Origin of the sequence: Streptococcus sp. HMSC073D05, assembly GCF_001812015.1 — a bacterium.
Lineage (GTDB): Bacteria > Bacillota > Bacilli > Lactobacillales > Streptococcaceae > Streptococcus > Streptococcus parasanguinis_D.
Map to the genome: position 1 here is coordinate 7,161 of NZ_KV807482.1, position 54,553 is coordinate 61,713.

The 54,553-nt window shown below is 42.6% G+C and carries 63 protein-coding genes and 1 other annotated feature; of the genes, 12 read left to right on the forward strand and 51 right to left on the reverse strand.

What is annotated here, in order from left to right; all coding sequences use genetic code 11:
- Nucleotides 1-101: 101 nt before the first annotated feature.
- Nucleotides 102-551: an NUDIX hydrolase gene (locus tag HMPREF2832_RS00930; protein ID WP_049498374.1), complete on the forward strand. Its 450-nt coding sequence runs from the start codon at nt 102-104 to the stop codon at nt 549-551.
- 67 nt (nt 552-618) lie between these two features.
- Nucleotides 619-921, forward strand: coding sequence for a DUF1827 family protein (locus tag HMPREF2832_RS00935; protein WP_049498372.1), 303 nt, complete (start codon nt 619-621; stop codon nt 919-921).
- Between the two features lie 102 nt (nt 922-1,023).
- On the opposite strand, the gene ileS is transcribed toward HMPREF2832_RS00935, so the two are convergent.
- The 13 genes from ileS to typA all read right to left on the reverse strand — a co-directional run bounded on the left by ileS (nt 1,024) and on the right by typA (nt 15,943).
- Entirely contained in the window at nt 1,024-3,816 is a 2,793-nt protein-coding gene (gene ileS / locus HMPREF2832_RS00940) for an isoleucine--tRNA ligase (RefSeq protein ID WP_070505284.1), read from the reverse strand.
- Between the two features lie 254 nt (nt 3,817-4,070).
- Nucleotides 4,071-4,898, reverse strand: a complete 828-nt coding sequence (locus HMPREF2832_RS00945; protein WP_049498368.1) for a DivIVA domain-containing protein — start codon at nt 4,896-4,898, stop codon at nt 4,071-4,073.
- Nucleotides 4,899-4,907: 9 nt separating this feature from the next.
- Complete coding sequence (locus HMPREF2832_RS00950) at nt 4,908-5,699, reverse strand: YlmH family RNA-binding protein (protein WP_080979003.1); 792 nt, start codon at nt 5,697-5,699, stop codon at nt 4,908-4,910.
- A 6-nt stretch (nt 5,700-5,705) separates the two neighbouring features.
- Entirely contained in the window at nt 5,706-5,969 is a 264-nt protein-coding gene (locus HMPREF2832_RS00955; RefSeq protein WP_070505285.1) for a YggT family protein, read from the reverse strand.
- Nucleotide 5,970: 1 nt separating this feature from the next.
- Nucleotides 5,971-6,600 (reverse strand): cell division protein SepF, encoded by a 630-nt coding sequence (locus tag HMPREF2832_RS00960; protein WP_049498364.1) that lies wholly within the window; start codon nt 6,598-6,600, stop codon nt 5,971-5,973.
- 9 nt (nt 6,601-6,609) lie between these two features.
- Nucleotides 6,610-7,278: a YggS family pyridoxal phosphate-dependent enzyme gene (locus tag HMPREF2832_RS00965; RefSeq protein ID WP_049498363.1), complete on the reverse strand. Its 669-nt coding sequence runs from the start codon at nt 7,276-7,278 to the stop codon at nt 6,610-6,612.
- A gap of 2 nt (nt 7,279-7,280) precedes the next feature.
- A complete protein-coding gene (gene ftsZ, locus HMPREF2832_RS00970) occupies nt 7,281-8,546 on the reverse strand; it encodes a cell division protein FtsZ (RefSeq protein ID WP_049498361.1) in 1,266 nt (421 codons plus the stop codon).
- 15 nt (nt 8,547-8,561) lie between these two features.
- The gene (gene ftsA / locus HMPREF2832_RS00975; protein ID WP_049498360.1) at nt 8,562-9,950 is read right to left on the reverse strand and encodes a cell division protein FtsA; all 1,389 of its coding nucleotides are present in this window, start codon (nt 9,948-9,950) and stop codon (nt 8,562-8,564) included.
- Between the two features lie 142 nt (nt 9,951-10,092).
- Complete coding sequence (locus HMPREF2832_RS00980) at nt 10,093-11,316, reverse strand: cell division protein FtsQ/DivIB (RefSeq protein WP_070505286.1); 1,224 nt, start codon at nt 11,314-11,316, stop codon at nt 10,093-10,095.
- Complete coding sequence (locus HMPREF2832_RS00985) at nt 11,300-12,382, reverse strand: UDP-N-acetylglucosamine--N-acetylmuramyl-(pentapeptide) pyrophosphoryl-undecaprenol N-acetylglucosamine transferase (protein WP_049498356.1); 1,083 nt, start codon at nt 12,380-12,382, stop codon at nt 11,300-11,302. Before HMPREF2832_RS00985 ends, HMPREF2832_RS00980 begins: the two co-directional genes overlap by 17 nt.
- A 1-nt stretch (nt 12,383) precedes the next feature.
- Complete coding sequence (murD, locus tag HMPREF2832_RS00990) at nt 12,384-13,733, reverse strand: UDP-N-acetylmuramoyl-L-alanine--D-glutamate ligase (protein ID WP_070505287.1); 1,350 nt, start codon at nt 13,731-13,733, stop codon at nt 12,384-12,386.
- A 90-nt stretch (nt 13,734-13,823) separates the two neighbouring features.
- Nucleotides 13,824-14,072: a DUF3165 family protein gene (locus HMPREF2832_RS00995; protein WP_004219693.1), complete on the reverse strand. Its 249-nt coding sequence runs from the start codon at nt 14,070-14,072 to the stop codon at nt 13,824-13,826.
- Nucleotides 14,073-14,095: 23 nt separating this feature from the next.
- A complete protein-coding gene (gene typA, locus HMPREF2832_RS01000; protein WP_070505288.1) occupies nt 14,096-15,943 on the reverse strand; it encodes a translational GTPase TypA in 1,848 nt (615 codons plus the stop codon).
- Between the two features lie 178 nt (nt 15,944-16,121).
- Between typA and HMPREF2832_RS01005 the strand changes: the two genes are divergently transcribed.
- Entirely contained in the window at nt 16,122-16,847 is a 726-nt protein-coding gene (locus HMPREF2832_RS01005) for a 16S rRNA pseudouridine(516) synthase (RefSeq protein ID WP_070505289.1), read from the forward strand.
- 44 nt (nt 16,848-16,891) lie between these two features.
- Here HMPREF2832_RS01005 and HMPREF2832_RS01010 read toward each other — a convergent pair whose 3' ends face one another.
- Together HMPREF2832_RS01010 and HMPREF2832_RS01015 are read right to left on the reverse strand one after the other, a co-directional pair.
- Complete coding sequence (locus HMPREF2832_RS01010) at nt 16,892-17,275, reverse strand: rhodanese-like domain-containing protein (protein ID WP_021152760.1); 384 nt, start codon at nt 17,273-17,275, stop codon at nt 16,892-16,894.
- Entirely contained in the window at nt 17,275-17,493 is a 219-nt protein-coding gene (locus HMPREF2832_RS01015; protein WP_003017930.1) for a YqgQ family protein, read from the reverse strand. The genes HMPREF2832_RS01010 and HMPREF2832_RS01015 overlap by 1 nt, the downstream gene beginning before the upstream one ends.
- A gap of 87 nt (nt 17,494-17,580) precedes the next feature.
- On the opposite strand from HMPREF2832_RS01015, the gene HMPREF2832_RS01020 reads away from it, so the two are divergent.
- Entirely contained in the window at nt 17,581-18,240 is a 660-nt protein-coding gene (locus HMPREF2832_RS01020) for a prepilin peptidase (RefSeq protein ID WP_070505290.1), read from the forward strand.
- A 7-nt stretch (nt 18,241-18,247) separates the two neighbouring features.
- Here HMPREF2832_RS01020 and trpB read toward each other — a convergent pair whose 3' ends face one another.
- From trpB to asnA, 14 genes are all read right to left on the reverse strand, one after another.
- On the reverse strand, nt 18,248-19,435 hold the full coding sequence (gene trpB / locus HMPREF2832_RS01025) for a tryptophan synthase subunit beta (protein ID WP_003017923.1): 1,188 nt from the start codon (nt 19,433-19,435) through the stop codon (nt 18,248-18,250).
- A gap of 121 nt (nt 19,436-19,556) precedes the next feature.
- Nucleotides 19,557-19,792 (reverse strand) — a binding site (T-box leader).
- A 67-nt stretch (nt 19,793-19,859) separates the two neighbouring features.
- Nucleotides 19,860-20,387: a VanZ family protein gene (locus HMPREF2832_RS01030; protein WP_049498348.1), complete on the reverse strand. Its 528-nt coding sequence runs from the start codon at nt 20,385-20,387 to the stop codon at nt 19,860-19,862.
- Nucleotides 20,374-21,462, reverse strand: a complete 1,089-nt coding sequence (rlmN, locus tag HMPREF2832_RS01035) for a dual-specificity RNA methyltransferase RlmN (RefSeq protein WP_003005918.1) — start codon at nt 21,460-21,462, stop codon at nt 20,374-20,376. Before rlmN ends, HMPREF2832_RS01030 begins: the two co-directional genes overlap by 14 nt.
- A gap of 6 nt (nt 21,463-21,468) precedes the next feature.
- Nucleotides 21,469-22,044, reverse strand: coding sequence for a YutD family protein (locus HMPREF2832_RS01040; RefSeq protein WP_003011853.1), 576 nt, complete (start codon nt 22,042-22,044; stop codon nt 21,469-21,471).
- A 284-nt stretch (nt 22,045-22,328) separates the two neighbouring features.
- Complete coding sequence (locus tag HMPREF2832_RS01045) at nt 22,329-24,041, reverse strand: cache domain-containing sensor histidine kinase (protein ID WP_049498346.1); 1,713 nt, start codon at nt 24,039-24,041, stop codon at nt 22,329-22,331.
- Nucleotides 24,038-24,772 carry a response regulator transcription factor gene (locus tag HMPREF2832_RS01050; protein ID WP_049498344.1) on the reverse strand — a complete coding sequence of 245 codons (735 nt, stop codon included), beginning with the start codon at nt 24,770-24,772 and terminating at the stop codon, nt 24,038-24,040. Before HMPREF2832_RS01050 ends, HMPREF2832_RS01045 begins: the two co-directional genes overlap by 4 nt.
- A gap of 58 nt (nt 24,773-24,830) precedes the next feature.
- Nucleotides 24,831-25,952: a peptide-methionine (R)-S-oxide reductase MsrB gene (gene msrB / locus HMPREF2832_RS01055; RefSeq protein WP_070505291.1), complete on the reverse strand. Its 1,122-nt coding sequence runs from the start codon at nt 25,950-25,952 to the stop codon at nt 24,831-24,833.
- An 11-nt stretch (nt 25,953-25,963) separates the two neighbouring features.
- Nucleotides 25,964-26,524: a redoxin family protein gene (locus HMPREF2832_RS01060; protein ID WP_049498376.1), complete on the reverse strand. Its 561-nt coding sequence runs from the start codon at nt 26,522-26,524 to the stop codon at nt 25,964-25,966.
- A gap of 56 nt (nt 26,525-26,580) precedes the next feature.
- Nucleotides 26,581-26,904 carry a hypothetical protein gene (locus HMPREF2832_RS01065; RefSeq protein WP_049485523.1) on the reverse strand — a complete coding sequence of 108 codons (324 nt, stop codon included), beginning with the start codon at nt 26,902-26,904 and terminating at the stop codon, nt 26,581-26,583.
- A gap of 26 nt (nt 26,905-26,930) precedes the next feature.
- Nucleotides 26,931-27,641, reverse strand: coding sequence for a thiol-disulfide oxidoreductase-associated membrane protein CcdA2 (ccdA2, locus tag HMPREF2832_RS01070; RefSeq protein WP_004219721.1), 711 nt, complete (start codon nt 27,639-27,641; stop codon nt 26,931-26,933).
- 158 nt (nt 27,642-27,799) lie between these two features.
- Nucleotides 27,800-28,882 carry a SepM family pheromone-processing serine protease gene (locus HMPREF2832_RS01075; protein ID WP_049498341.1) on the reverse strand — a complete coding sequence of 361 codons (1,083 nt, stop codon included), beginning with the start codon at nt 28,880-28,882 and terminating at the stop codon, nt 27,800-27,802.
- A complete protein-coding gene (gene coaD, locus HMPREF2832_RS01080) occupies nt 28,866-29,354 on the reverse strand; it encodes a pantetheine-phosphate adenylyltransferase (RefSeq protein WP_049498339.1) in 489 nt (162 codons plus the stop codon). The genes HMPREF2832_RS01075 and coaD overlap by 17 nt, the downstream gene beginning before the upstream one ends.
- Complete coding sequence (gene rsmD / locus HMPREF2832_RS01085; protein WP_021152746.1) at nt 29,344-29,883, reverse strand: 16S rRNA (guanine(966)-N(2))-methyltransferase RsmD; 540 nt, start codon at nt 29,881-29,883, stop codon at nt 29,344-29,346. The genes coaD and rsmD overlap by 11 nt, the downstream gene beginning before the upstream one ends.
- A 246-nt stretch (nt 29,884-30,129) precedes the next feature.
- Nucleotides 30,130-31,122 carry an aspartate--ammonia ligase gene (gene asnA / locus HMPREF2832_RS01090; RefSeq protein WP_003005888.1) on the reverse strand — a complete coding sequence of 331 codons (993 nt, stop codon included), beginning with the start codon at nt 31,120-31,122 and terminating at the stop codon, nt 30,130-30,132.
- Between the two features lie 159 nt (nt 31,123-31,281).
- Here asnA and HMPREF2832_RS01095 point away from each other — a divergent pair, with 159 nt between their 5' ends.
- From HMPREF2832_RS01095 to HMPREF2832_RS01110, 4 genes are read left to right on the forward strand one after another with little or no spacing between them, the layout of a single operon-like run.
- A complete protein-coding gene (locus HMPREF2832_RS01095; RefSeq protein ID WP_004219840.1) occupies nt 31,282-31,959 on the forward strand; it encodes a helix-turn-helix domain-containing protein in 678 nt (225 codons plus the stop codon).
- A 2-nt stretch (nt 31,960-31,961) separates the two neighbouring features.
- The gene (locus HMPREF2832_RS01100) at nt 31,962-33,374 is read left to right on the forward strand and encodes a Y-family DNA polymerase (protein ID WP_049498337.1); all 1,413 of its coding nucleotides are present in this window, start codon (nt 31,962-31,964) and stop codon (nt 33,372-33,374) included.
- Entirely contained in the window at nt 33,371-33,742 is a 372-nt protein-coding gene (locus HMPREF2832_RS01105) for a hypothetical protein (RefSeq protein WP_049498336.1), read from the forward strand. The genes HMPREF2832_RS01100 and HMPREF2832_RS01105 overlap by 4 nt, the downstream gene beginning before the upstream one ends.
- Nucleotides 33,723-34,049, forward strand: coding sequence for a DUF5960 family protein (locus HMPREF2832_RS01110; protein WP_009732369.1), 327 nt, complete (start codon nt 33,723-33,725; stop codon nt 34,047-34,049). The genes HMPREF2832_RS01105 and HMPREF2832_RS01110 overlap by 20 nt, the downstream gene beginning before the upstream one ends.
- Before the next feature lie 52 nt (nt 34,050-34,101).
- Here HMPREF2832_RS01110 and HMPREF2832_RS01115 read toward each other — a convergent pair whose 3' ends face one another.
- The 13 genes from HMPREF2832_RS01115 to HMPREF2832_RS01175 form a co-directional block, all read right to left on the reverse strand.
- Nucleotides 34,102-34,818 (reverse strand): YebC/PmpR family DNA-binding transcriptional regulator, encoded by a 717-nt coding sequence (locus HMPREF2832_RS01115; protein WP_003005873.1) that lies wholly within the window; start codon nt 34,816-34,818, stop codon nt 34,102-34,104.
- 174 nt (nt 34,819-34,992) lie between these two features.
- On the reverse strand, nt 34,993-35,247 hold the full coding sequence (locus HMPREF2832_RS01120) for a Txe/YoeB family addiction module toxin (RefSeq protein ID WP_049498334.1): 255 nt from the start codon (nt 35,245-35,247) through the stop codon (nt 34,993-34,995).
- Between the two features lie 3 nt (nt 35,248-35,250).
- Nucleotides 35,251-35,505 (reverse strand): type II toxin-antitoxin system Phd/YefM family antitoxin, encoded by a 255-nt coding sequence (locus tag HMPREF2832_RS01125; RefSeq protein ID WP_003014291.1) that lies wholly within the window; start codon nt 35,503-35,505, stop codon nt 35,251-35,253.
- Between the two features lie 232 nt (nt 35,506-35,737).
- A complete protein-coding gene (locus tag HMPREF2832_RS01130) occupies nt 35,738-36,832 on the reverse strand; it encodes a nucleotidyltransferase (protein ID WP_049498333.1) in 1,095 nt (364 codons plus the stop codon).
- Nucleotides 36,833-36,838: 6 nt separating this feature from the next.
- On the reverse strand, nt 36,839-37,579 hold the full coding sequence (locus HMPREF2832_RS01135) for a class I SAM-dependent DNA methyltransferase (RefSeq protein ID WP_049488931.1): 741 nt from the start codon (nt 37,577-37,579) through the stop codon (nt 36,839-36,841).
- A 208-nt stretch (nt 37,580-37,787) separates the two neighbouring features.
- Nucleotides 37,788-38,141, reverse strand: a complete 354-nt coding sequence (rsfS, locus tag HMPREF2832_RS01140) for a ribosome silencing factor (RefSeq protein WP_049472980.1) — start codon at nt 38,139-38,141, stop codon at nt 37,788-37,790.
- Between the two features lie 14 nt (nt 38,142-38,155).
- The gene (locus HMPREF2832_RS01145; RefSeq protein ID WP_049498331.1) at nt 38,156-38,656 is read right to left on the reverse strand and encodes a cysteine hydrolase family protein; all 501 of its coding nucleotides are present in this window, start codon (nt 38,654-38,656) and stop codon (nt 38,156-38,158) included.
- Complete coding sequence (gene yqeK, locus HMPREF2832_RS01150) at nt 38,657-39,253, reverse strand: bis(5'-nucleosyl)-tetraphosphatase (symmetrical) YqeK (RefSeq protein WP_003012035.1); 597 nt, start codon at nt 39,251-39,253, stop codon at nt 38,657-38,659.
- Nucleotides 39,250-39,882 (reverse strand): nicotinate-nucleotide adenylyltransferase, encoded by a 633-nt coding sequence (locus HMPREF2832_RS01155; RefSeq protein WP_003012335.1) that lies wholly within the window; start codon nt 39,880-39,882, stop codon nt 39,250-39,252. Before HMPREF2832_RS01155 ends, yqeK begins: the two co-directional genes overlap by 4 nt.
- A 21-nt stretch (nt 39,883-39,903) precedes the next feature.
- Complete coding sequence (gene yhbY, locus HMPREF2832_RS01160; protein ID WP_003005853.1) at nt 39,904-40,215, reverse strand: ribosome assembly RNA-binding protein YhbY; 312 nt, start codon at nt 40,213-40,215, stop codon at nt 39,904-39,906.
- 221 nt (nt 40,216-40,436) lie between these two features.
- Nucleotides 40,437-41,543, reverse strand: a complete 1,107-nt coding sequence (yqeH, locus tag HMPREF2832_RS01165) for a ribosome biogenesis GTPase YqeH (protein ID WP_049498330.1) — start codon at nt 41,541-41,543, stop codon at nt 40,437-40,439.
- A 2-nt stretch (nt 41,544-41,545) separates the two neighbouring features.
- Nucleotides 41,546-42,073, reverse strand: coding sequence for a YqeG family HAD IIIA-type phosphatase (locus HMPREF2832_RS01170; protein ID WP_045759146.1), 528 nt, complete (start codon nt 42,071-42,073; stop codon nt 41,546-41,548).
- 183 nt (nt 42,074-42,256) lie between these two features.
- The gene (locus tag HMPREF2832_RS01175; protein ID WP_148131334.1) at nt 42,257-42,946 is read right to left on the reverse strand and encodes a hypothetical protein; all 690 of its coding nucleotides are present in this window, start codon (nt 42,944-42,946) and stop codon (nt 42,257-42,259) included.
- 147 nt (nt 42,947-43,093) lie between these two features.
- Here HMPREF2832_RS01175 and HMPREF2832_RS01180 point away from each other — a divergent pair, with 147 nt between their 5' ends.
- Nucleotides 43,094-43,714 (forward strand): TVP38/TMEM64 family protein, encoded by a 621-nt coding sequence (locus HMPREF2832_RS01180; protein ID WP_070505292.1) that lies wholly within the window; start codon nt 43,094-43,096, stop codon nt 43,712-43,714.
- A gap of 71 nt (nt 43,715-43,785) precedes the next feature.
- On the opposite strand, the gene HMPREF2832_RS01185 is transcribed toward HMPREF2832_RS01180, so the two are convergent.
- The 9 genes from HMPREF2832_RS01185 to rlmD form a co-directional block, all read right to left on the reverse strand.
- On the reverse strand, nt 43,786-46,437 hold the full coding sequence (locus HMPREF2832_RS01185) for a valine--tRNA ligase (RefSeq protein ID WP_070505293.1): 2,652 nt from the start codon (nt 46,435-46,437) through the stop codon (nt 43,786-43,788).
- Entirely contained in the window at nt 46,430-47,008 is a 579-nt protein-coding gene (locus tag HMPREF2832_RS01190; RefSeq protein WP_041826242.1) for an AAA family ATPase, read from the reverse strand. Before HMPREF2832_RS01190 ends, HMPREF2832_RS01185 begins: the two co-directional genes overlap by 8 nt.
- On the reverse strand, nt 47,008-47,568 hold the full coding sequence (locus HMPREF2832_RS01195) for a GNAT family N-acetyltransferase (protein WP_070505294.1): 561 nt from the start codon (nt 47,566-47,568) through the stop codon (nt 47,008-47,010). The genes HMPREF2832_RS01190 and HMPREF2832_RS01195 overlap by 1 nt, the downstream gene beginning before the upstream one ends.
- The gene (locus HMPREF2832_RS01200; protein WP_003014318.1) at nt 47,555-48,133 is read right to left on the reverse strand and encodes a flavin reductase family protein; all 579 of its coding nucleotides are present in this window, start codon (nt 48,131-48,133) and stop codon (nt 47,555-47,557) included. The genes HMPREF2832_RS01195 and HMPREF2832_RS01200 overlap by 14 nt, the downstream gene beginning before the upstream one ends.
- A 288-nt stretch (nt 48,134-48,421) precedes the next feature.
- Entirely contained in the window at nt 48,422-48,769 is a 348-nt protein-coding gene (locus HMPREF2832_RS01210) for a helix-hairpin-helix domain-containing protein (protein ID WP_049483451.1), read from the reverse strand.
- Nucleotides 48,770-48,949: 180 nt separating this feature from the next.
- Nucleotides 48,950-49,204, reverse strand: a complete 255-nt coding sequence (locus HMPREF2832_RS01215) for a DUF1912 family protein (RefSeq protein WP_013903179.1) — start codon at nt 49,202-49,204, stop codon at nt 48,950-48,952.
- Between the two features lie 2 nt (nt 49,205-49,206).
- A complete protein-coding gene (locus HMPREF2832_RS01220) occupies nt 49,207-50,553 on the reverse strand; it encodes a DUF438 domain-containing protein (protein WP_070505295.1) in 1,347 nt (448 codons plus the stop codon).
- Nucleotides 50,553-50,786: a DUF1858 domain-containing protein gene (locus HMPREF2832_RS01225; RefSeq protein WP_003005810.1), complete on the reverse strand. Its 234-nt coding sequence runs from the start codon at nt 50,784-50,786 to the stop codon at nt 50,553-50,555. Before HMPREF2832_RS01225 ends, HMPREF2832_RS01220 begins: the two co-directional genes overlap by 1 nt.
- A 32-nt stretch (nt 50,787-50,818) precedes the next feature.
- Complete coding sequence (gene rlmD / locus HMPREF2832_RS01230) at nt 50,819-52,171, reverse strand: 23S rRNA (uracil(1939)-C(5))-methyltransferase RlmD (RefSeq protein WP_049474394.1); 1,353 nt, start codon at nt 52,169-52,171, stop codon at nt 50,819-50,821.
- Nucleotides 52,172-52,226: 55 nt separating this feature from the next.
- On the opposite strand from rlmD, the gene HMPREF2832_RS01235 reads away from it, so the two are divergent.
- From HMPREF2832_RS01235 to HMPREF2832_RS01245, 3 genes are all read left to right on the forward strand, one after another.
- Nucleotides 52,227-53,003: an aminoglycoside 3'-phosphotransferase gene (locus HMPREF2832_RS01235; protein WP_049498318.1), complete on the forward strand. Its 777-nt coding sequence runs from the start codon at nt 52,227-52,229 to the stop codon at nt 53,001-53,003.
- Nucleotides 53,004-53,013: 10 nt separating this feature from the next.
- Nucleotides 53,014-53,796, forward strand: a complete 783-nt coding sequence (recX, locus tag HMPREF2832_RS01240; protein ID WP_070505296.1) for a recombination regulator RecX — start codon at nt 53,014-53,016, stop codon at nt 53,794-53,796.
- 109 nt (nt 53,797-53,905) lie between these two features.
- Nucleotides 53,906-54,439 (forward strand): nucleoside tri-diphosphate phosphatase, encoded by a 534-nt coding sequence (locus HMPREF2832_RS01245; RefSeq protein ID WP_013903172.1) that lies wholly within the window; start codon nt 53,906-53,908, stop codon nt 54,437-54,439.
- The last annotated feature ends 114 nt before the right edge of the window (nt 54,440-54,553 follow it).

Here is a 54,553-nt window from a genome sequence, read left to right on the forward strand (position 1 = left end):
ATTGAGAGGCTAGGACTTTTGTCCCACTCTCTTTCTTTTTTCCTCCAGATTTTTGCTAAAAAATATGTTATAATGATAAAAAAATAAGAAAAGAGAAAAGCATGACCATTCCTAGTTTTGGTGATAAGAAACAAGACGTGACCTACGTCAATCGCTATGGTGTCTACGCTGTTATTCCCAATAAGGACAAGGATCAGATCATCCTCGTTCAAGCTCCAAATGGGGCTTGGTTCTTACCTGGCGGGGAAATCGAGGCAGGTGAAGATCACTTGCAAGCTCTGAAACGGGAACTGATCGAAGAATTAGGCTTTACCGCTGTTTTAGGGCAATACTATGGCCAAGCAGATGAGTATTTCTATTCCAGTCATCGCGACACCTACTACTACAATCCTGCCTATATTTATGAAGTGGTAGACTATACAGAGGCTCAAAAACCACTGGAAGATTTTAACAATCTTGCTTGGTTTCCTGTAGATGAAGCTATTGAAAAACTTAAACGTGGCAGTCACAAATGGGGCATTGAACAGTGGAAAAATACCCACAAAAAATAAAGGAATTCTTTCACAAAAAATAAAAAAGTGCTATAATAAATGAAGATAGAGGTTAGGAGGAACTCATATGAAGCTCATTAATACCACAAATAGTCATGCTGCACTGGTCAAAAGCCAACTTGCCAGCACTGACGCCTTGCTTGTCGAGGTTTATTCTGCGGGCAATACCGATGTTGTTTTTACACAGGCCCCAACACACTATGAATTATTGATCAGTAACAAACACCGAGCTATTCGTGAAACTGAAGTAGAAAAAATTCGTGAGTTCTTTTTAAAACGTAAGATTGATCTTCAAATCATTGACCAATCCACTATTAAAACCCTCTACTCCGATAAACTAATTGAAATTTCCTTTCCAATTACAAAGTAAGGCCAATTTGCCTTACTTTTTTTATTTCCTTAATGGATGAATCTCTACACCATTCTAGCCATTAAAAAAGAAGTTCCTTTATGGAACTTCTTATAATGGCTTTTATTTAGCTTCAAATCCTTCTGCGACTGCGTCCGCAAAGTTCTCTTCGACGATGCTTGCACAGTGATCACAGATGGTTGCGTGGTAGTGACGTTCAGCCGTTGTTGGATCGATGCGACGGCAACGGTCACAAACTTCACCAGCTGCACGTTCAACTGTGAAGGCTACATCTTCAAAGGTCACTGCACCTTCTGGCGCTGAGCCTTCTGCGATAGTCAATTCAGAAACAATCAAGAGTTGAGCAACATTGCTATCAACAGCTCCAAGAAGTGTTTTCGCGACTTCGTTTGGATAAACTGTCAAGTGAGCTTCAAGTGATTTACCAATCACTTTTTCATTCCGTGCTTCTTCCAAGGCCTTTTGAGCTTGACCACGGAAGTCCATGAAGGCTGACCAGGTATCCAAGATTTCCTCTTGGTTGGCAAAAGTCTGAGCTTCTGGTAATTCTGACAATTGAACAAAATCTTCGGCTTCAAACTCAAGATATGACCAGATTTCTTCCGCAGTGTGAGGAAGGATTGGTGTCAAAAGTTTGGTGATTTTCACAAGGATGTCATAGAAGACCGTTTGCATTTGACGGCGTTCAAGTGACTTAGCTCCTTCGATGTAAACAACATCTTTGGCAAAGTCAAGGTAGAAGGCAGACAAATCAACGTTGATAAAGTTCACTAGGGCTTTATAGATTGTCAAGAATTCGAAGTCTGCATAAGCATCACGAATGGTCTTAACAAGTTGGTTAAAGCGGATAGTCATGTACTTATCAACTGAACGTAGTTCTTCGTAAGCCACGGCATCCTCAGCTGGGTTAAAGTCAGATGTGTTAGCAATCAAGAAACGAAGAGTGTTGCGGATCTTGCGGTAAGTTTCAGAAACTTGGCTCAAGATATCCATTGAGATACGCACGTCATTACTTGAGTCTACACTGGTTACCCAGAGACGCAAGATTTCAGCACCAAATTGCTTTTCAACATCACTTGGAGCAATGGTATTTCCAAGTGATTTAGACATCTTCTCACCTTTCCCATCCAAGGCGAAACCTTGAGACAAGATTTGTTTGTATGGTGCGACACCATGGTTAGCTACAGAGGTGATGAGTGATGAGTTGAACCAACCACGGTATTGGTCTGACCCTTCAAGATAAAGATCTGCTGGATATTTGAGTTCTGGACGGTTAACCACAACACCATTCCATGATGAACCGGAGTCAAACCAGACGTCCATGATATCTGTTTCTTTTGTAAATTCGCCATTTGGTGAACCCGGATGCGTAAATCCTTCTGGCAGGAGGTCTTTCGCTTCACGCTGCCACCAGATGATGGAACCATGTTCTTCAAAGAGTTGTGCAACATGTTCGATGGTTTCAGCCGTCATGATCGGTGTTCCATCTTCTGCGTAGAAGATTGGAAGAGGCACACCCCAGGCACGTTGACGAGAGATCACCCAGTCACCACGGTCACGAATCATGTTATAAAGACGCACTTTCCCCCATTCTGAGTGGAATTTCACTTTTTCAATTTCGTCCAAGATATCTTGACGGAATTTTGATACAGAAGCGAACCACTGTGGCACGGCACGCCAGATGATTGGTTTTTTCGTCCGCCAGTCAAATGGGTAGGAGTGAGAGATTTCTTCTTGAGCAAGGAGCAAATCGCCAAGTTTTTCGATAACGGTTGGAACAACCTTGTCATAGAACTGACCAGCAAAGTCAGGGCCAGCATTTTCCATCATGATTCCGCGTTCGTTAACAGTAACAGCAACTTCGAGGCCATTGGCAATCCCTACATTGTAGTCATCCTCACCAAAACCAGGAGCGGTATGGACGATACCAGTACCTGAATCGAGGGTTACATGCTCACCAAGGATCACCAATTCATCCACTTCAGGATCCCATGGGTGTTCTGTAACGATATGGTCCAATTCTTTTCCTTGGTAAGTCGCAAGGACTTCAGCATTTTCCCAACCGAATTTTTCAGAAAGGCTTGGCAAGAGCTCAGATGCTACGACGTACTTGCGGTCAGATCCAGCAGGCTTCACTACGACATAATCAAACTCTGCACCCACCGTCAATCCACGAGAAGCTGTAACCGTAAATGGAGTTGTTGTCCAAACAACGATGTAGGTATCTGTATCTAGGACACCCTTACCATCTTTAACTTTGTTCGCATAGTAAAGAGATGTTGATACCAAATCATGGTATTCAATTTCCGCTTCAGCAAGAGCTGATTCAGAAGACCAAGACCAGTAAACTGGCTTAGCCCCACGGTAGATATAGCCTTTATTGGCCATTTCACCAAAGACGCGGATTTGTGCTGCTTCATAGTCAGGCGTCAAGGTTACATAAGGATGGTCCCAATCACCTGAAACACCTAAGCGTTTAAAGTCTTCGCGTTGTTTATCTACTTGAGAAAGAGCGTATTCACGGCAGAGTTTCAAATACTCAACCAAGTCCATTTCTTTACGTTTCACACCTTGTTTAGCCAAGACTTGCTCAATTGGCAAACCATGGGTATCCCAACCTGGGATATAAGGTGCGTAAAACCCTGACATAGACTTAGAACGAACAATGATATCTTTTGAGATCTTGTTCATGGCATGCCCTACGTGAATATTTCCGTTGGCATAGGGAGGGCCATCATGTAGTGTAAAATGCGGTTTCCCTTCATTCAACTCTTGACGGCGTTGATACAATTTTGCATCTTCCCATTCTTTTTGCCAAACTGGTTCCTTCGTTGGAAGCCCAGCCCGCATTGGAAAAGCTGTTTTTCCAAGATTCAATGTTTCTTTGAGTTTCATTGTGTCTCCTTATTGATTTAAAAGCTATAAAAAAAAACACGAGCATCCTAAAAAGGACGATTGCTCGTGGTACCACCTTTGTTCGAGAAGTCGCAAGCGACCTTCTCCTCTCATCCCGTAACGAGGGAAACGTCCGTTCTTACTCAAGGGTTCAGAACGAATACTGTAAAAGGATCATCCATTAAGAGGGAGTGCAGATCTTCCACCATCATCTGCTCGCTAGATCTATCATTAATGGACCTGTTTTTACAAAATTATAAAATATTGACAGATTCACGTCTTACATCATCTTCAGGTTGAACAGTTTCTTCAACCGCAACAACTTCTTCATTTTCATGACGAGCGTGCTCTGCTTCTTCTAAAGCGGATTGAACTTTTTCATTCAAACCTTCAAACGCTTGTGTTGCACCCAATTCTAAATTAGCAGCTTCGATGCGTTTTTGCAATTCTTCGATTTCAGCTGGAGAGAATTGACGAGTCAAATCAATGTTATCATCTTCTGCATGATGATGGTGAACTGATTCACCCAAAGCTTTCTCCACAATTTCACGGAAAGCTTCATCACTTGTTTGAATGTACATAGCTGTTGGACGAAGAATTTCATCCCATTCAGGTGTATCGATAATGCTCAATTGGCTTTCGATTGTTGATTTCAAACGTTGATGGAAGACGCGTGTCTTGTTCTTCAATTCCTCTGTTTCAACGGCAACCTTCTTGGCATTATCCGTTGCATGACGAAGGATTTCATTTGCTTTTTGTTTTGCTTCATCTACTAAGTGTTGTGCATCTTGTTCAGCTTGACGAACAATATTTTCAGAACGTTCGTTAGCGGCTTGTTTCACACGTTCCGCAGTATCTTGTGCAATCAAAACAGATTGACTCAATGAATCTTTCATTTCATCAAAATAGTTTAAGCGTTCTTCAAGAGCTTGAATTTTTGCTTCTTGATCATGATTTAAACGAACAAGATCTTCATAATCGCGAACAACGATATCTAGAAATTCTTCTACTTCGTTCGCATCATACCCTCTAAATTTAACGCCAAAAGTTTTATCTTTAATTTCTAAAGCAGTAAGAGCCATAACTCCTCCTCATTTTTTACTTAAGAGTACTTCAACAGTTACTTTATATTTTCCACTCTTTGAAATACCATTTTCAGAAACAATTTTAAGACGCCCAAAGCGTCGGACACTAACTAAATCATTCAGACCTACAGCATAGCTAACATTGGAAGTAGTCGCATAGTTAACTTTCACTAGACCAGAACTAATCAACTGACTAGCTTGTGAGCGCGAAAGCTTGAAGGTCCCAGCAATCACCTTGTCTAACCGATAACTCGACACGAGAATATCTCGCTGCTGGCTTTCTTCCTCTATGATCATTTGTTCAGATAGAGGAACTTCCCTCAGCTTAACAGGTACCCGAGAAATTTTCTGGATGTGATCCATGAAATAGGGAACAAAACGCTGTTCAACAAATACTTGGATCTTTCCATCACTCGTCAGAATATCTCCAAAGGACTTGCGCTCCACACCCAATTGGTGAACAATGGTCCCCAGTACCTGGGAATGGGTCAAGTGATGAAATTTTGAAGCATAGACCATTTCCAATAGGGCCAGATCAAAGTCACTTGGATCCAATTGGTAATAATCCGGAGCAACAATAACCTTGGCATACTCCATTTTCTGCTCATCACTGGAAGCAAAGACCTGTAATTGGTAGCTTGCCGCAACATTTCGTAAAATAGTGACCTGATGAGGGTTTAAAAAACCCGTCACCTCAACAGAATAGCGTTCCACCACTCTTTCAGACAATTCAATACAGCGATCAATGAATTCGTGATCTTCGCGATTGAAATGTTGATAAATCTCTGTCTGTCCCATCATATTCTATCCAATCAAAAATAGGAACAAGCGGGCTAATAACTGATTCATCAAGTTCAAGACCAAAAGTGCTACTAGAACTGTAAAATCCAAGCCCCCAAACTGCAATGGTAACTTTCTAAAAAGGCTCAAAAATGGTTCAACTAGGCGGTGAACCATTTGTCCAAGAGTACTCTGAGGTGCCCCAGGGAACCAAGATAGTAAGGCATAGATGACAAGAATGATGGAATAGATTTGAATGATATTTGATAAGTATTGAAAGATAATCATCTTAACGATTACGTTTCATATCATAGTCAAATTCTGTCACTTCCACATCATTTGGAAGGCGGATATCTTCAATGTTAACGACTACATTAATTGGAGTCAACAAGTACATGGTACTTGCAACACGACGAAGATTTCCTGCTAAAACATAACGAGCCCCATCCAAATAATCTAAACAACGACGTGCTTGTACTTCTGTCATATATTGGAAGTCAATCAAGATACTCTCATTAGATAGTAATAGATCAACAATTTCAGTCGCTTCCTCGTATTTGCGGGGATAGCGTACATCAATGGTAATCTTTTCATCTGTATTCGCACGATTAGCAGCCAATTCACGTTGACGTTCATGCAAGCGAGTAATATTTTCAGATGTATTTTTCGTTGTTGGAACAGGTTCCTTCACTGCCGCTGTAGACACTGGAGTCGTAACATGTGCGACAGGAGTCGGTTTTGGTTTTACTGGTTCTCTTTGACTAATCTGTGGACGTGGAGAAGTCACTTGAGGAGTCGGCTGTGGCTGTGGAACTGGTTGAGTTTCCGCCCCAGCTGCTTTTGCCTCGCGAACTTCTACTTCTTCACCGTCTTCTGTGAAGTAGTCAATAAAGTTGTTAAATTTATCTTTTAATGACATAGTTCTTTCCTATTTAAAAAATGATGTCCCAATTCTAACATAAGTCGCTCCGTTCGCAATGGCTACTTCAAAGTCACGACTCATACCCATACTTAGTTCTGAAAAAGGCATATTTTTTAATTGTTTCTTTTCTAGTTGTTTCTGAAGTTGGTGAGTTTTTGAAAAAATATCCTGCAACTCTTTTTGACTAGCCTCAAAAGGAGCCATCGTCATTAAACCAACAATTTCAATTTTGTCCAGCTGTGCGATTTCCGCTAAAACATCATCCAGTTCATCGGGTGCAAATCCATGCTTACTTTCTTCACCAGAAATGTTCACTTGGAGGAAACACTTGATCGGGTGTTCTGCTCGCTTTTGAATTTCTTGAGCCAGTTTCACCGAATCCAAGGCATGAAAGTAATCGACGAGATTAATCACATCTTTTACTTTCCGCCGTTGGAGGCTCCCAATCAAGTGCCAAGTGAGATCATACTCTTTTAGAGCTTGATACTTTTCTAGGAATTTATCGACACGATTTTCACCGATATGTTGGATACCTGTTTTCACCAGTGCTTCTGTTGTAGCAACATCCACATACTTGGTGATAGCTATCACATTAACTTGATCTTGACGGTTAGCTTTGTTTCTTGCTGTTTCTACTTGTTGCCGAACAAGATCAGCATTCTCTACCAGATTCATGATTAACGATTCCGGAAGAATGGTGGTGTTTCCAATTCATCATCATCTGAAGATGAATCTACGTAACGATCAACTTGATGTGTTGATGTTGGTTCAGTTTGGCGGGCGATATTCTCACGACGAATATCCCAATCACCAAAGGCTGAGCCACGGTTTGGTTCTACCGCTGGACGACTTGGAGTTGTTGGCAATTCAACATCTTGTTTCAAATCAAATTCACGGTCAAATGGTGCAGCTTGTGGGCGTTGTTCACGTGGTCCTGTTTTATAAGGACGTTGTGAGGAAGCAATTCCGCTAACGCGTTCTACCTTGTCTTGACGGACACCAGTTGCAACAACCGTCACGCGGATTTCATCTTTAAGAGATTCATCAATAGATGTACCCAACCAGATATTCACTCCGTGACCTGCAGCTTGGTTCACAATTTCTGAAGCTTCTTCAGCTTCGATCAATGTCATATCCAAACCACCTGTTACGTTGACGATCACGTCTTCTGCACCATCAATTGTAGTTTCAAGAAGTGGAGAGTAAATGGCTTTACGAGCCGCTTCGATAACGCGTTCTTCACCGCTACCAACACCAATACCCATGAGGGCATTCCCTTTGTTTTCCATAACAGTCTTCACGTCTGCAAAGTCAAGGTTGATCAATCCAGGACTTGTGATCAAGTCAGTGATCCCTTGAACACCTTGACGAAGAACGTTATCTGCTTCACTCAAAGCTTCAAGAAGCGGTGTCTTCTTGTCTACAATTTCAAGCAAGTTGTTATTAGAAATAATCAACAATGTATCTACATGTTCGCGAAGTTCGTTGATCCCTTCTATAGCGAAGTTGCCACGTTTTGAACCTTCAAACCCGAATGGACGAGTCACAACGGCTACTGTCAAAGCACCTACAGCTTTGGCAATACGAGCGATGACTGGTGCAGCACCTGTACCAGATCCTCCACCCATCCCTGCAGTGATGAAGACCATGTCTGCACCTTGCAAAGCTTCTGTTAACACTTCTTCGCTTTCTTCAGCTGCCTTACGACCAACTTCAGGTTGACCTCCAGCACCCAATCCACGAGTCAATTTTGGACCCAATTGGATAACTGTTTCAGCTTTTGCACTTGAAAGTGCTTGAACATCTGTATTAGCCGCGATGAATTCTACACCGGCAACGCCTTCGTCAATCATACGATTGATGGCGTTACCGCCACCGCCACCGACACCGATTACTTTAATTACTGCACCTTGTGCCGCTGCTGTGTCAAATGAAAATGTCATAAATACTTACACTCCTTAATCAAACATATTACCGATCAAATTTTTCATTCGGTCTGTGAATGTAGCTTTTGGTTCTTGTTTGCTATCATTGCTTGCTGCTGGAATTTCTCGAGCATCCACTGGAGATTCAATCTTCTCAGCATTGTATGCAGGTACTACCGGTTGTGCTGGAGCAGCAGGTTGTGGTTGTACTTGTGGTTGCACTGGACGATCAAATTGAATCGGTTGTTGACGCAAGACTTCGTCTCCATGAACCGCAGCTTGAGCAATAATATCCACATCTGTCAAATTGCCTGCATATTCAGACAAGCTAATTACATGGGCAAAAGCTGGATTGCGAATTCCAATTTGATTTGGAACAAACAATTTCACATTTACACCAAAGACTTCTTGAGCCAATTCCTCAACACCAGGAAGGATCGCTCCTCCACCGATAATCACAATTCCACCAGGAAGATCCAACAGATGTCTTCTCTCAAGGTCTTGCTTGATTTGCTCAAAGATGTGTTTGATACGTGCTGAAATGATTTCAGCCAAGTACTTCTCAGTCACTTCAACTGGCTCTACTTCACCGATGACTTCTACATGGAAGACTTCGTTTCCAGCAGATGGCACATAGGCTTCACCATAGTTGAACTTCAAGCCTTCTGCCAATTTTTGAGAAGTTTTCAATACTTTAGAAATATCTTTGGTAACATAATCGCCACCTTCTTGGTAGATATTTGTAAATTGAAGTTCTTGGCTACGAACAGATGCCACCGTTGTTTGGCCACCACCCATATCGATCACCGTTGCTCCGAATTCACGTTCGCCTTCATTCAAGACTGTTTTGATCATCGCAAGCGGTGAAATGATGATGTTTTCAACTTGTAAGCCTGCACGTTCAACAGTTTTACGCAAATTGTGCAAGATTGTACGAGGTCCTGTATAAAGAAGGCCACGCATTTCAAGTCGGATCCCCATCATTCCGCGTGGATCGCGGATTCCTTGGAAACCATCAACTGTGAATTCCTCAGGAATGAAGGTGATTACTTCACGATCCGGTGTCATACTTTTTGTGAGTGCAGATTTGACAACATTTTCAACATCTGCATCTGTGATTTCTTTCGAATCACTTGTGACTGGAATCATTCCTTGAGTTGCTTCGATTTGTAGTAAGTTTGCAGGCAACCCAACATTGACTAGATTGATTGAAATCCCTGCTTTTTCTTCAGCTTGGCTGATTGCATTTTTAATTGCATTTGAAGCAGCTTCGATATCTACTATAATTCCATCTTTGACGCCAGCACTTTTTGCATTGCTGACTCCAATTACATTCATTTCTCCATTGACATGTTCTGCCACCAATACTTTTATTGAACTAGTACCGATATCTAAACCTGTAAAAAAGCCGTCTCTAGCCATTACACCAGTCCTCTCTCTTTATTTGTTTTCACTTTACATCTATTTATAGCCCTTTTAGTTGGAACTATCCAAACTTCATTATATCACAAAGAAGCCTAAAATGGACATTTTTTCTTCAATTATTTGAGATAATTTATGGGCTTTACTCATTCCCAGAAGAATTTTCTCCTTCTGGATTCTGTTCTTGATTCTGTTCTTGGCTTGCTTCCTCAGAATGTTCTTCTTGCTTTTCTGTACTTTCAGCCTTTTCTTTTTCAGCTTGCTCTTTGGCATCTGCGATGGATTGTTCACTATAGCTGAAGACTCCAGCCTCCATATCAATGGTGGAATCATCGTCTAATTGCTTACTGATCGCCTTATAATAAGGAAGCTTGCGGGTAATTTGGGAAACAGGCACCAAGATTTTATTATCGTTTTTCATGGTGATGGTCACCAGATCCTTGGTGACCTTACTCGGTGTCAGATCAACCGAAACAATTTTATCAGTAATGGAAGAAGAAATAGACTTCATTTCTTGGACAAATTGTCTAACCAATTCTCGATCTGAGAATTTTAAGCTAATATAGGAGGACGGCAATTCCGAAGCTGGAGTTACTGTCTCCACTACTTCTCCATTTTCCAATACTGGATAGTGGTCTTCTCCGGTCACATAATAGGCAACCACTTTGTGTTCCACGATATTGACTTTAAAAGTCACAGGAAATTGATAATGCATGTGAACCTCTTTGATCCATGGACTAGCCGTTTTCATATTTTGTTCATAGACCGATTTATGAAGGAAGGTCGTCAGAGTATAATCTTCCTCTTTGATGCGACTTTTTTCATACAAGAGTTGCTGATCAACCGCTTTGTTCCCTGAAAATTCAATCACTTTCTGTGTGGATAAGGGGCTTAAAAAGTAGATTGAGAGAAGGGCGACAATCAAGCTGATTCCGATAACCGGAAGGGCACGATAGATATGGCGTTTTGCCACCGTCGGTTCCTTCTTTGGTTTTTTCGTCTTTAAGCCTTTAAAAAATGAAGGCTTTTTCTCTTGTTTCTCTGAAGGATTTAGCTCCTTTACAGCCGGATCATCCTCTTCTCCTTCTGAACTTTCTCCATCCGCATCTGGATCCTCTTCGGCCTCAGATTCATCTTCCTCTTCAGACTCTTCTATTTCTTCAGATTCTTCCTCTGAGACGGAAGCTGTTTCTTTTTCTGAAAGGTCTTCGTCTTCTTTTGCTTCTTCGCTTTCAATTTTCTCTGTCTCAGCTTCTTCCGCTTTTTCAAGCGCTTTTTTTTCTAAATATTCTTTGTTTCTTTTTTGCCAGGCTGACAATTCTGTAACTTTGTCATCCGTTGGCGTTTTTTTATTGTCGTCCGTCATCTTTTCCCTTACTGATATCTTTTTGAAGCAGGCCATAAAAATCGTCTAGTGAAAGGAGTTCTGTCGATTTTTCCATTGCTTGGTGGTAGACTTGGCTTTGCTTCAACATTTCTTGAATGGTTTCATTAAAGGTTTCGAGCGTTAATTGATCTTCCTGCAATTGCTCTGCATAACCTTTATCCACAAAATATTGGGCATTTTCAATCTGATCGCCACGGCTGGCTTCTTTTCCTAGCGGTACGATCAGGTGGAGTTTGTTCATGGCTAAGAGTTCAAATAAGGTATTGGCTCCACCCCTAGTCACCACTAAATCAGCCTTCTGGAGCATGGGCAAATACTGATCGGTTACATAATCCACTCGATACAAGCCACCCTCAGCCTGATTCAATGTTAAATCGCCCGTCAAATTGATGATATTGTAGTGCTGCAAGAGCTCTGCTTTGTGCTCTGTCACAAATTCATTAAAGACACGCGCACCGGCTGATCCTCCGACAAAGAGAAGGGTCGGCAAGTCTTTTCGGAAACCTTTTGTTTTTTCTTCTAATTCTTCAGAAGTTGTCGGAATATGATCTGTAACCTTGGTTACTGCACCGATATGCGCACTCTTTGTCAAACCATGTGCTTGCTCAAAAGTTGTGTACATCTTGGTGGCGAATTTATAAGAAATTTTATTGGCCAATCCCATCGAGAGATCGGACTCATGGATATAGACAGGGACACGCGTGAATCTAGCTGCGATCACTGGTGGCACAGAGACAAATCCCCCTTTTGAGAAGAGAACTTGTGGACGCACACGAAGCAGGATTGCAATGGACTGGAGCGTTCCCCAAGCCACCTTGAACACATCCATCATATTTTGGAAAGAGAAATAGCGGCGCAATTTCCCCGTTGCAATTGAATGGAAGCGCACGTCTAAGCCAGACTTTTTTATCTCTTGGTATTCGATTCCTTTTTTGTCCCCAATATAATGGACTTCCCATCCATCTTCGATAAATTTTGGAATCAAGAGGAGATTAAGGGTCACATGTCCCACGGTTCCCCCACCAGTAAACATTATTTTTTTCATCTTATTTCAACCCTTTTACTGTAGCAAGAAATTCATCCCCACGCACTTCAAAATTCGGATACATATCCCAGCTAGCATTGGCAGGACTTAGTAGCACAACATCTCCAGGGCTAGCCAAGTCAAAGGCTTTCTTTGTAGCATCTGCTACATCTGCCGCATCGACATAAGGGACGCCTGCTTTATCGACTGCGCGTTTCACTCGAGGAGCTGATTCCCCTAGAATCACCATTTCCTTTAAGCCAGTAATGTGAGGCACCAATTCATCAAATTCATTGCCACGATCGAGCCCCCCTGCAATCAAGATTACCTTGCTGTTATCAAAACCAGAAAGGGCTTTTTGTGTTGCTAAAATATTGGTCGATTTACTATCATTGTAGAATTTGACACCTTGAATTTCATCCACATATTGAAGACGGTGTTTCACTCCTCCAAAGGCTGACAAGGTTTCTTTAATGACCTCATTCTCCACACCACGGACTTTTGCGACCGCAATCGTTGCTAAGGCATTTTCTACATTGTGGCTTCCTGGAACGCCCAGTTCATCCGCACGCATGACAGCTTCTCCCTTAAACTTGAGAAGTCCATCTTCCAAATAAGCCCCATCCACTTTTTCGACCGTTGAAAATGGAAGGACCCTTGCCTTGGTTTTTGTAGCCAGTTCCTTGGCCAGGTCTTGGTTGAAGTTCAAGACAATGACATCTTTTTCTGTCATATTCTTTTGAAGATTCCATTTGGCAGCTACATAATTTTCAAAAGAACCATGATAGTCGATATGGGTCGGCATGAGGTTGGTAATCACTGCAATCTCTGGATGGAAGACTTCAATTCCCATCAATTGGAAAGAAGACAATTCCATGACCAGAACATCCTTTTCTGTTGCTGTTTGTGCAACTTGACTAGCTGGAAAACCGATATTCCCAGACAATAAACCACCTTGGCCTGCAGCCGTCAAGACTTCCCCGATCATGGTTGTCGTCGTCGTTTTTCCGTTTGATCCTGTAATCCCAATAATTGGCGCATCCGAAATCAGATAGGCCAATTCTACTTCAGTGAGGACGGGAATGCCCTTTTCAAGCGCTTTTTCAACCATTGGATTGGAATAAGGGATTCCTGGATTTTTGACCATGACTGCAAAGTCTTCATCCAACAATTCCAGAGGGTGACCTCCTGTCACAACTTTAATCCCTTCTTCCAGTAAACTTTGTGCTGCTGGATTTTCTTCAAAAGGTTTGCCATCATTGACGGTCACAATCGCTCCTAAGCGATCCAACAAACGGGCAGCTGACTCGCCTGACTTAGCCAAACCTAATACAAGAACCTTTTTATTTTCAAATTGTTTCACAAATTTCATGATTTCTTCGCTCCATTTTTATCACTCTCTATTTTACCTTTTTTTAGCAAAATTAAAAAGCCCAAAGGGCTTTAAAAATCACGTCAGCGTTTATTTTTTCTGTTTGGTCGTCATTTTGGAAATATCCACCAAAGCCAGGTAGCCAACAAAGGCGAGAAAGGCACCGACAAAAAACTCAGACGGTAGTTGAAATATCTGAAAAATGGCGAGACAAGTCAGTACGATAATGGAGACGATCAAGACCACCATTGTGACACTGTTTAAGGTACCACGAATACTTTTTGGGGTCATAAAAAGGTAAAAAAGGAGAATCAAAATCCCTAAGATAAAATAGACCATTTTGTTTCTCCTTTCTTTCCGTATTATTCAGCAGCTGCTGATTTTTTCTTTTTATTTGCTTTTTCGCGTTCTGCTTTGTTCAAGATTTGTTTCCGCAAACGGATTGATTCAGGCGTTACTTCCATGTACTCATCGTCATTCAAGAACTCAAGAGATTCTTCCAAGGTCAAGATACGAGGAGTCTTGATAACCGCTGTTTGGTCCTTAGTAGCTGAACGAACGTTAGTCATTTGTTTTGCTTTCGTAATGTTTACGGTCAAGTCGTTCTCACGAGAGTTTTCCCCGATGATCATTCCTTCATAAACTTCTGTACCTGGATTGACAAAGATCGTACCACGTTCTTCGATAGACATGATAGAGTAAGTGGTTGCTTTTCCGTTATCGATTGAAACAAGAGCACCACGGTGACGTCCACCGATTTCTCCTGGAATCACTGGCAAGTATTGGTCAAAGGTGTGGTTCATGATTCCGTAACCACGTGTCATTGACAAGAACTCTGTTGAGTATCCAATCAACCCACGAGCTGGAACAAGGAAGACCAAACGAGTTTGACCGTTACCAGTTGAGATCATATCTAACATTTCACCTTTACGTTCAGAAAGGCTTTGAATAACAGATCCTTGGTATTCTTCTGGTGTGTCGATTTGTACGCGTTCAAATGGTTCGCATTTGACACCATCAATTTCCTTGATAATAACTTCTGGACGAGACACTTGCAATTCGTATCCTTCACGACGCATGGTTTCGATCAAGATAGACAAGTGCAATTCCCCACGTCCTGAAACTGTCCATTTATCAGGTGAATCAGTTGGGTCAACACGAAGAGAGACGTCTGTTTGCAATTCCGCTTGCAAGCGTTCTTCAACTTTACGAGAGGTTACCCATTTTCCTTCGCGACCAGCAAATGGTGAGTTGTTAACCAAGAAGGTCATTTGAAGCGTTGGTTCATCGATGTGAAGGATTGGAAGAGCTTCAACTGCGTCTGTCGGTGTGATGGTTTCTCCAACGAAGATATCTTCCATACCAGAAATAGCGATCAAGTCTCCAGCTTTGGCTTCTTGAATTTCACGACGTTCCAAACCAAAGAAACCAAAGAGTTTGGTAACACGGAAGTTCTTAGTCGTTCCATCCAATTTAGAAAGGGTTACTTGGTCCCCAACTTTTACAGTACCACGGAAGACACGTCCGATACCAATACGTCCAACGAAGTCGTTGTAATCAAGTAGGGATACTTGGAATTGAAGGGGCTCTTCTGAGTTATCAACTGGAGCTGGGATGTGATCAATGATGGTATCAAAGATCGGTGCCATTGTGTGCTCTTGGTCAGCTGGATCGTCTGAAAGTGAAGAGGTTCCGTTGATCGCTGATGCATACACAACTGGGAATTCCAATTGGTCGTCATCCGCACCTAATTCGATGAAGAGTTCAAGAACTTCGTCTACAACTTCTTCTGGACGAGCAGATGGTTTATCGATTTTGTTAACTACAACGATTGGAACAAGATCTTGTTCCAAGGCTTTTTTCAATACGAAACGAGTCTGAGGCATGGTTCCTTCGTAAGCATCAACGACCAATACAACCCCATCGACCATTTTCATGATCCGTTCCACTTCTCCACCGAAGTCCGCGTGTCCTGGTGTGTCCATGATATTGATCCGAGTTCCGTTATAAGCAACAGCTGTATTTTTAGCTAGAATGGTAATCCCACGTTCTTTTTCAAGATCGTTTGAGTCCATTGCACGTTCTTGTAATTCTTTACGTTCATCCAAGGTGTGCGATTGTTTCAACAATTCGTCTACCAAGGTTGTTTTACCATGGTCAACGTGGGCAATGATCGCAACGTTACGAATATCTTCTCTTAATTTTGTCATGATTTCCTCTATAAAATTTTAAATAATATTTCTAACTGAACAATTATACCACAGTCCTGTTTAAAAAACACAGTTCAGCTAGTTGTAAATGTTTTCATCTTCATTTCTTTTCTCCGACTCGATTTCCTTTTCTTTTCATGATACACTGATGATAAGAATTTCAGAAAAAGAGGCTCCCATGAGATTAGATCAATTGATGGCAGACTATCAGTACGCTCGCAAGGACATCAAACAACTTCTAGCCCGAAGGCAAATCTTGGTCGATCACCTACCAGCTAAAAAACTGTCGCAAAACGTCGACCCTGGACTCCAACAGATCCAAATAGGGAATCGGATCATTCAAGAACCGCGTCACCACTACTACATGCTCCATAAACCTATCGGTGCAGTGACCGCTAAAAGAGACGCCCACCATCCAACGGTGATCTATCTAGTGGACCCTCAGCAAGAGTACCCAGGTCTTTATCCGCTTGGTCGCCTCGATCGCGATACGAGTGGCTTACTCCTCATCACAGATAATGGTCCCTTAGGCTTTCAACTGCTTCATCCTCAATACCATGTGGAGAAGGTCTATGAGGTAGAAGTCAATGGTCCGCTTTATGCAGCCCACATCGAACAATTTCAGAATGGGATTTCATTCACGGACGGCCCTATCTGCAAGCCTGCTTCCTTAACTATTCTAGAAACTAGCCCCAGCTACAGCAAGGCCCAGGTCCGAATCTCTGAAGGAAAATACCACCAAGTGAAAAAGATGTTCTTAGCCATTGGCGTCAAAGTCATGACCTTAAAACGCTTGTCTTTTGGTCCCTTCACCTTGGATCCTCAGTTAGCCCCTGGCGAAAGCCGGCCTTTGAATGAGGTAGAGCTCACTTGGGTCAAAGATTTCCTTGAAAAAACGAGATAAAAAAGCTCTAACCACACACTTTGTGCAGTTAGAGCTCTTTTTTATTAGGCGTCTTTTTTCACTTTCCCATTCCAAGAATCAAGACCATAAGACAAGACATAAATGTCTGTATAACCTTTTTTCTTGAGAAAGAGAGCCGCATTGGTTACACGCGAACTACGGCTATTTTCATAGAGCAAAATTGGTTTATCTTTACGCAAGGCTGCAAGACTCAACTTCAACTGAGTAGAAGGAATGTTGCGTGCTCCTAAAATATGCTTGGCATGAAACTCAGCCGGCTCTCGCAAGTCAATCAACTGCCCTTTTCGAATCAGCTCTTCAAAGGTTGCATTGTCCACAAATTTAGCAGCTTTACGGATGCGGAAATAATTAAACGCCATCCATCCAAATGCTCCTAAAATAACCAACCAAACAATGATATTTCCCATCACTCTACCTCACTCTTTTTCAAAAATTCTAATTCTTGCTTGTGTTCTCTTCTTAAAACGGTATCGGCTTCTAAATAATCGAGCCGCTCCATCAGGCCTGCATCATAAAGACGTTGAAGCTCAATTTTCATCAATTCGATGTCATAGAGGCGCTTCCCTACGTAAATGATGATTCCAAAACGTTTTAAAAATTGTTGAACATCATACAGGTTTTTCATGTTCATTATTGTATCAAATTTAGAAAGGCTTTACAAGATTTTCAAGCAAATGATGAAATTTTCTGATTGCTTTACGAATAAATAAGTATGATCAACTTTTATTTTTTTACCATCGGTACTTGCATCGCCTCTTTTTTGGGGCTAGTTGTCGATCGTTTCCCAAACCAATCTATTCTCGCTCCTCGCAGTCATTGCGATCACTGCCAGCACGTCCTTGGCATTTGGGATCTCATCCCTATTATCTCGCAACTACTGCATCGCTTTCGCTGCCGCTATTGTCATCAGACCTACCCATTTTGGTACTGCCTTTTTGAGGTCTGGAGTGGCCTGCTCTTTTTAGCCTGCGCCAATGGTTTCCTTTCCCTGCCTCAACTTCTAACACTACTGGGAGCTGCCGTTTTAGCCATCTATGACCTTCGCTTTATGGAATACCCTTTATTCATCTGGTGCTGTCTCCATTCCCTGGTCCTCTTTTTATCCGGTGGTAATCTCCTCATGCTGGTCTTTTTACTCCTTGCGATCGGAGCTCACTTTTTCTTTATCGGAATGGGAGCAGGAGATTTTCTCTTACTCGCCACCTTTTCGCTCAATTTTTCTTTTACCAAGATCCTCATTCTCATTCAGATCGCATCCATCTTAGGTATTCTCGTCTTTGCTCTCAAAAAAGAAAGAGACCGGATTCCCTTTGTTCCCTGTCTCTTTCTCAGTTATCACGCTTTACTGCTTTATACGATATTTTGCAGATAAATTCTTTTTATTTTGCAGCCTTCGCTTCTAGATAATCGGCGATGGCAGCCACATCCTTGTCCCCACGTCCGGAAACATTGATGATGATGATCTTGTCTTTATCCAATTGTGGAGCACGTTTGACCGCTTCTGCAATCGCGTGTGAGCTTTCAATAGCTGGGAGGATCCCTTCTGTCTTACTGAGAAGAAGAAGAGCTTCTACTGCTTCATCATCTGTTGCAGCGACATATTCGACACGACCAGAATCTTTAAAGAAAGCATGCTCTGGACCAACCCCTGGGTAGTCCAAACCAGCAGAGATCGAGTACACTGGCGCTACTTTTCCATCTTCGCCAAAGACTGCATAGGTCTTCATACCATCAACCACACCGATAGTCCCTTTGGTCATGGTCGCTGCGTGTTGATCGGTGTCCAAGCCATGTCCAGCTGCTTCTACCCCAATCAATCCGACTTCCTCTTCTGCGACATATTCAGAAAAGGCACCAATGGCATTAGAGCCACCACCGACACAGGCAATCACATAATCCGGCAAACGACCTTCTTTTTCCAAGATTTGACGTTTAGACTCTTCACTGATTACCTTTTGGAATTCATGCACAATGGTTGGGTAAGGGTGAGGGCCAACAGCAGAACCTAATACGTAAAAGGCATCCAAATCCGCCATCCATGCTCCAAACGCAGCATCAACGGCGTCTTTCAAGGTCTTAGTCCCGGTTTCAACCGCATGGACGGTTGCCCCCATCATTTCCATGCGGAAGACATTCAAGCGTTGGCGTTCCACGTCTTCTGCCCCCATGTAGACATCACAGGCCATACCGAACTTAGCTGCCGCAGCTGCTGTAGCTACACCGTGTTGACCGGCTCCTGTTTCAGCAATCACGCGCGTTTTGCCCATGCGTTTAGCCAAGAGGATTTGCCCCAAAACGTTATTCAATTTATGTGAACCTAGGTGATTCAAGTCTTCGCGCTTCAAATAAATTTTTGCCCCACCTAAATGCTCCGTCAAACTTTCCGCAAAGTAGAGCGGTGTTTCCCGTCCAGAATAGTCTTTCAAATAATGTTTGTATTCTGCGATAAATTCTGGATCATTTTTATATTGTTCAAAAGTTTCCTCTAATTGATTGAGCAAGTTTTGAATGGGTTCTGGTACGAAAGATCCACCAAATTGTCCGAAATAGCCTTTTGTTTCTGTCATGATTGTGTCCTCTTTTCTATATCTTCAATCCTGTTTATGATCTTTTTCTCTCGCGGGCCCTTTGAGCTGCAGTCTCACTGGGTTCCTTTGAGATACAAAAAACCTCACACAGAAAAATCTGTGTGAGGACGATTCGATACCGCGGTGCCACCTCAATTGTAGGAAGCTATTTTTTCTCCTACATCTCTGACCTGTCTAACAACAGGGTGCACGATAAGGTGTGCTCACCGAATTTTTATTGTTTCAAATTCATTATCATAAACGCATCAGCCCATTTCAAGATTCACCACTGCTTGTTCGCAATCACCACAAGCTCCCTGGAAGTGAGAAAAATCTCTACTTTTCTGATGTCTTGAAGCTATTATAGCTCCCGCTTCTGATTTTGTCAACAAAAATTTTAAAAAGTGGTTAAAATGTTCGGATTTTACATTTCACCATTTTTTGCTAGCAATCGTGCTCTGAAATACTGAAAGCCTATATAAGCCAGATAAGCCCCTAAGGTATTGGTCCACAAATCATCTAGCTCAAAGACACGATTGGCATCAAACAAGAGATCTAACAGAACTTGGCTGCATTCAATCCACAAGCTCATCGCAAAGCCGAAGCACAAGACCCGTTTGCGGCTCCTCAACCAGGGCCATAGCCAGAGAAGTTGAAAGACCAGCGGGCTTAACAAAAAGATATTGGCTATATTTTGGAGGATGACCTTAATGAGTTGGAGGACACTGGTAATCTGGCCAAGATTCATCACCGAATTAAGAGGAACTAGCAGGACGACGATACGACCGAAATGTTGAATACCCGGTGTTTCCATACCTGGCTCTGGCTGTTGGGGCAAAAAACACATCAAACACAAGAGGATAAAATAGAAGAAGCTGCCACTCCGTAACAGCCTTCTTCCTCTTTTTGTTAGTTCTGTATGATCCATCAGCCCTTGTTTAAGGTTGCGCATGTTCAACAATCGCTTTCTCCCGGTCCCGTTTCATGGTATTTGAACGCAATTGGCCACAGGCAGCATCAATATCTGTACCGTGCTCTTGACGCACTACACAGTTAACACCTTGTTTTTTCAAGGTATCATAGAAGGCCATGACCCGTTCTTTTGGACTCCGGCTATATTGGTCATGCTCACTGACAGGATTATAAGGAATCAAGTTGACATAAGACAATTTCTTGATATTCTTGAGCAATTCTGCCAACTCTAAGGCTTGCTCGACTCCATCATTGACTTCATTGAGCATGATGTACTCAAAGGTCACCCGACGGTTCGTAGTCTCAATATAGTATTCAATCGCCGCAAACAATTTTTCAATTGGAAAGGCCCGGTTGATCTTCATGATGCTAGAGCGCAAGTCATTGTTTGGAGCATGAAGGGACACTGCCAAATTGACCTGCACACCTTCATTTGCAAAGTCACGAATTTTATGAGCCAAACCAGAAGTTGACACTGTAATATGGCGAGCACCAATCGCTAATCCCTTGTCATCGTTGACCGTCCGGATAAATTTCAAGACATTGTTATAGTTGTCAAATGGTTCTCCGATCCCCATGACAACGATATGGCTGACCCGTTCATCTTGGCCACGTTCGTCAAAGTATTTTTGAACCAACATGATTTGAGACACGATTTCCCCATTGTTCAAATCGCGTTGTTTTTTGATCAAACCAGAAGCACAGAAGGTACAACCGATATTGCATCCTACTTGAGTCGTTACACAGACAGATAAACCATAGTGCTGACGCATCAAGACGGTTTCAATCAACATGCCATCTGGCAATTCAAAAAGATACTTAACCGTTCCGTCTGCTGACTCTTGCACGATTCGTTGCTTGAGTGGGTTGACGACGAATTGATCATTTAACTTTGCAATCAAGTCCTTAGAAAGGTTGGTCATTTCTTCGAAGGACTGGACGCGTTTGCGATAGAGCCATTCCCAGATTTGTGCTGCACGGAATTTCTTTTCGCCGTTCTCTTCCGCCCAATCAATCATATCTTGGCGTGTTAAACTATAAATGGATGGTTTCATTCTTTCTTACTCCTCTTTTTGTCGAATCACAAAATGACGTTTGTTGTCTGTCTTCGTTGTCTTTTTAGTCTCAGCAGACGGTCTTGTTTTTTTCGAGTTTTTGGCTGGTTGTCCCTTGTCGCGTTCTCGTTTTTGGAAACGATCTTTTTGTTTGCGATTGCGCGAACGCTTCTTAGGCTCTCTTTCTTCTGATTGAGCTTTTTTGACCGGTGATTTCTTATCAAAGGAAGCACGATGAGGTTCCTTATTTTCAAGGACAAAATAAGCACAACCATAGCTACAATATTCTAACAAATAATCGTCTAAGCGACTTAGTTTATCCATCGTTGCAACATCGCGCTCTTCCTTATAAAAGCCACGCAAGCGCAACTGCTCATTGCTCCAATCACCAACAATGTAATCAAACTTAGTTAAAATCTCAGAAAATCGCTGACCAAAAACGGTCGCATCAAATGCTTCCTTCTCATTTTTCAACAGCTCAAAGGAGAGGTTTTCTGAATGGATTTGGTCTCCTACCTGATGAAAGACAGGTCCAGGAAATTTATTGTAATTATATAATTCAGGGTCAATCTCTTTTCGCATAGTGTTCCTTCATCAAAATCTATTTACTGTAACACTTTATTTTATCATAAATTTGATGACTTGCGTCAGATTTGACTAGAAAAGAGTCGAAATTCCTTTGAGAGCAAAAAGAGAGAGGGACAGAAGTCCTAGCCTCTCAATTGTTTTTGGATTGTCGAGTAAGACGCAGTGCTTGAGTGGGCTCTACTACGCTGATTTCATCAGCTTTTACAGCCCTACTCAACTGTGCGGAGGCGGGACGACGAAATCGAATTCTAACGAATTACCGATTTCTGTCCCCCTCTCTATGAATATTCATTGCCGGATGAAAGGGGCAAATAAAGAGTGATTTTCGTATAGCTATTGGCCTTAGAATCAATCTCCATATGATAGGCTTCGCCAAATTGAAGATGCAATCGTTGGTCCACATTGTTCAAGCCAACACCTCCTAAACGAAGAAGGGGTTGGTCTGTTGATTCTGATCGATCAAACCCTCGTCCATTGTCAAAAATCGATACGCAGGCGGAGTCTCCACTGACTTCAGTTGTCACTCGAATGAGACCTGGCCGATCGATCTCTTTAATGCCATGGTAAATCGCATTTTCCACTAAGGGTTGAAGTACTAATTTGGGGAGCTGATAGTCGCCCAACCGTTCATCTTCTAGAATTTCATAGTTGAGCTTTTCACCATAACGTTGCTTCTGAATGAAAAGATATTGGCGGACATGGTTAATTTCATCTCTCAGTAAGATTTGTTCCTGGCCTTGGTTGAGAGCCAGTCGAAAATATTGGGCCAAAGACTTGGTGATGTTGACCACGCGCCGACTATCATTAAACTCCGCCATCCAGACAATCGTATCCAAGGTATTGTAGAGGAAATGCGGATTTATCTGAGCCGAAAGTGCCCGTAGCTCGTAACGCCGTGCGTTCTGCTCCTCTTCCTTGACCTGTTGCATAAGGTGATCGATTTGGTCCAACATGGCATTAAAAGCTTGAGCGAGGTCCACCAATTCTGGAGATCCTTTGGTTGCAGCTCTCACGTGAGCATCTCCTGCTCCAATCCTCAAAATGATAGTCTGAAGGTCTCGTAAGGGTTTGATCCACAAACGCAGAACAAAGCCGATCCCTATCAAACACATGATCAAAGCTAGTAATCCTAGACCAATGAAAGAGTACAGGAGCTGCGACTGTAGCATCTGAAGTCCTTCAAGTGAAGCCACTCCAATCAAGGTCCAATCGCTATCTGGAATCGGAACCTGATAGATAAAATTCTCCCCTCCTTTGCCATAACCATCTTTCACAGCAATATAGGGCTGCATGGCATGCATTTCTTGACTGGAAGAATAAACCGCTTTTTTGGGATGGTAGACAAACTCATGCTTTTGATTAATGATAAAACTAAAGCCTTGTTTCCCTAGTTGAAGGTGATCCAAGTAAGCCTGAAGGCTATCGTAGCCAATATCCAAGCGCACTACTCCGAGATTTTGGCCAGTCTGATCGACCACTTCTTGGGTAATAGAAACCACCCATTTTTCTTTTTCCGAAGTCAAGGATTCCTTTCGAGCTGGCGTCAAAACTGGCATGGCTCTTTCTTTAATCGCCTCTTGATACCAGCTTTCATTCATCATATCTGAGGAAGTCTGCATGCTGATTTTGGAATCTGTCGCTACCAGACGCCCATCCTTGGTCACTAAGACTGCTGAGACCAAGTCCGGATCCGTTTCAATCATCGTTCGCATCAGGTGTTGAACCGTTTCTTGATTCGCACTCTTGTCTTGGGCAAATTGGCGAACAGCCTGCTCTTTGCTAAGAACCGTGGTGGTCTGCTTTAATTTTTTTAGATAGGAGGTGATGAACTGACTGCTTTGATCGATACTATTTCTTGTCGTCCGCTCTGTTTGCTGGCGGATCGTCCCTGAACTCGTTTGATAGTAAAGGCTACCGATGAGACCAAAAAGTAGGAGAATGAAGAGAAAAAAGTAGAGGACCAGCTGGATCAGCAAGGGGTATCGTTTCATTCATGCTCTCCTTTTTTGTACTGCCTTGGTGTCACCCCAACAACCTGCTTAAAGCGTTGAGAAAAATAGTTCATATCTTCAAAACCAACCTGATCTGCGATCTCATAAATCTTTAGATCTGTCGTGAGAAGCAAGAGTTGAGCCTTCTTCATTCGCTCTTGAATGAGGTAGTCTTGGAAGGGGAGTCCCAATTTTTTCTTGATCAATACACTTAGATAAGAGGGATTGAAACCAAGTTGATAGGCCAAATCCTTCAGGGTTAACTGGGAATCTGCTAAACGAGCATGAATGGCTTCTTCCAAGTCTGTCGAATAACCATGACTGACCAAATCTTCGACTTGCGCTTTCTTACGCTCTTGATCAAGTTTTCCTTTCACCTTTGCTAACATCTCTTCAATATCATCTTTTGAAAAAGGCTTCAGTAAATAATCATCTGCACCTAACTTAATGGCTTTTCTCGCAAACTCAAAGTCATCATAACCTGTCAAAAAAATGATATGACAAGACGGAGATTGCTCTTTGACGAGATGGGCTAGATCCAAGCCATTCATTTGTGGCATATTGATATCAGTTAGAAGGATATCGGCTGGTTGCTCTTGAAACTTCTCCCAGGCCTCACGGCCATTTTCTGCCTGGTTGATGACGGTCATTCCAAACTGTTCATAATCCACTAAGGAAGTCAGTCCCTGCCGGATAAGCTCTTCATCTTCCACAATCATGATCGCATACATGTCTTTCACCTACTTGTCTTTGCTATACTTATTATAGCAAATTATGGTTCCAAATGTCTCAGACGTAGTCCAATAAATAACCGTAGCCCTTTTCTTTCATTTCTGCTTTGGGAATGAAGGTAATAGACAAACTATTGATGCAATAGCGAAGGCCGCCTTTTTCCTTGGGACCATCGGTAAAAACATGGCCCAGATGAGAATTTCCTACACGGCTCCGAACTTCTGTCCGAGTCATATTGAAACTCTTATCCTCCTTATAGATGGCCACATCAGGACTAATAGGCCGACTGAAACTTGGCCAACCACAACCAGAATCAAATTTATCCTTAGAGGAAAAGAGCGGCTCACCGGTCACGACATCTACATAAATACCGGCATCAAACTGATCCCAGTAACGATTGGAGAAGGCCCGTTCGGTATCATTTTTTTGTGTCACCGCATACTCTTCAGGAGATAACTTCTTTTTGATTTCCTCATCGCTTGGCTTAGAGTAGCGGCTAGCATCAATAACAGGATAAGAAGCCTGATTGACATCGATATGGCAGTACCCATTCGGATTTTTCTTTAGATAATCCTGGTGGTAGTCCTCAGCCTTGATGAAATTGGTCAGTGGCTCTTTTTCCACCGCTAACGATTTGTCGTATTTTTTTGCTACCTCTTCAAAGACTTGGTTAATGATTGGAAGGTCTTCTTGGGAGACATAATAGACACCTGTTCGGTATTGTGTTCCTTGATCATTTCCTTGTCGATTCTTCGACGTTGGGTCGATAATCCGGAAATAATGCAGGAGCAATTCTTTCAGAGATACCTGCTTGACATTGTAGGTGATGTGAACTGTTTCGGCATGGCCTGTTTGAGGAACTAATTCATACTTGGTCGTTTCTCCCTTCCCATTGGCGTAGCCTGATACGGCATCAATCACACCTGGAACACGGGAGAAATATTCCTCTACGCCCCAGAAGCAACCACCAGCCAAATAAATTTCACGCTGATCCTTTGGATCAACCGTTTCCTTTGTTTCCTTTTTAGCTACTGGAGTCTGACTCATCGATGCTTTTTTAATCATCTCAGTGCTTGTTTCTGATTGATCCATTCCGTTTGCTCCCTTACTAAAGAAAAAGAAACCAATCGATAGCAAGCCAATGAGAAGGATAGCAAAAACTTTCCATTTTGTTTCCATTGTCTATCTCCTTACTGCATGTTCTCTAAGGTCTTGAGGATATCCTCTTTATTCATATAGCCAATATGACTCTTCGATAAAGTCCCATCACTATTGATAAAAAGTGCCGATGGATAAGAACGAATCCCATATTCTTTGAGCAGTTCCCCTTTACTATCTAGCAAGACTGGGAAATCCTTGTAATCCAAAGACTGGTACCAGTTTTTGAAATCTGCTGCTGATTTTTCGCCATTAAAGGTTGGAGCTACAACAGATAAAACCACGTAATCCTTACCTGCCTCTTCTTTTGCCAACTCATTGGTATCCTCTAATGTCGACAGGCAAATAGAGCACCAGGAAGCCCAAAATTTGAGGTAAACTTTCTTCCCTTTGTAATCAGATAAGCGGTAGGTCTTGCCATCCACTCCTTGCAAGCTAAACTCCTTCACTTTCTTGCCAGATGGTTGCCTAGCCCCAGCTTTGGCTGTTTGTTGGCTCATGTCCTTATTGGAAGTAGCCATTCCTTGACTCGAACAAGCCCCCAAAAGTCCAGTACACAAAAATCCTGCAGCTACTAAAGCTAATTTCTTCATCATTATTACCTCTTTAAACAAGGAGAAAGTCATCCTCAGATGACCTCTCCCTTCTTTCATTCCTTGTCTGATTTCATATCAGATGATTCACTCTTTTCATTTTTCATTTCTGAATCGCTAGATTTCATCTCATCTTTTTTCATATCGTCCTTCATTTCCGAACTGCTGTCAGACATCATAGATGAATCTTTCATGTCTTCTTTTTTCATTTTATCATCGGACATGGATGAATCCTTCATGTCATCCTTCTTCATATCGTCCTTCTTCATCATACTACTATCGTCCGTTTTTTTCATATCTGAATCTGATTTCTGTCCAGAACAAGCTGCTAAAGTGACGATGCTAAGTGTAGCAATAGAAAGTGCAAGAATTTTTTTCATGATTTTTCTCCTTTAATCATTCAAGATTAGTGAAACAGGGATGCGAGGCTATTAAGATTTCCTAGCATCAGCAAGATGCCCATCAAGATGATGAGGGCACCACCAATTTTTTTCAAGGTTCCCATATGGGGCTTGAGTTTAGCAAAATGTTGTAGAACCCAGCTAGAAGCCAAGGCCAAAAGCAAGAAAGGCAGAGCCAAACCTAATGTATAGACCAGCATCAGGAGAGCACCTTGTAAAGCACCATCTCCTCCAGAAGCGGCAATGGCTAGAACCGAACTCAAAACTGGTCCGACACAAGGGGTCCAACCAAAACTGAAGGTGACCCCTATCAGAAAAGCATTGAAGAATTCATTGCGCTCCCGATTCTTTTTGAGTTGGATAGTCTTTTGCTTTTGGAGTTGTCTCAGATTGATCACTTCCATTTGGTGAATCCCTAATAGGATCACAATCCCTCCTAGCAGATAGCGAAACCATGGAGCATAAAGCACCTGGCCAAGGGCCCCTGCACCGTATCCTAGAATCAGGAAAACAGTTGATAGACCTGCGATAAAACAAAGAGTCTTCACCAAGCCGTACCAAGAAATATCTCTTCCAAAAATCCGAACAGTTTTCACACGTTCAGAATCCAATAGAATCCCTACATAGACTGGCATCAGTGGCAAAATACATGGGGAGAAAAAGGATAGAACTCCCGCTAAGAATACTGAAATGGAAAACAAACTGGTTTGAATCATTTCACTACCTCCCTTTCTTTCTGATACCAGTATAAAGAAAAAATCCCTCTAAAAATAGAGAGATTGATAAGCAAAAACTTGAATTTGATTAGAAGATGAATCTTCTATCTGTCAACTCCTCGTACTTTCAAGTACGAGACTGATCTAGCAAGATACTTCTACTTCTTTTTCAAATAATCAATAGCGTCTTGAAGGGTTTTGACGGGGACAATTTTCATCTTCGAATGAATTTGTTTCGCTGCTTCTTTAGCTGTTTCATAGTTTGATTTGGCCTTGGGATTGGCCTTCTTTTCTTCTTTGGAAACAGGGTTATTAGGGGCAAAGAAAATTTCTGCTCCTTCTTTATCGGCTGCGACGACTTTCTTGTCAATCCCACCGATATCGCCAACCGTTCCATCTTGGTTAATGGTTCCTGTCCCTGCAATATGGCGTCCCTGACGAAGATCTGGATCAGCCACTTGGGTGTAGATGGCTAGGCTAAACATCATACCGGCACTTGGTCCACCAATCCCTTGAGTCGCAAACTGGACAGGAACATCGCCTTTGGCTTCAGTCCGGTCGATCAGGCTAATCCCGATTCCGTTTTTCCCGTTGGATAATTTGATGATCTTTCCGTCTGCGGTCTTGGTTTGTCCATCCTCAATATAGGTCACTGAAACGGGATCGCCAATTTTTTGAGAACCAACATAATCAATCAATTCTTTGGAACTCTTAAAGGTCTTGCCATTCACACCGGTGACGGTATCCGCAATGTTCAAGATTCCCTTAAAGGTCGAGTCATCTGCTACTTGCATGACATAAACACCTAGAAAGTCCATCTGGGTTTCTTTTCCAGCTGTCTTTAGCCCTTGGTAGATGGCCATATTTTGCGAGGTTTCCATATAGAATTGGTTAATCCGCGTAAATTCTTGGCTCGAACTACCACCTGTCATATCCTTGGCAGAGTAGATATCTGTAAAAGGTGTCGCCCAAGCATAGATCAAATCAGCCGGGGTCGCTTCTTTCACTGCTACGGTTACAAAGTCATAGGATCCTGATTTGGTATCCATTTTTCCATCCACTGTCATGACCGATCGAATGTCTTCTGCCGTTCCTGGCATCTCAATATAATAGGGAAGGCGAATCACAAAGGCAGCTAGCAAGAGGAGCAAGAAAAGAACGCCTGCAATCGGCCATCGGTATTCTTTCAATCGTCCTTTTTTCTTTTTTGTAGGCAAGCTTGTTTTATTCGCTTGTGTCATCTTTGATTTCCTCCATTACACTCTTTGGTACATAAGGTGAGATATCTTGCTGAAAAGCCAGCAACTCTCGAATACGTGTTGAACTAATGGCCTGGTAAGGAGGCTGGGCATAAAGATAAACCGTCTCCAATTCAGGCGCCAACTGGTGATTAAAATAATCCATATTGGCTTCGTATACCAGATCCTGTGCATTGCGCAAGCCCCGGATCAAGGTGATAGCCCCAAGATTGCGCGCCACTGTCACAGCTAACTCTTGAGTTGACGTCACAATTTCAACATTTTCTAAATGAGCCAAGGCCCCTTTCACCATGCGCACGCGCTGCTCAATGGAAAAGAGTCCGACTTTTTCCGGATTATAAAAAATTCCGACATAGACACGGTCAAACAAGCGACTAGCTCGCTCGATCAATTGCACATGCCCAATGGTAATCGGATCAAACGATCCTGTAAACAATCCACTTCTATCTGACATATACTGTTACCTTACTAATTCCATAGATTTTTTCTTTCCAGATTCCCACTTGTCCGATTTCCTCAGGAAGTTCTACATGTTTATCAGTTTCGCACACAATCATGATGTCCTCTGACAAGAGATGGCGCTCGCACAAGGTTTCGATATCGCGAACAATCTCTTCCTTGGCATAAGGAGGGTCTAAGAACACCAAATCAAAGGTACCCGTTAGGAGACCCAAGGCCTGCTTGGCCTCCATTTTTAGCAGTTGAAACCGTTCCTTTTCCTTGGTCATGGCAATATTGGCTGCTACAATCTCCTGCGCTCTACGATCTCTTTCCACTAGAACGGCCTCTGACATGCCTCGAGAAACGGCTTCGATAGAGAGCCCACCGCTTCCTGCATAGAGATCCAGCACTCTTCCACCATCAAAGTAAGGACCAATCATATTGAACATGGCCCCTCTGACCTTATCAGAAGTCGGCCTGGTTGTTTTTCCTTCAAGTGTTTTGAGGGGACGTCCCCCATAGGTTCCAGATACTATTTTCATAGGGACCATTATACCAAAAAAAATCAGAAAATTGCGATTTGATATGGTCAAGCGACAATTAAAAGAGGCTGGGACAAAAGTCCTAGCCTCTCAATTGTCTTGGATTATCGAGCAAGACGCAGTGCTTGAGTGGGCTCTACTACGCTGATTTCATCAGCTTTTACAGCCCTACTCAACTGTGCGGAGGCGGGACAAAGAAATCGAATACTAACGAATTACCGATTTCTGTCCCCCTCTCTTTCTTCCTTATAGAATATTTTCATATTCATCGCGGACAGATTGAGGCCAGACACTGGTTTGGACTTCACCAATATGTTTCTTACGAAGTAAGAACATAGCCAAACGAGATTGTCCGATCCCTCCACCAATCGTGAGTGGGAAGAGACCGTTTAACAAGGCCTTGTGCCACTCTAATTGAAGACGATCCTCGTCCCCTGTAATCGCAACTTGACGGCGAAGCGTATCTTCATCGACACGGATCCCCATTGAAGACAACTCAAAGGCTGAACCTAGAACGTCATTCCAGACGAGGATATCACCATTCAAGCCCTTGTAGCCATTTTCAGACTCTGTTGTCCAGTCATCGTAGTCAGGCGCACGTCCATCGTGTGGTTTGCCATCTGCAAGCTCTCCACCAATACCGATCAAGAAAACGGCTCCGAATTCTTTGGCAATGGCATTTTCACGCTCTTTTGGAGTTAAATCTGGATAGCGTTCCACCAACTCTTCTGTGTGAACGAAGGTAATTTGTTTTGGAAGAACTGACTCAATGTCATAGCGCGCTTCTACTGCTAGTTCTGTCAAACGAATGGCCTTGTAGATTTTTTCAACCGTTTCTTTAAGGTAGGCGATGTTGCGTTGACCATTGGGGATGACCTTTTCCCAGTCCCATTGGTCTACATAAACAGAGTGGATAGCGTCTAGCGAATCTTCATCTGGACGAAGAGCCTTCATATGGACAAAGAGACCTTCTCCTTCGCCAAAACCAAAACGTGCCAAGGTATGGCGTTTCCATTTTGCGAGTGAATGCACGACTTCATAAGTCTCATCAGGAATTTGAAGGACCTTTACAGATACCGGATGTTCAATCCCAGAAAGGTTATCCTGCATCCCGTCTCCGACCTTACTCAAAATTGGCCCTTGGACTTCAATGATATCCAATTTATCTTTTAAATACTGCGTAAACGTCGTTTTAACAAACGAAATTTCTTTTTGTTGGTGGATAAAACTTTTTTTCATATAGTTCCTCATTTATAGACATTTTAGAATTGATTATACTCCTTTTTCAATCAAAATCAAGTCTTTTCATTCGTTTTCAACTGAATTTTTCTCTTGCAAAAAGGATTCATTTTTGATAAACTATATGTAACTTTTAAAACGTTACATAGGAGAGCTGACATGTTTGATGCAAAAAAACTAAAAGAAAGACGCCTGGAAAAAGGCTTGACCCAAGCAGATGTCTACGAGGATCTCAAGATTTCTCGCAAGACCTACTCCAGTTGGGAGAATGGCTTGGCGGAGCCACACGAAAAAAATCTCAGGAGGTTGGCCAAGCGCCTCTCCGTTAAAGAGGACTACTTTATTAACAAAGACTCCGCACTCTACACCTACCCTTTATTAACCCCACCTCATCAAAAGAAAGTCGACCAGTTGGCCAGCCAGTTATTGGAACAGCAACAAAAAGTTGTTTCCTTAACAGCTTATAAGGTTCTTTCGATTGAGTTGGCAGCTGGTTTGGGACATACCTTTTATGACAACGAGACCGACTACGAGACCGTTTATTTTGACCAAGAGATCCAACACGACTTTGCCTCTTGGGTATCCGGAGATTCGATGGAACCTCTCTATCCCAATGGCTCTGTTGCCCTCATGAAACAGACTGGTTTTGACTACGATGGGGCTGTCTACGCCCTCATCTGGAATGGAAAAACTTACATCAAGAAAGTCTATCGAGAAGCGGAAGGTTTGCGCTTAGAATCCATCAACCCTGATTACGACGATTTATTTGCTCCCTATGAAGACGAGCCAAAAATCGTCGGCATTGTGGTCGGGCATTTTCTTCCGCTTGAGGTATAAATATGCTATTTGATTATTCACGTGAGCCTCATTCTGATATTGCTTTTGTGGATATGAAAAGTTTTTATGCCAGTTGTGAATGTGTCCGTCTAGGGCTCAATCCCTTGACCACTTCTCTTTGCGTCATGAGCCGGAGCGACAATTCTGCTGGTCTGATTTTGGCCAGCTCTCCCGTTTTCAAACAAGTCTTTGGCAAGAATAATGTGAGCCGGAGCTACGACCTGCCTTTTGATCTCAAGACCAGAAAATTCAATAGCTACGTCGCAAAAAAACAAGGATTGCCGACGGATCCAGGCTTTATTGCATCCATTGAATCCTGGGCCAAGAGGACCCTGATTGTGCCGCCACGCATGAATGCCTACATTCAGGTCAATATGGAGATTCAGAAGGTTTTTCAGGAATTTGCGGCACCCGATGATATTTTCCCTTACTCGATTGACGAAGGCTTTATCGATCTGACTTCTTCCTTAAATTATTTTATTCCAGATTCCTCCCTCTCGCGAAAGGAAAAACTGGACCTCCTTTCTGCCAGGATCCAAAAAAGAATCTGGCAGGAAACTGGAATCTACTCTACCATCGGCCTCAGCAATGCCAATCCCCTTCTTGCCAAGCTAGCCCTGGACAATGAAGCCAAGCATTGTCGAAATATGCGCTCCAATTGGTCTTATGAAGATGTAGAAAGCAAGGTCTGGAAACTGCCCCAGCTCACTGATTTTTGGGGCATTGGACGTCGCACTGAAAAACGATTGCAAGGGATCGGGATCACGTCGATTAAAGAACTGGCTCAGGCTCATCCTGATCTCTTAAAGAAAGAATTCGGAGTCATGGGGCTTCAACTTTGGTTCCATGCTCATGGCATTGATGAAAGCAATGTACACAAACCTTATCGTCCGAAGTCACGAGGCATTGGCAATTCTCAAATATTGCCCTATGACTACCACCTACAAACAGACATTGAACTGGTGTTTCGTGAGATGGCTGAACAGGTGGCTATCCGCTTGCGACGGAAAAAAAAGAAGACCCAGCTAGTCTCCATTCATGCCTCCTACTCCAAAATCGAGGGGCTTCCGTCCATTCATTGCCAGCAAAAGATTGAACCCACGCAATCCACCAAGGTTTTATCCGATACTGTTCTGCGACTCTTTCGCTCCAAGTACGAAGGCGGAGCCATTCGGCAGATTGGTGTTTTTTATGGCGAACTTGTCGAGGAATCTCTCCAACTTTTTTCTCTCTTTGATGATCCGATAGCCCTAGAAAAAGAGGAAAAACTCCAGCAGACCATTGACCGCATTCGGGATCAATTTGGCTTTACCTCTCTTCAGAAAGGCTCCTCACTACTAGAAAACTCACGCGCCATTGCACGCAGTAAACTAACTGGCGGACATTCCGCAGGAGGCTTAGATGGATTAACATGATCGACCGTTCTTATCTCCCTTATCAATCCGCCCGCGAATTTCAAGACCGTGGCATGGCCAAATGGGCTGGCTTCTTTTTATCTGAGCACACAACTGCCCTGCATACAAAAGAAATTGACCGCAGTCAACTCAACGTTCTTCCTCTTTCTGAGCAGATCCAGCTCCTGGAGCAGGCCTTCCAACAACAAACGACGATCTCGATCACGACTCTAGAGGGGAATCAATTTGCAACCTATGCAGGTTCGATTCACACCTTATCTGCTTCTGAGCTTCTTCTCAAAAGCGATGGCCACTACCACCGGCTCCTTCTGACCTCTATCATTTTTATTGAATCTGAGGAAACACCCTATGAAACCGATTCAGACTAAACACGAATTACAATTTGATTATTTTTCAGAGAATTACCACCAATTTGAGACAGACTTTTACAAGTGGGCGGCTACTTCTACGCCACTTGTATTTTTAGAAGACGATATCCTCCACTCTATGGCAGCAGGCCAGCGAAACTACTTTCGTCTTCACCACACCAAAAGTCGAGATCATCGAGACCACTATTTCTATTTTAAGGTTTCCACACTCTCCCAATCACCCCTGACCCGTATTTACGCTTATACAGGACATCACTTACAAAAGATAGATCCTCATCAGACAGAGAAAAAGGATAGCTTGATCTGAGAAGCTATCCTTTTTCTTAATTTATGGGATTCACTACAGTCCTTACGAGTGATTAGAATCCATCTACGTTTGTGTAGATTTTTTGTACGTCCTCGTCGTCTTCAAGAACGCTGTAAAGTTTTTCAAATGTTTCCAAATCTTCACCTGACAACTCAACTTCTGATTGAGGAATCATTTCCAATTCTGTTACTTGGAATTCTTCGACACCTGATTCACGCAAAGCAACGATTGCTTTGTGAAGATCAGTTGGAGCAGTGTAGACTGTGATCGTTCCTTCTTCTGCTTCGACATCATCTACATCCACATCTGCTTCAAGCAAAAGCTCAAAGATGGCATCGGCATCATCACCAGCAAAGACGATAACACCTTTGTTGTCAAAGAGATAAGATACAGAACCTGAAGCTCCCATGTTACCACCGTTTTTACCAAAGGCAGCACGGACATTGGCAGCTGTACGGTTGACGTTTGACGTCAAGGTATCAACGATCAACATCGAACCATTTGGCCCAAACCCTTCGTAACGTCCTTCTGTAAAGGTTTCGTCTGTATTTCCTTTTGCCTTATCGATCGCTTTATCAATAACGTGTTTTGGCACTTGCGCTTGTTTAGCACGGTCAATAACGAATCTCAAAGCAGTATTTAGTTCTGGATCTGGTTCACCCTTTTTAGCAGCTACATAGATCTCCACACCAAATTTGGCATACACTTTTGAGTTGGCACCATCTTTGGCAGTTTTCTTGGCAACAATATTGGCCCATTTACGTCCCATGAGGATTCTCCTTAAATTTTTTCAAATTATTTTCAATCTTTAACATTATATCACAAATCATCGAAGTTAGACTAGATTTTTCTATTTTTAGAAAGGGGATTTTATAGGAATTTTCTTCGAGTTGGGAATTTTAAATAGCTATCCTAACTATCAAAAAGATCCTCTTTTAAAGACTTAATAATGATCTTTAAAAGAGAGAAGAGCGACACCTGACTCATCTAGCATATAAATCAGGCGATTCTCTGCATCAATCCGTCTTGACCATGCTCCTTGAAAGTCATATTTCAAGGGCTCAGGCTTACCAATCCCTGCAAATGGGTCCCTTTGGATCTCTTTGATAAGGGTATTGATTCGCTTCAGTGTTTTTTTGTCCTGACTTTGCCAGTAACAATAATCCTTCCAGGCATCTTCTGTAAACTTGAGTAACATCCGTTACCCCTCAATCTCATGGAGTTGAACCTGACCAGCTCGGACTTCTGCCATGCCCCGCAAGACCTTATCTGACAATTCCTTGTTCTGAGCTAGTCTCAGGGTTTCTTGTAGGCTGTCCCACTCGCTCTTAGAGATGACCACAATATCTTCGTCTGGATTCTTATTCACGACCGTCAAAGGCTCAAACTCATCATTCACCTTCTTCATATAATCCTTCAAATGATTGCGGAATGTTGAATAAACGACTGCTTCCATGACCATACCTCATTCTACCTCTTTTCTATTATTATACATGAAAAAGAAAAACTCGTCAGGAACTTGTACAAGTTTTTCCCTCTTCACTTAATTATTCGTAAAAAGTTTCTAAATTTGGTAAAAAAATCTACTGTCTAAAGGAATTTTTAGACAGTAGATAAACACTATTTCCTTACATCATAAACTTCTTGCCTTACGTGAATGTGGACAGAGAAAATTTACGTCAGACTGTTTATTCTTCCACTCTCACTGGCACCCGACCCCAGATCTGATCTCGCAATTGGGGATGGCCTAGCTGATACACCTGATCCGCTTGCTGGGTCAAACTATCCCAAGGTTCCTTACCGATTCGAGTCACGATTCCTACTGATTTTTTCAAGCCTTTGAGATGAGCTTGTCCCTTTGCGGAAAATCCTAAGACATGAATGGCGTCGGGAAGAGCTTGATCCATCGCCCCTACCAAGATGTAGGTCAAGATGCGGCGGACACGAGCTTTGGTATAGCGCTTGGTTGCGACTTTCTCCACCAACTCTTCCACAGAGCTAGCACCTCGAACCGCATCCTTTATCCGATTGGCCACTTCTTCATTGACTTGAAAAATCTGTGTCAGATCTGGATGGGTTAGGATTTGATAACGGAGCAGTTGGTCATAATTCTCCCAAGACACCTGTGGAGCCGACTGAAAGAGTTGACTATTGGGCATGAATTTAGCGACAAAGTCCTGATCTTCCTTGTGTAGGCGTAGACTAGTCGCAGAAGCATAGGCCACTTCTTTTTCCTCTGAATGGTAGCCTGCTCCCTGGCGCTGGACGGACTTGAGCGCAATTCCCTTCCCAGCACAAGCCTTGGCATAGGCCAAACCCAGGATATGATTGGGAGTATCTCCTGTGAACTCCACTCCAGCAAAGGTTTCCCACATTTTTTGGGTCTTTTGTGGATAGGATAAATCGTCAGGAAGGCTTCGCAAGAAAGCTTCCATTTCCGCCTCATTCTCCGAGTAGACTGTCGCAATCGCTTGGTAATCTAAGACTTCTTCTGTCCCAAAGGTCAATTGGTCGATTCCTAGACGGGATAAGATTTCTACCGCTCCCTTAGCAAAATGATCCGCCGATTGAACAGCCACGAGAAAGGGGAGCTCGACCACCAGATCCGCTCCATTTTCCAAAGCCATCTGAGCCCGTGTCCACTTGTCTACAATGGCAGGCCCGCCACGTTGAACAAAATTCCCAGACATGACCACAATCTTCACCCCTTCTGCCTGTTCCAGCAGGTACTTGTGTCCATTGTGAAAAGGATTAAATTCTGCAATAATTCCTGTAACTGTCATGCTGCCCTACTTCTGTGCTACAAAAAACCAACGTTTGCTGGTCTTTGTTGGCTCTTTGTCCTCAAAGTCTGCATACAATTTGAAAGATTTAAAGCCAGCCTGCTCCAATAAGATGTCATATGTTAAAACTTCATAGGTGCGTTCCTCATGAACTTCATCGTGGCGACTAAAGCTGCCATCCTCTTCTTGGACAAAGAAGGTCAGCTCATGGACGATCGAGTGAGGGGCTGCATCCTCATAGGTATCCCAGAGCATGGCAAAGTCTTCGGCATTCTCGTGGTAGGAATAGCCTGGGAAAACCTCATCCGTCTGATAGGTCGAATGGACATCAAAGATAAAAACTCCGTCCTCATTGAGGGCATTATACACTTCTTTAAAGACATCCCCTACTTCTACCTCGTCCTGCATGTAGCAGATAGAATCCGAGTAGCAGGTTACAAAGTCATAAGTTCCTGCTTGCGACAGGTCCAGCATATTGCCCTCGATAAAATCAATCTTTTGCTTGGCTGAAGCAGCTCTTTTTTCAGCAATTTTCAGCATGTCAGCACTCAGGTCTAACCCTGTCACATCAAACCCAGCTTGAGAAAAGCGGACAGACTGAATCCCTGTCCCACAAGCCAATTCTAGCAATTTTTTCCGGTCCTTGCTTTTAGGGAGATGCCGGAGAGAAAAATCCGTCCACAAATCATACAGACTATCATCCATGACCGCATCGTAGACCGCCGCAAACGTTTCATAAGTCGCCATAAATCAAGATACAAAGAGCGTTAAAAGCATAGAGAAAATAGGAAACTTTCTGCCGTATCCTCAGATACAAAGGAAGTTTATCTTTTTCTCACAGCTTTTAGCTCGTGTTCAGTTATCAAATTAACTAAACACGGGGCCCCATCCTTTCTTTCCATAGAATTTCAATTTAACCAACAAAACTCAGTTGCTACCAACTGAGTTCACCTGCTTATGCTAGGGCTGCTGAAAGATCGACAGCACTTGCTTCGTGCCATAGCTTTTCTAGGTTATAGTGGGCACGCATTTCTTCTGAAAAGACATGGACCACCACACCACCTAAGTCAAGAAGGACCCAACCTCCAGCTGAATCACCTTCGACGTGGCTGGCATTGCCACCAGCTTCGATGACCTTCTCGCGAATGTTTTCAGCGATCGCCTCCAATTGGCGGCTGTTCATAGAGCTTGCGATGACAAAGTAGTCTGTCACACTAGTCAAGCTTTGAACATCCAAAGCCACAATGTCTTCCGCGCGTTTTTCATCTGCTGCTTTGACAACTAGTTCAAGTAGTTCTTTTTCTTTCATGTAATCCTCTTTCCTTAAAAAATTGATTTGTAATCTAAGACATCCGCAAAACGTTCTGCCCAAATATTTTCATAAAATTCATTAAGCGTTTCTGCCGGAATATCCTCTCCATCAAAGGTTGTGACAGCTCCTTCTGGAATAACCAACTTATAACCGTATTCAAACCCCACTTTGACGGATGTATCGACACAATATTCGGTCTGCATGCCACACAGGACCAGTTGTTGAATTCCTTGTTGATCCAAGTATTCTTTTAATCCTGTCTCCTTAAACATGCTATTGTATTGCTTCTGAAATACCTTTTCATTCTCCTGTCTTTTCAACAGGGGCGATAATTGCCAATCTTCCGACGTTAAAGCCTCTGGCGTTTCAATATGCTGTATATAGATGATTTCAACCTGCTGTTTTCTAGCCTGATCTTGCAAATAAGCGATCTTCTCTAGGAGATTTTCTGTCTCAAAGCCTGTTTCCACTAAGATATTTTGTACATCAATAATGATAAAAGCTGTTTTCACTCATTGCTCCTCTTTCAAATACTTCACAAAGGCATTGTAGGTTTCAAGGGTTTGGGGATAAATCGGCAATCCTTGGTGAGCCAGGTGTTCGACTGTGCGAGCCGTCTCATAGGCCACGGCACGATCCAAGGAGACTTGGGCAATGTCACGCGCCTGATCTACCCCCGGAAAGGCCCGGTTGTGCTCAATGTAATCAGCCACATAGACAATCTTATCTAAGATCGACATCTGTCCACTCCCCACGGTGTGAATCTCAATACTGCGAAGAATGGCTGGATCTGTCAGTCCGAGGTCTTCTTGGATCTTGTAAATCCCGACCATCCCATGCCAGACATTGTTGCCCCAGTTTTTTAATGCTGGATCCAGCTCATAGCGATCGATCAAGTCCAGAAATTCCTGATCTGATAATTTCTTGGCGTAGTCATGTAACAAACCTGCTAGACCAGCCTGCTCTTCATCAGCCCCATAGCGTTTGGCCAAGTCACGCGCAGCCTTCTCAACCCCTAAACAGTGGGTTAGCCGCTTTTCTGGCAGAATTTGACGCATTTTTTCAAGCAAGACCTCACGAGAAAAGCCTAGATAGTTTTCATAGGTCATTGATACAATCCTTCTTTCTTGATATAGTCCAAGACTGGTTTTGGCAACATAAAATTCGGCGTCCGGCCTTTGGCTACAAAATCACGCACCATACTAGAGGAGATGTCCATGAGAGGAACATCCACCCAGATCACCGGATAAGAAGTCCCTGCCTTATAGCGTGGTCGCTGTACCCCGACAAATTGTACAATCTCCACCAATTCATCGATGCGGTGCCATTTGGGTAAATAATCAACCATATCTGCACCAATGATGAAGTAATAATCTGTGTCTGGATCCCGTTCATTGAGCAAGAGCATGGTGTCGTAGGTATAGGAAATCCCTTTCCGCTCGAGTTCAATCGTCTCGATCTCCAGACCTTCAATCCCTTCAATAGCTAATTCCAGCATCTTAAGGCGATGGTGCTCTGCAATCGTCCCCTTGGCATCGACATGCGGTGGCTCATACTCAGGCATCAAGAGCACCTTATCTAACCCTAATTGTTGGCGCACTTGATCCGCAACGACCAAATGGGCATTGTGGACCGGATTGAAATTTCCACCCAAAATACCAACTTGTTTGCGTTTCTTGTCTTTGATCTCTGGCTCTAACTCTACCTTGGTAAAGGGAGTCAATAGTTCAATTGCCATAGGTTTGCTCTCCTCGATGTCCTAAATTTCTTTTACCTTCGCTGAAATTTTACGATTTTCTTTTTTGCTCGATTGTTTGAACAAGATGAGAATCCGACCAATCTTTTGGACCGTTTCCACACCGATTTCTTCTTCTAAGATTTCTGCTACTTCATGGATGTTCTCATCCGTATTTTGAAGAAGGGTCACCTTGATCAGTTCGCGCGCATCTAGCGCTTGGCGCACACTGGTTTTGATTTGGTCATTGAGCCCATTTTTCCCGATTTGGATAATGGGTTTGAGGCTGTGGGCTTGGCTATTGAGGAAAGCCCGTTGTTTAGATGTTAATGTCATATTTTTACTTCCTTTTTTGATCGTTATTTTAAGTGGTGGGGACGGCCGGAACTAATTTTTCAAAGATCTCATCTTTGAAAAATGGATTTCCTCACCTCAAAATGGAGCCTTGGTCTCCATTTTGCCCTTGCCAATCGATCGATTGGCAACTACACCACGGCAATAACGATCTCTTTATGAGCTCACTTCGTGCGCTCTTCAATTCATTCTATTACAAATTTTTAAATAATAGCTTTGCGGGTGACGACGGCGACGCCTTCTGGTGCCCAGACGGCTACTTTGGCTTCTCCATTGACGCGGATCCAGCCGAGTCCTGAGATGACCAGGTCTGTCTTGTCCTTGATGGTAAACTCATGGGAAATCAAAGGCGGGAATTCTTCTTTTTCCTTGCTATTAGGAGGAGTTAGTAAGCCACCGACATGCTTGTTATAAAAGGCGGTCGCTCCTTCGAGCTTGGTTCTGTGAAGCTTGAGTTCGTTGTCAAAGAAGGCAGTGAAACCTTGCTTTTCTCCCTTGATAAAGTCAAAACGTCCCAGACCACCCAAGAAGAGGGTTTGCTCTGGATTGAGCTGATAAGTCTTGGGCTTGATTTCCTTTTTAGGGCTGACATACTTGAGGTTTTTAGCTGTCAAATAGTGAGCCATCTGGTGGCGATGAATAATCCCTGGTGTATCGTAGATGTAGGATCCATCGTCCAGTGGGATTTCGATCTTGTCCAGTGTCGTCCCTGGGAAGCGAGAGGTCGTGATGATATCCTTATCTCCAGTAATTTCTTGGATAATCGCATTGATGAGGGTCGATTTCCCAACGTTGGTCACACCCACCACGTAGACGTCACGTCCCTTGCGGTACTGCTCGATCTTTTCCATCAAGTCCTTGATAGCACTCTTGTTTTGAGCAGAGGTGAGGACCACATCGACAGGACGCATACCTTCTTCGTGGGCCCGCTCCATCAACCAATGGGTCACCTTGCTATCCTTGACAGACTTGGGCAAAATGTCTTTTTTGTTTCCGACCAAGAGGACATCATTTCCTGCTACAAAGCGTGGTAGGCCAGGAATGACGGAGCCATTAAAGTCAAAAATATCGACTACATTGACCACGAGAGCATTACTATCCCCTACTTCGTGAAGGAGCTTTAGGAAATCATCATCTGTCAGATGCACATCTGTGATTTCATTGTAGTGACGCAGACGGAAACAGCGTTGGCAATAAACCTCGCCTGTTTCCAAGCCCTTTTCAAGAGCTGATTGGGGAGTATAACCTAGTCCCTCTTTGTTTTCTGTCTGAATGGGGGCTCCACAGCCAATACAGAATAATTCTTCCATTCTTAAATTCCTTTTTTGTATACAATCGGACCATATTTTTCGGCCATTTGCTTCATGACACGGCGTTCACGCGCCCGGTTGATCTGGGTCTTGATCGAGTCATGCTCAACCAAAGGCTTGACCAAAATCGAACGAATGCCCGCCCGATGGGCAGCCCGGATATCCGTCATCAGTTGATCCCCGACCATGACCACTTCATTTTTCTCATAGTGGAAACGTTTGAGGGCACGATCAATCCCAAAAGTAAAGGGCTTAAGCGACCAAGCTTCATAGTCAATATCAAATTTCTCAACAGCGCGCTTAACCCGTTTGGGACTATTATTAGACACCACGATAACCCGAATCCCTCCATCACGAAGGTCATGCAACCACTGGCGCATCTCAGGAGTCCCATCCGGATTATTCCAAGCAATCAGGGTGTTATCCAAATCCACAAGGACCGCCTTGATACCCTGTTTTTTCAAGTCTGCAACGGTGAGATCATAGGCTGCTTCCACCGCAAAATCTGGTTTGTAATTTTCGATTGACACGTTTTTCTCCAAACATTCGTATTCTCCCCATTATAGCATAAAATAGGCTTTTTAGCACGGATGACTTGATCTCAGAGGAGAGGGCTACTTATAAACAAATGTAGAATGTCTCCGTTACTTTTTCTAGACAAAAAAACTTTCCAAAATGGAAAGTTCTGATGTTAGAGTGGAGAGCCGTTTTATTCACAATTTGGACTTTTTTCCATTCTTTTCTTCCTGCGAATTCTTATAATATATGAATTGAAGGTCGCTAACAATACTAGTAGCACCTACTTTTTCTTCTCTTTCGATATGAAGCACTTTAGAAAATTTCTGAAAATCACTTTCTTCAACACTTGGTGCAATACGAATATCTACAGATTGCCAACTATCATCTTTCACTTCATATCCAACCAAAACAATCACAAAGTCATTTCCAACCTGCTGTCGACCTGATAGCAACATGGATGCTTTTCCAAACAACGCATCATAATATGTTGGATTAGATACCGCAAATAGGATAATATCTTGTCTTTTTAATTTTCCATCAACACTGGCTATGGGAATTTTATCAATATTCTCAATCATAGGTAAAACGGTGTCACGTTTTAACCCTTCAAAACTCCATTCATTGTTATAATCTGATTTCGGATTCATGATTTTATCATAACTGTATAGATACTCCGCACCCATACTAAGAAAGAATAAGACAAAAGGAATACAAGTAACAATCAGGACACGTTTTTTATTCCCAGCTAATAGATCAAACATAACATAACTGAAATAAATTAATAGTCCCCAGAAAATTGTATTTTGATTGACGAAAGTATCTCGTACATTCGTAAAAGCTATTTCCCATAATTTCTGATGGTATAAATTTATATATTCTTCCACTACATCCTCCTCTAATATCTATGATGCTAATTCGAGCCTCAATTACATCATTATACCATCTTTTAAGGCTTTCATCACCTCCATCACCAGAGCTTACAAATAGACAAAAAAATGGTATAGTAGAAGAAAAAACTACGCGGAAGAGTTATGATAACAAAAGAAAAAAAATTGAGGGAGGTATCCCCTCTTCTCCAGCGCATCATTAATTGGTCGTCCATCATTGGGGCTCTTGGGACCTTGGCCTTTTGTATCTGGGCCTACTTTTCTGGCATCCTTCAATCCAAAGAAACCTTGTCAGCTTTTATTCTCCAAGCAGGCATCTTTGGACCACCTCTCTTTATCTTTCTTCAGATCCTTCAAACAGTGGTCCCTATTATTCCTGGCGCCCTGACATCTGTCGCTGGTGTCTTTATCTATGGCCACATCATTGGGACCATTTACAACTACATCGGGATCGTGATTGGCTGTGCCATTATCTTCCACCTAGCCAGAATGTACGGGCCTAAGTTCGTCCAATCCATGGTCAGTCAGAAGACCTACGACAAGTACATTGGCTGGCTCAATGAAGGCAAGCGGTTCGATCGCTTCTTTATCTTCATGATGATCTGGCCGGTCAGTCCCGCCGACTTCATCTGTATGCTGGCAGGTCTGACCAATATGACCTTCAAACGCTACATGACCATCATCATCCTCTGCAAACCCATCACCCTCGTCATCTACACTTACGGTCTCACCTATATCATCGATTATTTCTGGAAAATGGTCTAAAAATAGGTTGCTTAAACTTTTTCTCTTACAGAATCATACAAAAAACACGGCATACCGCCGTGTTTCTGTGTTTATTTCACCAACTTCTTCATCTCCTCAATACGTGCAACAGTCGCATCGTACTTCGCTTGGTAGTCGGCTTGTTTGTCGCGTTCTTTTTGGACGACTTCTGGTTTGGCATTGGCTACGAAGCGTTCGTTAGAGAGCTTCTTACCAACCATGTCGAGTTCTTTTTGCCATTTGGCTAATTCTTTTTCAAGACGAGCCAATTCTTCTTCGACATTGAGAAGGTCAGCGAGTGGCAAGTAGATTTCTGCGCCTGTGATAATGCTTGACATAACCAAGTCAGGTACTTTGACATCTGCTGCAATTTCCAAGTGTTCTGGGTTTGTGAAGCGTTTGATGTAGTTGACGTTATCATTGAAGAAGGCATCAAGCTTGCTGTCGCTTGTCTTAATCAAGATAGTGATTGGCTTGCTTGGCGCTACGTTCACTTCTGCACGTGAGTTACGAACAGAGCGAATCACATCTTTAAGAGCTTCAACGCCGGCTGCTGCTTCTTCGTTTTCAAACTCTGGACGAACCACTGGGTATTCCGCAGTCACGATCGTTCCTTCAGAGATTTGGCCATAAATTTCTTCAGTCACAAATGGCATGATTGGGTGAAGGAGACGCAAGATTTGATCCAAGGTGTAAAGAAGAACTGAACGAGTAATGACTTTTTCGTCCTCGTTATCGCTGTAAAGCACTTCCTTGGTCAACTCAACATACCAGTCCGCAAACTCGTCCCAGATGAAGTTGTAGAGGATGTGACCAGCCACACCAAACTCAAACTTATCGAAGTTTTCAGTGACCTTACCGATCGTTTCGTTGAGGTTGTGGAGAATCCAGCGGTCTGTCACGTTACCTGCTTGACCAGCAGCCACTTTAGCTACATTTTCACGTGCCGCATCCAGGGTCAATCCTTCATTGTTCATGAGGATGTAGCGAGAGATGTTCCAGATCTTGTTAATGAAGTTCCATGAAGCATCCATTTTCTCGTAAGAGAAGCGCACATCTTGACCAGGTGCAGAACCGTTTGAAAGGAACCAACGAAGGGCATCGGCACCGTATTTCTCGATAACATCCATTGGGTCAATCCCGTTACCAAGAGATTTAGACATCTTGCGTCCTTGCTCGTCACGGATAAGGCCGTGGATAAGAACATTCTTAAATGGTTGGCGTCCTGTGAATTCCAATGATTGGAAGATCATACGAGACACCCAGAAGAAGATGATATCGTAACCTGTTACCAAGGTTGACGTTGGGAAGTAACGTTTGAAGTCTTCTGAGTCGACATCAGGCCAGCCCATAGTAGAGAATGGCCAAAGGGCTGAACTAAACCAAGTATCCAAGACATCTTCGTCTTGTTTCCATCCGTCACCTTCTGGCGCTTCTTCGCCAACGTACATTTCACCCTCAGCATTGTACCAAGCTGGGATTTGGTGACCCCACCAGAGCTGACGAGAGATCACCCAGTCGTGGACATTTTCCATCCACTGAAGGAAGGTGTCGTTGAAACGAGGTGGGTAAAATTCAACCTTATCATCTGTGTCTTGGTTGGCAATGGCATTTTTCGCCAATTGGTCCATCTTCACGAACCATTGCGTAGACAAGCGTGGCTCAACCATCACCCCTGTACGCTCTGAGTGACCAACTGAGTGGGTCATCTTCTCAATCTTAACAAGGGCACCAATTTCTTCTAACTTCTTGATAACAGCCTTACGAGCTTCAAAGCGGTCCATGCCATTGAATTCACCAGCTAATTCATTCATAGTACCATCATCGTTCATGACGTTCACTTGCGGAAGATTATGACGTTGACCAACTAAGAAGTCATTAGGGTCATGGGCAGGAGTGATCTTCACCACACCAGTACCAAATTCAGGGTCTGCGTGTTCGTCCCCTACGATTGGGATTGGCTTGTTCAAGATTGGCAAGATAACATTTTGACCAATCAAGTCTTTATAACGATCATCATTTGGGTTAACCGCTACGGCTGTATCCCCAAACATGGTTTCAGGACGTGTTGTTGCTACTTCAAGGGCACGTGAACCGTCTTCCAACATGTAGTTCATGTGGTAGAAGGCACCTTCCACATCCTTGTGAATAACCTCGATATCAGAAAGGGCTGTACGGGCTTTCGGATCCCAGTTGATGATAAATTCACCACGGTAGATCCAGCCCTTCTTGTAGAGCTCTACAAAGACCTTACGAACAGCTTTTGACAGACCTTCGTCAAGGGTGAAACGCTCACGAGAATAGTCTACAGAGAGCCCCATCTTGCCCCATTGTTGCTTGATAGTCGTCGCATATTCGTCTTTCCATTCCCAGACTTTCTCAAGGAATTTTTCACGACCAAGGTCATAACGAGAGATGCCATCTTCAGCCAAACGCGCTTCTACTTTAGCTTGAGTAGCAATACCTGCGTGGTCCATACCTGGAAGCCAAAGCGTATCGAAACCTTGCATCCGTTTTTGACGGATGATGATATCTTGCAAAGTTGTATCCCAAGCGTGACCAAGGTGAAGTTTACCAGTTACGTTTGGTGGTGGAATAACGATTGAATAAGGCTTAGCCTTTTTATCGCCAGAAGGCTTGAAAACATCTTCGTCAAGCCATTTTTGGTAACGACCAGCCTCAACCTCGGCTGGATTATATTTAGGTGAAAGTTCTTTAGACATGTGTGTGTCCTTTCTCTATTGTTTTCATTTTTTCTTGAATCTGCTTTGCGACTTCTTCTGCAGACAGATTCGTATTATTAATTTTCAGGTAGTGGTGAAGGCCACTCGGTTGCTTTTGAGAATTAAGTTGATCTGTTTTATCAGTCTCTAAAATTTCTCTTTCAGATACCTCAAAATTCCGTTTCAAGGGTTTGTATTTCAACCGATTCTCCGTTCGATTGCGACGTAAGCGCTCCTCAAGAGACGTTTCTAATTCAACAAAGAGAATCTCTTGATGATACTCATTTAATAAATCTTGAATATTCTTCAAATACATCAGATGGTATTGATTTGAAAAATCAGTTACACCTGTTAAAATCACCGACCGATGATGCCTGGCGCTTGTTCCAAGAAAAGAAAAGTTAACGCTACGAACAAATTCCCACATTTCTTCCGTAAAATCCTGATAGATTTCGAGTGCGAAATCAATTGGTTGATGGTTGAAAAAGAGAGTCGCACCGGTGAGTTTCGAAAGTTCCTGACCAATGGTCATTTTCCCTGCAGCTGGAGCTCCAATGATGAAAACATGCATCAATCCACCTCCCACTCACTCTTCAGCAAGCCGTATCTCAAATCATCACAGCGATTGCCTTGGGCATCTTTACGGTCTCTTATGCGTGCTTCAAGGGTGAAACCAAGCTTCTCAGCGACTCGTTGACTTTGAAGGTTGTAACCAAAGCAAGACAATTCTATCTTGTGTAGGTTTAGTTCTGTAAAAGCTAAATCAATCAAGGTACGCGCTGCTTCGGGTACATAACCCCGGCCCCAATAGTCTGGGTGCAAGGTATAGCCAATCTCCAGCACATCATCTTCGTGGCGATGAGGAAAATCAACAGAGCCGATGATTGTATCGGTCCCTTTGACCACGATTCCATAGCCTGCTGGGAGATTATCCTTTTGATTACGTTCGGGAAGGATATGTTCTAGGTAATAAATCTCATCTTCCAAGGTCTTGACAGGTGGAAACCCTGCTGGGTAAGAGACTTCTGGACGACTAGCATAGTCAAAGATATCCTCTACATCCGCCACTGTTCGGACTCGCAAGACCAGACACTCGGTTTCTATTCTTTCTGGCAGTTCAGCTCTTGTCATTCTTCTTCCTCGCTTTCTTCATAAAGCTTCCCATGGGGTCGACTCGATCGTCCAGATAACGATAAACGCGCTGATGGCCGTCCCCCATAAAGTAGGTCGGTGCAAAACGGTCATTTTTAAAATGCCCCTTATCATCTAAGAGTTCTGGATCAGCCAGTCGCTCAAGAATCTTTGCAAAGATATGGCAAATGCCATCTTCCTCAATAATCCGATCTACCTGGCAATCCAATACGACTGGACAGGCCTCCAAAATCGGAGCCTGGGTCCGTTCAGAAATCTCATAGTCCAGCCCTAAGTGATCCAACTTCTCCCGATGGCTGATAAAGCCAGCCTGCTCCATCTCCAGCATAAAGTTTTCATCAGGGATGTTCACAGTGAACTGTTGATAATGCTTAATCTGGTCTGCCGCATTTTCCTCAGCACCAACACCGATGACCAGCCAATCTCCCAGACTATAAGACGAACTGCAGGTTGTGATATTGTGCTCAAAGTTCTGGTCCTGATACCCCAAGATGAAGATAGGAAAACCATAGTAGAGTTTACTGGTGTTAAAAGATTGTTTCATGACAACCTCCTTTGGCTAGGGGTGTAAAAGAAAAATCGTCCCTGTCATTAATCTGACAGGGACGAATGTGTTGATCCGCGGTACCACCCAATTTCGGGCAGAGCCCGCATCTCTCGTCTTTAAAACAAAAAGACATTATTATTTCATTTTTATCCATTAGCAACCAGTTTTGACACATTTGTGGACTTCTCAGCACCGCCACTTTCTGTAAAATGTGGGATTCAAAACACCTCTAATAGGTTCATTTTAGCAAGTTTTCCTTGAAATAGCAAGAAATCACAAAAGCGATTATTTAAATTTAACGCCTAGTTCTTGCAATTTCTTGATCGTAGCTGGGCCGATTCCTTTAAGGGCCAACAACTCTTTTTCTGTCCAGTTTGCGAAGTCCGCAACAGAGCGAATACCTTCATCATAGAATGTTTGCGCACGATCAAGTGCCACACCTTCCAAACTTGCAGCAAATTCTTCCACTGAAGAAGCCGCTTGTTTCACTTCTTTCGCCACTGCTTTTGTAGCTTTCTCAACCTTTTTAGGTGCTTCTTTCACAGCTGCAGTTACAGTTGCGACAGCTTTTTTCAAAAGATGTCTATTTTGATGTTTGTATTGTTTCGCACGGTTTACGTTCTTCTTTGCCATTTTTCCTCCTAAATTCAGTGATCAATCCCTAAGGCAACAAGGTTTCATCACCATTATTCCATTCAATAATCCGTTGATGTCATTTCAACTTTTTTATTGTAACACAATCCCCTAAAAAATCAAGTCATTGCTCGATTTTCAGGTAAATCTAGCTAGTAAAACGCCTTCAATAATCACCTTCTAGTATTTTCTTTCACCAAAGAGGCCATCTGGTAAATCATGAAATCCTTTTCCAGCATGGAAATTTTCAAACTTCCCTTGCAAAAACTGATACGCATCCAAACGGCTTTCATAGCGAATCATAGCAATTTTAGCTCGCTCATCCTGATCTTCATCAAAAACCTTCTTACTTTCTTCGAGAGCCATTTCATTGATCATGACTTGAGTCTTGATCCACTCCTCAAACTCTTTCATAAACTCTGTTTCGTAACTCATCTTTACTCCATTCCTCTATAAAAATCCGTATCGATCTCCCGATAAGGTTGAATGTCCTGAACATATTCCAAGACTCCTTGAAACTCTCCAGCTTCATCACGCACGGCTGCATAGGTGACATGGACAAATTTCCCACGCGATTCTGATTTGAACCACATTTCATACTTGTCTTTTTTCCCTTCACGAAGCCCCTGCATGATGGCTTTGACCTTCTCCAAATATTTCGGTGGGTGACACAGCTCAACATTGCGTCCTACCTGCGATGGCGTCCTCTTAAAAATCATTTCCTCAAAAGGCGCAGCATCATTGTAATATTGGAAAATATCCTCCTTATTGACAAAGGTGATCTCCATTGGTAACTGGTTCAAGATTAAATTCGCTTGCTCCACCGATAGAAAGCCATGGCCAAAAGCCTGTGGCTGCTTGCGATCGAAGCTCTCTTCTTTTTTCTTAGGCGTGAAGGTAATCGTCAACTGCCCCTCAGGAGTCTCAATGACCTGACGTTGCTCATCGCCTTTTGAAGAAGGAAGCGGTTCAGTTGAACCCTCTGACTCTTTCGACGCTTCCTCCTTGAAGTCAACGCGTTTCGGCACCCATTTCTCACTTGGGAGAATAATGGCATAACCATAGGCATCACTTTCTTCTGCAATGAAGAGCCAGTCATCCTGAGTAAAGGCCTCCAGCAAAATCATCAAGAGGATCGACTCTTCCTTGAAGATCATGGCCTCAAACTCTTGCGCAAAGGCTTCAAAGAGCTCTTTGACTTCTAAGATGCCAGAATCCGGCAGTTCCTTGGCAGTGTCCAAAACTTTCGCAAAGAGGTCCCGAATCTGGTCATCTACTCCCCACATCACTTTTGGTGGGGAATCATGCCCATATTTTTCCATAATCGGAAACATCAACTCTTCCTTGCGTCGGTAATGCCGGTCAAATTGACCCACCAAGCCCAGCTGACGTAACAAGCCCTTATGAATCTCCTGAATCATCTCAGGATCATCGGTTGTCTCATAATTGTCTAGCAAACGACGTACCCGCATCATAGCCGCACGAAGGGCTAGATTCTCCTGTTTAAAGATTTGAACAGGATGGCCCGGGTGGTCAGTATCTGCTACTTCGACCCCTTGAACAGCATTCTTAAAGAGATTGGCATGGACATCACAAAGCTCCATAACATCTTCAAAAGTAACCCCTGCATCTGAATTCATCAGTTCATGCTCCATAAGAGAGATCTCAATCGCAGAAACTCCTGCAAAGGTCGCATCAAACCGTTCCTGAACCGATTCAGGGGAAGCTCCATGATGAAGCTCTAATAAGATATCTCTTAAGACGTGAATTCGTTCATCACTCATTAGTCTAGCCCCACCACTTCATAGCCATTAGCCTCTAGTGTTCGCACAATCTTCTCCATAGGAGTACCTTCTAATTTTGATCCTTGTTTCAAAGAAACCTTGCGCCCAACTGTATTGCGCATGATCGGATTGGCTAAGGGTTTAAAGCCCAACTCCACCAACAAGTCCAATACTTCCGGATGTTGATCAATGACTTGAGCAACTGGAATCGATACATCAATAACATTGTCCATTTTCCTATTTCCTTTACTCATTTCGTTCATTTTCACTTCTTCACTAACTTCACGACAGCCTCTGTCCTTGCCGTATGTGGAAACATGTCCACTGATTGAATGTATTCAACCCGATAGACCTTTGTCAAAGCTACCAAATCTCTTGACAAAGTCGATACATTACAAGAGACATAGACCATCTTGTCAGGTGCATAGTGCAATAAGGTCTCGATCAATTTCGCCCCTAAACCCGTACGGGGTGGATCCACAATGACTGCATCTGCTCGATAGCCTTCTTTGTACCAACGGGGAATAATTTCCTCAGCCGTCCCAGCTTCATAGTGGGTATTATCAAATCCCATCCGTTTAGCATTGTATTTGGCATCTTCAATCGCTTCAGGAATGATATCCATCCCCCGAACACTTTTCACTCTATTAGCAAAAGCAAACCCAATCGTTCCAACCCCACAGTAGGCATCAATTAGATGATCCTCTGGCGATACATCCAAAGCCTTGACCGCTTCACTATACAAGACTTCAGTCTGCTCCGGATTCAGTTGATAAAAGGCTCGAGGAGAGAGGGAGAATTCATAATCCAAAACGCCTTCAAGAATAGCCTCTTCACCCCAAATAATCTGTGTTTGTTCACCATAGATTTCACTGGAGCGAGACGTATTTTTATTAACAGCAACGGTGACAATCTCAGGGTGTTTCTTAACCAAGTCTTCCACTAAATCCTTTAAATTAATCTGCCGACTGGTGACCACAATTATCTGAACCTGACCAGACTTCCGAGCTCGTCGAACCATCATAGTTCTGACACCCAGTTCTTTACGCTCATCAGCAATTGGAATCTGATAGTAAGTCAATAAATCCGCAAAATCATTGGCAATCGCTTGAATAACCTGATCTTGAACCAAACAATCTTTTAATTCTACCAAATAATGTGAATTTTGAGCATAGAGACCCGCCTTGACCTGGCCTTTAAATTTCCTTGTTTGAAATTGCAATTTGGCCCGATAGTAAAGAGGCTCCTGCATTCCGATTGTTGGCCGAATGTCATACTGTTCAAAGCCTTCAGGTGAGAACTTTTTCAAGGCTTGTTGCAATAAATCTGTTTTAAACTCCAGCTGCTTGTCATACTTCAAATGCATGATTTGACAGCCCCCACAGGTCTCATAGATATCACACATGGGTGTCACCCGATACTTAGACGCTTTATTCACAGATAAGAGTTTGGCTTCCGCAAAATTTTTCTTGACACTTGTAATTTGGCAGAAGATATCTTCACCCTTGAGGGCTCCTGGAACAAAAACAAGGGTTTTCTGGAAAAATCCGATACCTTCCCCGTTTATCCCCATACGCTTGATTTTTAATGGAATTTTTTGTTTGACTTTAAGACTCATAAGTCTATTATACCACGTAGTTTCTCAATGGTTAAGAATATGTTACAATAAAACCATGAATACAAAGACATCTCATTTCTCCCCATTGGATTTTCCTGAGCAATTACGAACTTATATAGAGGGAGCAACTCTTTCTGATAGCTCTTCTCATTCAGGCGCAAGGGTTCTCTATCTTGATTCAGGTTACTACTTGAAAATAGATCAAAAGGGAAGATTAGAGCGAGAAGCTAGCATTGCAAGGTGGTTTGAAACCAAAGGACTGGGAACTCCAGTTATCGAATATCTATCTAAAGATAAAGACTACCTCCTGACTAAAGAGGCTATTGGCCATGATGCTCTCGCTTTTTTAGACCAGCCAGAAAAAATCTGCCGTACCATGGCAGAGGCTCTTAAAAAGCTTCACAGCTTAAATCCGAAAAATTTTCCATCAGATAATCATTTACAAGCCTATAAAGAAAGAGCCTTGAAAAACTATGAAAAAGGTGAGTTCTATGCCAAGGCGCTCCTACCCCAATTCCAAATCAACAGTCGCGAAGAGGCCTTCCAACTCATCCAAGAACATGGGCACCTTTTAAAGACAGATGCCTTTATTCACGGGGATGCCTGTCTACCGAACTTTATTCTAAAAGATGCTGACCAATTCTCTTGCTTTATTGATCTTGGTTTGGCTGATTTCAGTGACCGGCATATCGACCTCTTTTGGGCAGTTTGGTCCCTCAACTATAACCTACAAGATCCTAAATACGCTGAACTATTTCTTGACTATTATGGAAGAGATCAGGTCGATATACATAAACTTCGACTCGTTGCTGCCTTTGAAGCGTTTGGATAAAAGAAAAAATATGAAAATTACAAAACTAGAAAAGAAAAAAAGACTCTACCTTCTTGAATTAGACAATGATCAAAAACTTTACATCACAGAAGATACCATCGTCAAATATTTTCTTTCCAAAGAGAAAGAAATCAGTGAAGAAGAGCTAAAAGAAATCCAAGAGTTTGCACAATACTCCTATGGTAAAAACCTGGCCCTTTACCATCTTTCCTTTAAAGCTCGAACAACAAAAGAAGTCCGAGACTACCTTACAAAATATGAGATTGATACTGAGATTATTGATAAAGTTGTCCAACACCTAAAAGAAGAAAAGTGGTTAGATGATCGTCAATATGCCAGAAACCTGATAGAGGCCAACCTCCTCAGTGGCGATAAAGGCCCTGTCTTATTACAACAAAAAATTCAACAAAAAGGGGTCCCAAAAATTATCCTTCAAGAAATTCTTGCTGACTATGATTTTACAGAAGTTATTAGCCGTACCGCAATAAAACTCCAAAAGAAATACCAAGGAAAATACCCATTAAAAGCCATTGAAACGAAAATCATCCAAGGACTCATTTCAAAAGGTTTTGCATACAACCAAGCAAAAATTGCATTCCAAAATCTTGAACTAGAAGCAGATGAAGAAACAACCAATGAGCTCATCCTAAAAGAATTAGAAAAACAATACCGTAAATACAGTAAAAAATATGAAGGCTATGACCTAAAACAACGTTTAACCCAAGCATTAGCCAGAAAAGGGTACGATTATAGTGATATAACATCAGCCATTAGAGAATTTTTAGATTCATAAATTCCCATTCAAAAATCAAATTGAAAATAAAATAGAAAAATAAGAAAAAAATTAAAAAAATATGTTACAATATAGAGGATATACTTAGATTGTAGAAAGTTGGTAAGTTATGAAACTACCTAAAGAAGGCGACTTTATTACAATTCAAAGTTATAAACATGATGGCAGTTTACACCGTACCTGGCGTGACACCATGGTATTAAAGATAACCGAAAATGCAATTATTGGAGTAAATGATCATACACTTGTTACAGAAAGTGATGGCAGACGTTGGATCACTCGTGAACCAGCAATTGTTTATTTCCATAAAAAATATTGGTTTAACATCATCGCCATGATCCGTGACAATGGTGTGTCTTACTACTGTAACCTAGCAAGTCCTTTTCACATCGACCAAGAGGCCTTAAAATATATCGACTATGATCTCGATGTCAAGGTCTTTACAAATGGTGAAAAGAAATTGTTAGATGTTGAAGAATATGAGCAACATAAAGAAAAAATGCACTATTCAGATGACATTGACTATATTTTAAAAGAAAATGTAAAAGTACTAGTAGATTGGATAAACCAAAACAAAGGTCCTTTTTCAGAGGAATATATCAAAATATGGTATAACCGTTATGTTGAACTGCGAAATAAATAAAGTTGGAAAGAGCGCAAGCTCTTTTTTCTTGTAAATTATAAAAAAAAATCTAATGACATCATTAGACTCTTTTAATATACTATCGGGAAGACAGGATTCGAACCTGCGACACCT

Coding starts and splice junctions, on each gene's coding strand:
- trpB (WP_003017923.1), bottom strand. CDS start 19,435: ATGACAGAAACAAAAGGCTATTTCGGACAATTTGGTGGATCTTTCGTA.
- HMPREF2832_RS00955 (WP_070505285.1), bottom strand. CDS start 5,969: ATGATTATCTTTCAATACTTATCAAATATCATTCAAATCTATTCCATC.
- HMPREF2832_RS01010 (WP_021152760.1), bottom strand. CDS start 17,275: ATGGGAAATATCATTGTTTGGTTGGTTATTTTAGGAGCATTTGGATGG.
- msrB (WP_070505291.1), bottom strand. CDS start 25,952: ATGGAAACAAAATGGAAAGTTTTTGCTATCCTTCTCATTGGCTTGCTA.
- murD (WP_070505287.1), bottom strand. CDS start 13,733: ATGAAATTTGTGAAACAATTTGAAAATAAAAAGGTTCTTGTATTAGGT.
- HMPREF2832_RS00985 (WP_049498356.1), bottom strand. CDS start 12,382: ATGAAAAAAATAATGTTTACTGGTGGGGGAACCGTGGGACATGTGACC.
- HMPREF2832_RS01015 (WP_003017930.1), bottom strand. CDS start 17,493: ATGAAAAACCTGTATGATGTTCAACAATTTTTAAAACGTTTTGGAATC.
- recX (WP_070505296.1), top strand. CDS start 53,014: ATGAAAATTACAAAACTAGAAAAGAAAAAAAGACTCTACCTTCTTGAA.
- rlmN (WP_003005918.1), bottom strand. CDS start 21,462: ATGAAACCATCCATTTATAGTTTAACACGCCAAGATATGATTGATTGG.
- HMPREF2832_RS01075 (WP_049498341.1), bottom strand. CDS start 28,882: ATGACACAAGCGAATAAAACAAGCTTGCCTACAAAAAAGAAAAAAGGA.
- HMPREF2832_RS01185 (WP_070505293.1), bottom strand. CDS start 46,437: ATGTCTAAAGAACTTTCACCTAAATATAATCCAGCCGAGGTTGAGGCT.
- HMPREF2832_RS00965 (WP_049498363.1), bottom strand. CDS start 7,278: ATGAATCTGGTAGAGAATGCTGATCTTGTTCGGCAACAAGTAGAAACA.
- HMPREF2832_RS00960 (WP_049498364.1), bottom strand. CDS start 6,600: ATGTCATTAAAAGATAAATTTAACAACTTTATTGACTACTTCACAGAA.
- HMPREF2832_RS00995 (WP_004219693.1), bottom strand. CDS start 14,072: ATGGTCTATTTTATCTTAGGGATTTTGATTCTCCTTTTTTACCTTTTT.
- HMPREF2832_RS01135 (WP_049488931.1), bottom strand. CDS start 37,579: ATGGCGACTTATGAAACGTTTGCGGCGGTCTACGATGCGGTCATGGAT.
- HMPREF2832_RS01005 (WP_070505289.1), top strand. CDS start 16,122: ATGAGATTAGATCAATTGATGGCAGACTATCAGTACGCTCGCAAGGAC.
- typA (WP_070505288.1), bottom strand. CDS start 15,943: ATGACAAAATTAAGAGAAGATATTCGTAACGTTGCGATCATTGCCCAC.
- HMPREF2832_RS01120 (WP_049498334.1), bottom strand. CDS start 35,247: ATGTTACTCAAGTTTACAGAAGATGCCTGGAAGGATTATTGTTACTGG.
- ccdA2 (WP_004219721.1), bottom strand. CDS start 27,641: ATGATTCAAACCAGTTTGTTTTCCATTTCAGTATTCTTAGCGGGAGTT.
- HMPREF2832_RS01050 (WP_049498344.1), bottom strand. CDS start 24,772: ATGTATGCGATCATGATTGTGGAAGATGAAGAGCTTATCCGGCAGGGA.
- ftsA (WP_049498360.1), bottom strand. CDS start 9,950: ATGGCTAGAGACGGCTTTTTTACAGGTTTAGATATCGGTACTAGTTCA.
- yqeK (WP_003012035.1), bottom strand. CDS start 39,253: ATGACCTATGAAAACTATCTAGGCTTTTCTCGTGAGGTCTTGCTTGAA.
- HMPREF2832_RS00950 (WP_080979003.1), bottom strand. CDS start 5,699: ATGGGACAGACAGAGATTTATCAACATTTCAATCGCGAAGATCACGAA.
- HMPREF2832_RS01060 (WP_049498376.1), bottom strand. CDS start 26,524: ATGAAGAAATTAGCTTTAGTAGCTGCAGGATTTTTGTGTACTGGACTT.
- rsfS (WP_049472980.1), bottom strand. CDS start 38,141: ATGAAAGAAAAAGAACTACTTGAACTAGTTGTCAAAGCAGCAGATGAA.
- ileS (WP_070505284.1), bottom strand. CDS start 3,816: ATGAAACTCAAAGAAACATTGAATCTTGGAAAAACAGCTTTTCCAATG.
- yhbY (WP_003005853.1), bottom strand. CDS start 40,215: ATGACATTAACATCTAAACAACGGGCTTTCCTCAATAGCCAAGCCCAC.
- HMPREF2832_RS01180 (WP_070505292.1), top strand. CDS start 43,094: ATGATAACAAAAGAAAAAAAATTGAGGGAGGTATCCCCTCTTCTCCAG.
- HMPREF2832_RS00980 (WP_070505286.1), bottom strand. CDS start 11,316: ATGACGGACGACAATAAAAAAACGCCAACGGATGACAAAGTTACAGAA.
- asnA (WP_003005888.1), bottom strand. CDS start 31,122: ATGAAAAAAAGTTTTATCCACCAACAAAAAGAAATTTCGTTTGTTAAA.
- HMPREF2832_RS01020 (WP_070505290.1), top strand. CDS start 17,581: ATGATCAACTTTTATTTTTTTACCATCGGTACTTGCATCGCCTCTTTT.
- HMPREF2832_RS01210 (WP_049483451.1), bottom strand. CDS start 48,769: ATGGCAAAGAAGAACGTAAACCGTGCGAAACAATACAAACATCAAAAT.
- yqeH (WP_049498330.1), bottom strand. CDS start 41,543: ATGGAAGAATTATTCTGTATTGGCTGTGGAGCCCCCATTCAGACAGAA.
- HMPREF2832_RS01065 (WP_049485523.1), bottom strand. CDS start 26,904: ATGAAAAAAATTCTTGCACTTTCTATTGCTACACTTAGCATCGTCACT.
- HMPREF2832_RS01115 (WP_003005873.1), bottom strand. CDS start 34,818: ATGGGACGTAAATGGGCCAATATTGTTGCCAAGAAAACTGCCAAAGAT.
- coaD (WP_049498339.1), bottom strand. CDS start 29,354: ATGTCAGATAGAAGTGGATTGTTTACAGGATCGTTTGATCCGATTACC.
- HMPREF2832_RS00945 (WP_049498368.1), bottom strand. CDS start 4,898: ATGGCTCTTACTGCTTTAGAAATTAAAGATAAAACTTTTGGCGTTAAA.
- HMPREF2832_RS01225 (WP_003005810.1), bottom strand. CDS start 50,786: ATGGACAATGTTATTGATGTATCGATTCCAGTTGCTCAAGTCATTGAT.
- HMPREF2832_RS01125 (WP_003014291.1), bottom strand. CDS start 35,505: ATGGAAGCAGTCGTTTATTCAACATTCCGCAATCATTTGAAGGATTAT.
- HMPREF2832_RS01235 (WP_049498318.1), top strand. CDS start 52,227: ATGAATACAAAGACATCTCATTTCTCCCCATTGGATTTTCCTGAGCAA.
- HMPREF2832_RS01110 (WP_009732369.1), top strand. CDS start 33,723: ATGAAACCGATTCAGACTAAACACGAATTACAATTTGATTATTTTTCA.
- HMPREF2832_RS01030 (WP_049498348.1), bottom strand. CDS start 20,387: ATGCGCAACCTTAAACAAGGGCTGATGGATCATACAGAACTAACAAAA.
- HMPREF2832_RS01195 (WP_070505294.1), bottom strand. CDS start 47,568: ATGACAAGAGCTGAACTGCCAGAAAGAATAGAAACCGAGTGTCTGGTC.
- HMPREF2832_RS01215 (WP_013903179.1), bottom strand. CDS start 49,204: ATGAGTTACGAAACAGAGTTTATGAAAGAGTTTGAGGAGTGGATCAAG.
- ftsZ (WP_049498361.1), bottom strand. CDS start 8,546: ATGACATTTTCATTTGACACAGCAGCGGCACAAGGTGCAGTAATTAAA.
- rsmD (WP_021152746.1), bottom strand. CDS start 29,883: ATGAAAATAGTATCTGGAACCTATGGGGGACGTCCCCTCAAAACACTT.
- HMPREF2832_RS01100 (WP_049498337.1), top strand. CDS start 31,962: ATGCTATTTGATTATTCACGTGAGCCTCATTCTGATATTGCTTTTGTG.
- HMPREF2832_RS00930 (WP_049498374.1), top strand. CDS start 102: ATGACCATTCCTAGTTTTGGTGATAAGAAACAAGACGTGACCTACGTC.
- HMPREF2832_RS00935 (WP_049498372.1), top strand. CDS start 619: ATGAAGCTCATTAATACCACAAATAGTCATGCTGCACTGGTCAAAAGC.
- HMPREF2832_RS01190 (WP_041826242.1), bottom strand. CDS start 47,008: ATGCATGTTTTCATCATTGGAGCTCCAGCTGCAGGGAAAATGACCATT.
- HMPREF2832_RS01155 (WP_003012335.1), bottom strand. CDS start 39,882: ATGGCAATTGAACTATTGACTCCCTTTACCAAGGTAGAGTTAGAGCCA.
- HMPREF2832_RS01245 (WP_013903172.1), top strand. CDS start 53,906: ATGAAACTACCTAAAGAAGGCGACTTTATTACAATTCAAAGTTATAAA.
- HMPREF2832_RS01040 (WP_003011853.1), bottom strand. CDS start 22,044: ATGCGAAAAGAGATTGACCCTGAATTATATAATTACAATAAATTTCCT.
- HMPREF2832_RS01095 (WP_004219840.1), top strand. CDS start 31,282: ATGTTTGATGCAAAAAAACTAAAAGAAAGACGCCTGGAAAAAGGCTTG.
- HMPREF2832_RS01200 (WP_003014318.1), bottom strand. CDS start 48,133: ATGAAACAATCTTTTAACACCAGTAAACTCTACTATGGTTTTCCTATC.
- HMPREF2832_RS01105 (WP_049498336.1), top strand. CDS start 33,371: ATGATCGACCGTTCTTATCTCCCTTATCAATCCGCCCGCGAATTTCAA.
- HMPREF2832_RS01045 (WP_049498346.1), bottom strand. CDS start 24,041: ATGAAACGATACCCCTTGCTGATCCAGCTGGTCCTCTACTTTTTTCTC.
- HMPREF2832_RS01220 (WP_070505295.1), bottom strand. CDS start 50,553: ATGAGTGATGAACGAATTCACGTCTTAAGAGATATCTTATTAGAGCTT.
- HMPREF2832_RS01130 (WP_049498333.1), bottom strand. CDS start 36,832: ATGACAGTTACAGGAATTATTGCAGAATTTAATCCTTTTCACAATGGA.
- rlmD (WP_049474394.1), bottom strand. CDS start 52,171: ATGAGTCTTAAAGTCAAACAAAAAATTCCATTAAAAATCAAGCGTATG.